58 protein-coding genes, 2 pseudogenes, 1 riboswitch and 1 other annotated feature are annotated in these 57671 nt (G+C 29.8%); of the genes and pseudogenes, 12 read left to right on the top strand and 48 right to left on the bottom strand.

Features of this window, described 5'->3' with window-relative positions:
- Nucleotides 1–65: 65 nt before the first annotated feature.
- From FYJ33_RS06285 to FYJ33_RS16635, 6 genes and pseudogenes are all read right to left on the bottom strand, one after another.
- Nucleotides 66–1511 carry a carbon starvation CstA family protein gene (locus FYJ33_RS06285; protein WP_154530894.1) on the bottom strand — a complete coding sequence of 482 codons (1446 nt, stop codon included), beginning with the start codon at nt 1509–1511 and terminating at the stop codon, nt 66–68.
- Between the two features lie 184 nt (nt 1512–1695).
- On the bottom strand, nt 1696–1848 hold the full coding sequence (locus tag FYJ33_RS06280) for a hypothetical protein (RefSeq protein WP_154530893.1): 153 nt from the start codon (nt 1846–1848) through the stop codon (nt 1696–1698).
- A gap of 159 nt (nt 1849–2007) precedes the next feature.
- Nucleotides 2008–2163, bottom strand: a pseudogene (locus tag FYJ33_RS06275) (MATE family efflux transporter); the annotation flags it as partial.
- A gap of 128 nt (nt 2164–2291) precedes the next feature.
- The gene (locus tag FYJ33_RS06270; RefSeq protein WP_154530892.1) at nt 2292–2849 is read right to left on the bottom strand and encodes a hypothetical protein; all 558 of its coding nucleotides are present in this window, start codon (nt 2847–2849) and stop codon (nt 2292–2294) included.
- Nucleotides 2850–2988: 139 nt separating this feature from the next.
- On the bottom strand, nt 2989–3915 hold the full coding sequence (locus FYJ33_RS06265; protein WP_154530891.1) for an undecaprenyl-diphosphate phosphatase: 927 nt from the start codon (nt 3913–3915) through the stop codon (nt 2989–2991).
- Nucleotides 3916–4065: 150 nt separating this feature from the next.
- The gene (locus FYJ33_RS16635) at nt 4066–4188 is read right to left on the bottom strand and encodes a hypothetical protein (RefSeq protein ID WP_268891446.1); all 123 of its coding nucleotides are present in this window, start codon (nt 4186–4188) and stop codon (nt 4066–4068) included.
- Between the two features lie 168 nt (nt 4189–4356).
- Between FYJ33_RS16635 and FYJ33_RS06260 the strand changes: the two genes are divergently transcribed.
- Nucleotides 4357–5391, top strand: a complete 1035-nt coding sequence (locus tag FYJ33_RS06260) for an amidase domain-containing protein (protein ID WP_154530890.1) — start codon at nt 4357–4359, stop codon at nt 5389–5391.
- A 244-nt stretch (nt 5392–5635) separates the two neighbouring features.
- On the opposite strand, the gene FYJ33_RS06255 is transcribed toward FYJ33_RS06260, so the two are convergent.
- A complete protein-coding gene (locus FYJ33_RS06255; RefSeq protein WP_154530889.1) occupies nt 5636–5899 on the bottom strand; it encodes a DUF4405 domain-containing protein in 264 nt (87 codons plus the stop codon).
- A 238-nt stretch (nt 5900–6137) separates the two neighbouring features.
- Between FYJ33_RS06255 and FYJ33_RS06250 the strand changes: the two genes are divergently transcribed.
- A complete protein-coding gene (locus FYJ33_RS06250) occupies nt 6138–6308 on the top strand; it encodes a hypothetical protein (protein ID WP_154530888.1) in 171 nt (56 codons plus the stop codon).
- Between the two features lie 127 nt (nt 6309–6435).
- Here the strand turns inward: FYJ33_RS06250 and hydG are convergent, their stop codons facing one another.
- The 6 genes from hydG to FYJ33_RS06220 form a co-directional block, all read right to left on the bottom strand.
- Entirely contained in the window at nt 6436–7857 is a 1422-nt protein-coding gene (gene hydG, locus FYJ33_RS06245; protein ID WP_154530887.1) for a [FeFe] hydrogenase H-cluster radical SAM maturase HydG, read from the bottom strand.
- 53 nt (nt 7858–7910) lie between these two features.
- On the bottom strand, nt 7911–8159 hold the full coding sequence (locus FYJ33_RS06240; protein WP_154530886.1) for a TM1266 family iron-only hydrogenase system putative regulator: 249 nt from the start codon (nt 8157–8159) through the stop codon (nt 7911–7913).
- Nucleotides 8160–8431: 272 nt separating this feature from the next.
- Nucleotides 8432–8569: a hypothetical protein gene (locus FYJ33_RS06235; protein WP_154530885.1), complete on the bottom strand. Its 138-nt coding sequence runs from the start codon at nt 8567–8569 to the stop codon at nt 8432–8434.
- Nucleotides 8570–8581: 12 nt separating this feature from the next.
- Complete coding sequence (locus FYJ33_RS06230; RefSeq protein ID WP_154530884.1) at nt 8582–9565, bottom strand: hypothetical protein; 984 nt, start codon at nt 9563–9565, stop codon at nt 8582–8584.
- 145 nt (nt 9566–9710) lie between these two features.
- Entirely contained in the window at nt 9711–10226 is a 516-nt protein-coding gene (locus FYJ33_RS06225) for a tetratricopeptide repeat protein (RefSeq protein WP_154530883.1), read from the bottom strand.
- 108 nt (nt 10227–10334) lie between these two features.
- Nucleotides 10335–10487 (bottom strand): hypothetical protein, encoded by a 153-nt coding sequence (locus FYJ33_RS06220; RefSeq protein WP_154530882.1) that lies wholly within the window; start codon nt 10485–10487, stop codon nt 10335–10337.
- A gap of 457 nt (nt 10488–10944) precedes the next feature.
- Here FYJ33_RS06220 and FYJ33_RS06215 point away from each other — a divergent pair, with 457 nt between their 5' ends.
- Nucleotides 10945–11796, top strand: coding sequence for a tyrosine-type recombinase/integrase (locus FYJ33_RS06215; protein WP_154530881.1), 852 nt, complete (start codon nt 10945–10947; stop codon nt 11794–11796).
- Nucleotides 11797–11804: 8 nt separating this feature from the next.
- Nucleotides 11805–12308, top strand: coding sequence for an HD domain-containing protein (locus tag FYJ33_RS06210; RefSeq protein ID WP_235900788.1), 504 nt, complete (start codon nt 11805–11807; stop codon nt 12306–12308).
- Between the two features lie 100 nt (nt 12309–12408).
- Here FYJ33_RS06210 and FYJ33_RS06205 read toward each other — a convergent pair whose 3' ends face one another.
- From FYJ33_RS06205 to gloA2, 20 genes are all read right to left on the bottom strand, one after another.
- Nucleotides 12409–13158, bottom strand: coding sequence for an NERD domain-containing protein (locus FYJ33_RS06205; protein ID WP_154530880.1), 750 nt, complete (start codon nt 13156–13158; stop codon nt 12409–12411).
- Nucleotides 13159–13317: 159 nt separating this feature from the next.
- Entirely contained in the window at nt 13318–14694 is a 1377-nt protein-coding gene (celB, locus tag FYJ33_RS06200; RefSeq protein ID WP_154530879.1) for a PTS cellobiose transporter subunit IIC, read from the bottom strand.
- A gap of 13 nt (nt 14695–14707) precedes the next feature.
- The gene (locus tag FYJ33_RS06195) at nt 14708–15214 is read right to left on the bottom strand and encodes a hypothetical protein (RefSeq protein WP_154530878.1); all 507 of its coding nucleotides are present in this window, start codon (nt 15212–15214) and stop codon (nt 14708–14710) included.
- Between the two features lie 21 nt (nt 15215–15235).
- The gene (locus FYJ33_RS06190) at nt 15236–15553 is read right to left on the bottom strand and encodes a PTS cellobiose transporter subunit IIA (RefSeq protein WP_154530877.1); all 318 of its coding nucleotides are present in this window, start codon (nt 15551–15553) and stop codon (nt 15236–15238) included.
- 18 nt (nt 15554–15571) lie between these two features.
- Nucleotides 15572–17572 (bottom strand): BglG family transcription antiterminator, encoded by a 2001-nt coding sequence (locus FYJ33_RS06185; RefSeq protein ID WP_154530876.1) that lies wholly within the window; start codon nt 17570–17572, stop codon nt 15572–15574.
- Between the two features lie 27 nt (nt 17573–17599).
- Complete coding sequence (locus FYJ33_RS06180; RefSeq protein ID WP_154530875.1) at nt 17600–17917, bottom strand: PTS cellobiose transporter subunit IIB; 318 nt, start codon at nt 17915–17917, stop codon at nt 17600–17602.
- 109 nt (nt 17918–18026) lie between these two features.
- Nucleotides 18027–19466, bottom strand: coding sequence for a 6-phospho-beta-glucosidase (locus FYJ33_RS06175; RefSeq protein ID WP_154530874.1), 1440 nt, complete (start codon nt 19464–19466; stop codon nt 18027–18029).
- A 232-nt stretch (nt 19467–19698) separates the two neighbouring features.
- Nucleotides 19699–19947 (bottom strand): SseB family protein, encoded by a 249-nt coding sequence (locus FYJ33_RS06170; RefSeq protein ID WP_328598660.1) that lies wholly within the window; start codon nt 19945–19947, stop codon nt 19699–19701.
- 56 nt (nt 19948–20003) lie between these two features.
- Nucleotides 20004–20990: a U32 family peptidase gene (locus tag FYJ33_RS06165; protein WP_154530872.1), complete on the bottom strand. Its 987-nt coding sequence runs from the start codon at nt 20988–20990 to the stop codon at nt 20004–20006.
- Nucleotides 20991–21007: 17 nt separating this feature from the next.
- Complete coding sequence (locus tag FYJ33_RS06160) at nt 21008–22348, bottom strand: hypothetical protein (RefSeq protein WP_154530871.1); 1341 nt, start codon at nt 22346–22348, stop codon at nt 21008–21010.
- 210 nt (nt 22349–22558) lie between these two features.
- Nucleotides 22559–23044 carry a hypothetical protein gene (locus tag FYJ33_RS06155; protein WP_206046629.1) on the bottom strand — a complete coding sequence of 162 codons (486 nt, stop codon included), beginning with the start codon at nt 23042–23044 and terminating at the stop codon, nt 22559–22561.
- A 36-nt stretch (nt 23045–23080) separates the two neighbouring features.
- Complete coding sequence (locus FYJ33_RS06150) at nt 23081–23224, bottom strand: MerR family DNA-binding protein (RefSeq protein ID WP_154530869.1); 144 nt, start codon at nt 23222–23224, stop codon at nt 23081–23083.
- A 107-nt stretch (nt 23225–23331) separates the two neighbouring features.
- Nucleotides 23332–24249 carry a SufB/SufD family protein gene (locus FYJ33_RS06145; protein ID WP_154530868.1) on the bottom strand — a complete coding sequence of 306 codons (918 nt, stop codon included), beginning with the start codon at nt 24247–24249 and terminating at the stop codon, nt 23332–23334.
- 1 nt (nt 24250) lies between these two features.
- The gene (locus tag FYJ33_RS06140) at nt 24251–24979 is read right to left on the bottom strand and encodes an ABC transporter ATP-binding protein (protein WP_154530867.1); all 729 of its coding nucleotides are present in this window, start codon (nt 24977–24979) and stop codon (nt 24251–24253) included.
- A gap of 162 nt (nt 24980–25141) precedes the next feature.
- Nucleotides 25142–26242 carry an Acg family FMN-binding oxidoreductase gene (locus FYJ33_RS06135; protein WP_154530866.1) on the bottom strand — a complete coding sequence of 367 codons (1101 nt, stop codon included), beginning with the start codon at nt 26240–26242 and terminating at the stop codon, nt 25142–25144.
- Nucleotides 26239–26862 (bottom strand): TetR/AcrR family transcriptional regulator, encoded by a 624-nt coding sequence (locus tag FYJ33_RS06130; protein ID WP_154530865.1) that lies wholly within the window; start codon nt 26860–26862, stop codon nt 26239–26241. The genes FYJ33_RS06135 and FYJ33_RS06130 overlap by 4 nt, the downstream gene beginning before the upstream one ends.
- 281 nt (nt 26863–27143) lie before the next feature.
- Nucleotides 27144–28874: a hydroxylamine reductase gene (hcp, locus tag FYJ33_RS06125; protein WP_154530864.1), complete on the bottom strand. Its 1731-nt coding sequence runs from the start codon at nt 28872–28874 to the stop codon at nt 27144–27146.
- A 175-nt stretch (nt 28875–29049) separates the two neighbouring features.
- Nucleotides 29050–29379: a hypothetical protein gene (locus tag FYJ33_RS06120; RefSeq protein WP_154530863.1), complete on the bottom strand. Its 330-nt coding sequence runs from the start codon at nt 29377–29379 to the stop codon at nt 29050–29052.
- 172 nt (nt 29380–29551) lie between these two features.
- Nucleotides 29552–31459 carry a threonine--tRNA ligase gene (gene thrS, locus FYJ33_RS06115; RefSeq protein ID WP_154530862.1) on the bottom strand — a complete coding sequence of 636 codons (1908 nt, stop codon included), beginning with the start codon at nt 31457–31459 and terminating at the stop codon, nt 29552–29554.
- A 111-nt stretch (nt 31460–31570) separates the two neighbouring features.
- Nucleotides 31571–31803 (bottom strand) — a binding site (T-box leader).
- 631 nt (nt 31804–32434) lie between these two features.
- Complete coding sequence (gloA2, locus tag FYJ33_RS06105; RefSeq protein ID WP_154530948.1) at nt 32435–32815, bottom strand: SMU1112c/YaeR family gloxylase I-like metalloprotein; 381 nt, start codon at nt 32813–32815, stop codon at nt 32435–32437.
- A 233-nt stretch (nt 32816–33048) separates the two neighbouring features.
- Between gloA2 and FYJ33_RS06100 the strand changes: the two genes are divergently transcribed.
- From FYJ33_RS06100 to FYJ33_RS06085, 4 genes are all read left to right on the top strand, one after another.
- Entirely contained in the window at nt 33049–33612 is a 564-nt protein-coding gene (locus tag FYJ33_RS06100) for a hypothetical protein (protein ID WP_154530861.1), read from the top strand.
- A gap of 245 nt (nt 33613–33857) precedes the next feature.
- Nucleotides 33858–34568, top strand: a complete 711-nt coding sequence (locus FYJ33_RS06095) for an Hsp70 family protein (RefSeq protein WP_154530860.1) — start codon at nt 33858–33860, stop codon at nt 34566–34568.
- 476 nt (nt 34569–35044) lie between these two features.
- Nucleotides 35045–35392 (top strand): hypothetical protein, encoded by a 348-nt coding sequence (locus FYJ33_RS06090; RefSeq protein WP_154530859.1) that lies wholly within the window; start codon nt 35045–35047, stop codon nt 35390–35392.
- A 68-nt stretch (nt 35393–35460) separates the two neighbouring features.
- Entirely contained in the window at nt 35461–35820 is a 360-nt protein-coding gene (locus FYJ33_RS06085; RefSeq protein WP_154530858.1) for a hypothetical protein, read from the top strand.
- A 40-nt stretch (nt 35821–35860) separates the two neighbouring features.
- Here FYJ33_RS06085 and FYJ33_RS06080 read toward each other — a convergent pair whose 3' ends face one another.
- Together FYJ33_RS06080 and FYJ33_RS16270 are read right to left on the bottom strand one after the other, a co-directional pair.
- Nucleotides 35861–37873: a methyl-accepting chemotaxis protein gene (locus FYJ33_RS06080; RefSeq protein WP_154530857.1), complete on the bottom strand. Its 2013-nt coding sequence runs from the start codon at nt 37871–37873 to the stop codon at nt 35861–35863.
- A gap of 156 nt (nt 37874–38029) precedes the next feature.
- Nucleotides 38030–38389: pseudogene (locus FYJ33_RS16270) on the bottom strand (ABC transporter permease); the annotation flags it as partial.
- 297 nt (nt 38390–38686) lie between these two features.
- Between FYJ33_RS16270 and FYJ33_RS06070 the strand changes: the two are divergent.
- Nucleotides 38687–39070: a DNA alkylation repair protein gene (locus FYJ33_RS06070; RefSeq protein ID WP_154530855.1), complete on the top strand. Its 384-nt coding sequence runs from the start codon at nt 38687–38689 to the stop codon at nt 39068–39070.
- 14 nt (nt 39071–39084) lie between these two features.
- On the opposite strand, the gene FYJ33_RS06065 is transcribed toward FYJ33_RS06070, so the two are convergent.
- From FYJ33_RS06065 to nadR, 3 genes are all read right to left on the bottom strand, one after another.
- Nucleotides 39085–39918 (bottom strand): deoxyribonuclease IV, encoded by an 834-nt coding sequence (locus FYJ33_RS06065; RefSeq protein WP_154530854.1) that lies wholly within the window; start codon nt 39916–39918, stop codon nt 39085–39087.
- A gap of 76 nt (nt 39919–39994) precedes the next feature.
- Nucleotides 39995–41161 carry a tryptophan synthase subunit beta gene (gene trpB, locus FYJ33_RS06060; RefSeq protein ID WP_154530853.1) on the bottom strand — a complete coding sequence of 389 codons (1167 nt, stop codon included), beginning with the start codon at nt 41159–41161 and terminating at the stop codon, nt 39995–39997.
- 50 nt (nt 41162–41211) lie between these two features.
- Nucleotides 41212–42279 carry a multifunctional transcriptional regulator/nicotinamide-nucleotide adenylyltransferase/ribosylnicotinamide kinase NadR gene (gene nadR, locus FYJ33_RS06055; protein ID WP_154530852.1) on the bottom strand — a complete coding sequence of 356 codons (1068 nt, stop codon included), beginning with the start codon at nt 42277–42279 and terminating at the stop codon, nt 41212–41214.
- A gap of 252 nt (nt 42280–42531) precedes the next feature.
- Here nadR and FYJ33_RS06050 point away from each other — a divergent pair, with 252 nt between their 5' ends.
- Nucleotides 42532–43176 carry a YczE/YyaS/YitT family protein gene (locus tag FYJ33_RS06050; RefSeq protein ID WP_154530851.1) on the top strand — a complete coding sequence of 215 codons (645 nt, stop codon included), beginning with the start codon at nt 42532–42534 and terminating at the stop codon, nt 43174–43176.
- A gap of 52 nt (nt 43177–43228) precedes the next feature.
- Here FYJ33_RS06050 and FYJ33_RS06045 read toward each other — a convergent pair whose 3' ends face one another.
- From FYJ33_RS06045 to FYJ33_RS06030, 4 genes are all read right to left on the bottom strand, one after another.
- A complete protein-coding gene (locus FYJ33_RS06045) occupies nt 43229–44137 on the bottom strand; it encodes a cation diffusion facilitator family transporter (RefSeq protein WP_154530850.1) in 909 nt (302 codons plus the stop codon).
- A 113-nt stretch (nt 44138–44250) separates the two neighbouring features.
- Nucleotides 44251–44378, bottom strand: a riboswitch (NiCo riboswitch).
- 352 nt (nt 44379–44730) lie between these two features.
- A complete protein-coding gene (locus FYJ33_RS06040) occupies nt 44731–45843 on the bottom strand; it encodes a hypothetical protein (protein WP_154530849.1) in 1113 nt (370 codons plus the stop codon).
- Between the two features lie 309 nt (nt 45844–46152).
- Complete coding sequence (locus FYJ33_RS06035; protein WP_154530848.1) at nt 46153–46677, bottom strand: DUF1836 domain-containing protein; 525 nt, start codon at nt 46675–46677, stop codon at nt 46153–46155.
- 19 nt (nt 46678–46696) lie between these two features.
- Nucleotides 46697–47542: a DegV family protein gene (locus FYJ33_RS06030; RefSeq protein ID WP_154530847.1), complete on the bottom strand. Its 846-nt coding sequence runs from the start codon at nt 47540–47542 to the stop codon at nt 46697–46699.
- Between the two features lie 279 nt (nt 47543–47821).
- Here FYJ33_RS06030 and FYJ33_RS06025 point away from each other — a divergent pair, with 279 nt between their 5' ends.
- Nucleotides 47822–48778 carry an NAD(P)H-dependent glycerol-3-phosphate dehydrogenase gene (locus FYJ33_RS06025; RefSeq protein WP_154530846.1) on the top strand — a complete coding sequence of 319 codons (957 nt, stop codon included), beginning with the start codon at nt 47822–47824 and terminating at the stop codon, nt 48776–48778.
- Between the two features lie 67 nt (nt 48779–48845).
- Here the strand turns inward: FYJ33_RS06025 and FYJ33_RS06020 are convergent, their stop codons facing one another.
- Nucleotides 48846–49790: an AEC family transporter gene (locus FYJ33_RS06020; protein WP_154530845.1), complete on the bottom strand. Its 945-nt coding sequence runs from the start codon at nt 49788–49790 to the stop codon at nt 48846–48848.
- Nucleotides 49791–50180: 390 nt separating this feature from the next.
- Here FYJ33_RS06020 and brnQ point away from each other — a divergent pair, with 390 nt between their 5' ends.
- Nucleotides 50181–51434, top strand: coding sequence for a branched-chain amino acid transport system II carrier protein (gene brnQ, locus FYJ33_RS06015; RefSeq protein WP_154530844.1), 1254 nt, complete (start codon nt 50181–50183; stop codon nt 51432–51434).
- Between the two features lie 61 nt (nt 51435–51495).
- On the opposite strand, the gene FYJ33_RS06010 is transcribed toward brnQ, so the two are convergent.
- The 5 genes from FYJ33_RS06010 to FYJ33_RS05990 form a co-directional block, all read right to left on the bottom strand.
- Nucleotides 51496–51822 (bottom strand): hypothetical protein, encoded by a 327-nt coding sequence (locus tag FYJ33_RS06010; protein ID WP_154530843.1) that lies wholly within the window; start codon nt 51820–51822, stop codon nt 51496–51498.
- 1 nt (nt 51823) lies between these two features.
- Nucleotides 51824–53164 (bottom strand): esterase/lipase family protein, encoded by a 1341-nt coding sequence (locus FYJ33_RS06005; RefSeq protein WP_235900787.1) that lies wholly within the window; start codon nt 53162–53164, stop codon nt 51824–51826.
- A gap of 158 nt (nt 53165–53322) precedes the next feature.
- Nucleotides 53323–54456, bottom strand: coding sequence for an SEC-C metal-binding domain-containing protein (locus FYJ33_RS16820; protein WP_206046628.1), 1134 nt, complete (start codon nt 54454–54456; stop codon nt 53323–53325).
- Nucleotides 54457–54585: 129 nt separating this feature from the next.
- On the bottom strand, nt 54586–55002 hold the full coding sequence (locus tag FYJ33_RS05995; protein ID WP_154530842.1) for a response regulator: 417 nt from the start codon (nt 55000–55002) through the stop codon (nt 54586–54588).
- A gap of 202 nt (nt 55003–55204) precedes the next feature.
- Entirely contained in the window at nt 55205–57328 is a 2124-nt protein-coding gene (locus FYJ33_RS05990; RefSeq protein ID WP_154530841.1) for a SulP family inorganic anion transporter, read from the bottom strand.
- Nucleotides 57329–57671: the final 343 nt, after the last annotated feature.

Raw genomic sequence — 57671 nt, 5'->3', positions numbered from 1 at the left:
ATATTAAAAGGACACTTTAATGTGTGTCCTTTTAATATTTATAAGCAGAATTATTCTAAGCTGATTTATATATACCAATTAGATGGATTATTATCAGGTGAAAGTTTTACTTCATCATTATTATTTTTGTTTGTATAATTTATAAATGCTCCAAATAATGCTATTGCAAACACTATGCCTACGCAATTTGAAAAAGTTGCTGATAGTCTTAATCCTTCTTTAGCCTGGAGTATATATGAAGATGTTACTGCAGACATAAAAACCGCAGGAAGTGAACAAATCCAATGGTGTTTTTTAGCTTGGACAAGATAAGATGCAGCAGCCCAAAGCATAATCATTGCCAAGGTTTGGTTGGCCCAGGCAAAATATCTCCATATAATATCAAAATTAATTATAGTTAATAAAGCTCCTGCAGCAAATAATGGCACAGCTATTTTAAATCTGTTTACTATCTTTTTCTGGTCCATCTTGAAACATTCTGCTATTGTTAGTCTTGCACTCCTAAACGCAGTATCTCCAGAAGTTATAGGACATACAACTACACCAAGTATAGCAAGGACTGCACCGACTTTTCCAATCACTGAATTGCATATTGTATTTACCACTGCTGATGGGCCTCCATTAGAAAGAGCTGAACTTAATCCTTTAGTACCTCCAAAGAATGACATTGCTGCAGCAGCCCATATTAATGCCACAATTCCTTCTGCAACCATTGCTCCATAGAATATTTTTCTTGCATCACTTTCTTTTTTAACACATCGTGCCATAATAGGTGACTGTGTTGCATGAAATCCAGATACAGCACCACATGCGATTGTTATAAATAGAAAAGGAAATATCGGTGTACCTTCAGGATGTAAATTAGTTAACTGAATTTCAGGAATATTATATCCCTCGATTAGTATTCCACCAGCTACACCAAAGGCCATCACAAGAAGACATATACCGAATAAAGGATATATTCTACCTATAAGCTTATCTATTGGCATTAATGTTGCTAAAATATAATAAATCATTATAATAACAACAAATATCCATCTGTTCTGCCCTGTAAGAATTTTTAGAAGATCTGCTGGACCTGTTAAAAATACTACTCCAACTAAAACAAGTAAAATGACAGAAAAGCCAATCATTATAATTCTTGGCCATTTACCTATATACTTACCTACTAGTTCTGATACTGTAGCACCTTTATTTCTCATTGATAAAACACCTGTAAAATAATCATGAACTGCTCCACCAAATATGCAGCCGAAAACTATCCATAAAAACGCTGTTGGTCCCCACAATGCACCTGATACTGCTCCAAATATTGGCCCAAGACCAGCTATGTTCAAAAATTGTATAAGGAATATTTTAGTCCAGCTCATAGGTACAAAGTCTACTCCATCATTCATTGTAACTGCTGGTGTTTTGTTTAAGTCATTCGTACCAAATATCTTGTCTACAAATTTACCATAGATAAAATATCCTATAATTAATAAACATAATGAAACAAAAAATGATACCATTAATAAACCTCCATATACGCAAATAATACTGTAGCTGTAATTAACTACAATACATCATATGTATACATTTACAAAGATATGCTGTGTATCTATATCACAAAAAATTATAAATAAAGTGTAAGGAGTGTGTTTTTCTCTTTACACTTTTTAGAAGGTAAATTATTGTAAAGTATAATGTATAACTTTATTGATAATCATCCTTTTCTCCAACCTTATCTCTCATTATTTTTACAAATTTAGAGGCAGACTTGGCTAAAGATTCAATATTATCACTTGTTGGAAACCTGTTATTATTTATCAGAGCAACAAGTATGTCTTTAATTTCAGAGTCACTCATATAATCACCAATTTTATATATTTATTCTCTATATTATATAAATGACTGATTTAAAATGACACTATATTATATATATGTGTCATATTATTTATGTACTTTGTATAGTTTTTTTGTTTTGAATAAAAACATAAATATTGTAAATAGCAATATTCCTTTAATAATGCTTGTAACAGCATCACTACCCATCTTTCCTACAAGAAGCATATCCGTCATATTATAAGCCATCTGGATAAAAGATGTCCCCATAATAGGAAGTGATAATTTTAAAAGCTTTTCAAGGATACTGCCCTCTGTTAAATCTAATCTTTTGCTCATTAATCTAGCCCCCTAATATTAAGTCTAAGTATAATTGCTTTTTTACCATACAAAGAATAAAAAAACTACAATGCAATAGACTCTATAATAATATAAAAAACAGAGATAATTTTAAAATTTTCTCTGTTTTATATTAATGCATCATTTGTAAGACAAAATTCCTTGTAAATCCTCTCCATGTTCATAATATCTTCAGTGAGGATTTTGATTGCTTCCTCTTCTCTTTTGCTTACAATATCCTGAAATTTTTCTTTTTTAAATGTTTTAACTACTTTTTCCCTATATGCATTGCTTTCTTTTTCCTTACGTGAAAACTTATCAGCAATTGAACTGAAGAAGCCTTTTTTATCTTTGCTCTCGTCATAGTTTTCTTCAAGCATTGTTGTAGCATAATATAAATCTTCTTCTCTAAACACAAGTTTTGTGATCTTCTTTTTGAAAAATTCTATATCCCTGAACTTATTTGCAGCATCAGTTCCATATTTAGTTGTAATTTCTGTTGATAATTCTAAACTCAAGCTTTCAAGTGTTGTTAAAATACATTCATTTATTTTATTATATTCATTAGTCAATAGTTCATTAGCATCTTTTAAGTTGTCTATAGATTTCGATTTATTCTTATAGAAGCTGTATAAATTTTCGATTTTCTTACCTTTAGTACTTGCTAACAAAAAGAAATTTACCAATATATCATCTCCTTTTCTCATACTAAATATCATAGATACTTATTATACTATATTATTTATCATTTGTATAATTGCATTAATACAAAAAAACTTCTAAAAAGCACTATACTTTTCAGAAGTTTTTTATATAAATTAGATATTAGTCCATAGTAAGAGTAATGATATTTGCAAATGCTAGAACAGCTAGAACCACACCAATTGCAATTCTGTATATAGCAAATACTCTCATTGGTTTCTTTTTTAAGTAGTCTATGAACTTTTTAATTACCACAAGTGATACTACAAATGATACTATGCATCCAAGAATTAATGCCACCCAGTAAGTTGAGTTCATGATTGAATAGTCAAACTTTAATAAGTCAAGACCACTTGAACCAATCATAGCAGGTATTGCAAGGAAAAATGAAAATTCAGCACATACAGATGTAGCTAAACCTCCAACCCATCCACCAACAATTGTTGATGAACTTCTTGACATTCCAGGCCATACAGCTAATACTTGAAAACATCCAACTATTAAAGCCTGTACTGGTTTTATCTGATCTATATCATCAGTTCTATCCTTCTTATTTTTATAAATTGTTTCAACAACTAGAAGTAAAATACCTCCAACTATTAATCCAATTACAACTGAATTAGGATTGAATAATTTCTTTATTTTCTTGTAACATGTAAGACCAACGATCATCATAGGAATAGATCCTACTATTACATTAATTCCAAATCTGAATCCAGTCTTATCTTCTTCAGATATTATTATTCTCTTTTTATGTCTTCCCTCTTTGAAGTTTCCTTCAGCAACGTTGCCAATAAATTCAATAACTTTGAACCATATATATCTGAAAAACTGTATTACACTTGTATATATCTTTTTCCAGAACAAAACAACAACTGCCATAATTGCAGCAAGCTGACATACTACCTCAAACATTTTGGCAAATTCACCGCTAAAATTAATAAGCTGTCCAACTAATATCATATGTCCTGTAGAAGATACTGGTATAAACTCTGTAAGTCCTTCTACAATTCCTATAATAATAGTCTTTATTATGAATATTAAGTCCATTATTTACACTCCTTTATAAAATCATATGTCTATTTTATAACAATAAACTCAAAAAAGATAGTTTTTTTATATTAAAAATTTATTAAACATGCGATTTTAGTCATTTTATGAGTGATTTTACAAACGTATTTATGACAATTTTACAATATATTATATATGTTTTTCGGCGATATTTTTTATTTTATTCATAATATCATCATATAAAGCAAGTAATTCAGGTTTTGATACATTCTCAAAATTATTTTCTATTATAAATGCATTACATGTCTTCATCTCTTCTTCTGCAAAATAATATTAACTCACTACCCATTAATATTTATTATATCACTATATATTTGCAATAATAATGTACAAAAGTAATATATAGTAACAATATTATCATCTAATATTTACTTTTCCATATTCATATTATTAAAATATAGAAATATATTAGGAGATAAAATGAAATTACAGAATTCATCTAGTATGAATGGAAAACTTAATAACAATAAGGATGAGATTAATGTTAAACAAACGATAGATGATTATTTTAAACTACAGTCAAATGCAATAATTAATCTGAAACAACCACATTTAAAACATATCTGTAGTGAAAGTCTATATTTTGTTCTTCATGAAAATACTGAATTGCTTATAAATAAAATAAAATCATTTCACAGCAGAATTATATATTATAATGTAACAACCGAGTTTTGTAGTCTTACTTTTGAGAATAATACATGCACAGCGAAAGTAAAATCTAAAGAAACTCTGAAATTTGATAACGTAAGTAAAGAGACATTAAGAATTAATCTACATGAATTTGAGTTATCTAAGATTAAAAATAAATGGATAATATTCAAGGATAAAGATTTAAATGTTAATAATAATTATTCTAATAGAAACAGTCAGGAACAACATATAAGGAATAAATTATCTCTAGAAATTCAAATAGCCTTATTTAGAGATCTTATTGAGAAGAAAAAAACAGATCTAATGGTAATTCCTAATGATGATGATAGAAATCTTAACAGAGGAATGATGAGACTGTACCAAATTGAAAACTGGAACAAACGTCCTAAACAATGGGGTGATTTTGATAATATGGGGGGTGACTGCACAAATTATGCATCCCAAGTTTTATATGCAGGTGGTGCCCCTATGATTACCGTAGGAAACTATAAATGGTATTATTATGGATATAACAACAGATACCCTTCTTGGACAGGTGTTGAAGAATTCTATGATTACTTAATAAACAATAAAGCTGATGGTGTACATGGTATAGAAGTCCAGTCTGTTAATGAACTAAAAACAGGTGATATAATACAGATGGATCTTGACGGTGATGGTGTCTTTAATCATACTTCAGTAGTTTGTAATCCGTTAGGATATAATGGTGTTCTGCCGACAATAACTTCACATTCTTTGGATAGATTCAATGAGCCGATACTAACTTTTAATTTCACTGATATCAGATTGATACATTTAAGATGATCTAAAGTGATTTTTAACTATATATAAAAAGAGCTGTTACAGAATCGGCTATGATTCTACAACAGCTCTTATATATTTAAAATGCACCCGCCTAAAGATTTAGGTAGTTACATATGTTATAGATGCGCATCTTTCAATGCTTATCTATACTATAATATATGCACATTAATCATTTGTGGCACAATAATGAAATGAAATTTTATACTTTTCTTCTACAAAATCTATTATTTACTCTTATCTTCTTTTACCAGGTCATTAGAAAATCCTGACCTGTTACCTTTATATTTATCTTAAACATCTTTCTAAATGCGCACATAATACTGTTCAAGTGCATACCAATATGGACTGAAATAAGAACTAGTCCAAGATATGCTGATGATATGTGTATATTAGTCCAGAAATCAGTATTTCTAGCTGTAACTGAAGTAAGTATTGTTTTTGATATTAAAATTCCACTTACTGCCATGATTATCATATCAATAAGTAGCGCTACTGCTAAAAAATACATTACTTTAACTCTTGTTCTAAGTCCATTTTTAAATATTCGTTTAGATATATTTTTAGTAAAAGCATAATATTATCGGGAATTTGTGACAGGTAATTGATAAAAATATGTGATTTATGTGTGATATTAAATCTAGTAATGGTATAATTATTATGTATTTCATTACAATACTGGTTGATACTTCGATAGATATTATAAAAAAGCCTTGGATTAAAATTATTTGATATCTTAGGAGGATTATATGTATAAAGGTAAAATAACAATTAAAGAAACTGACGAATCAGATTCAGAAAACAAAAAAGCATGGAATCTTTACTATAAGCTAGGTTTTAAGGATAAGAAGAGGCCTGATTTTCTTCCTGACTGGGAATATAACACATATCTCGAGATAACTGAGTACATGCTAAATTAATTGCACAAAAAATTATTACAAAGAACGAAAAAGAGGTACACATCTTACATAATATGTGTACCTCTTTATATAAGTATATGAGTAGAATACCTAAATACTATAGTATCAGTAGTAATTGAGTAGAAAACTAGAATCTTAAGTCTCTTTGTCCGTTTTCTATTTGTTCTAAATGATGCTTAAGTTCATTTCTAACACTTTCGTTTTCTATCTTTTCAGCTTCTTTAGCAATTAATTTTAATCCCTTTTCCTTAGTGTCTTCTTCTGCATAATCCTGAAGATATTCATCAAGTGTCATTAGTGCATTTGGAGTACAGCAGTTTCCTATCTGAGCCGATTTAACTAGTTTCATGAACCTATTTCCTGTTCTTCCAGACCTATAGCATGCTGTGCAGAAACTTGGAATGTACCCAAGTTCTATTAGCCAGTTAATTACCTGATCAACTGTTCTAGTGTCACTGACATCAAACTGTGATGAGTTATCATGTTCATGATCTTCCTTGTGATAATATCCACCAACACTAGTCTGTGATCCTGCACTTATCTGTGATACTCCAAGGTGTAGAACCTTTTCCCTTGTAGCTTTAGATTCTCTTGTTGAGATAATCATACCAGTATAAGGGACTGCAATTCTAATTATTGCAACTATCTTCTGGAATATTTCATCTGAAATTGCATTGCTAAATGCTTTTGGGTCTATATCATCTGCTGGACGTATTCTTGGAACACTTATAGTATGTGGTCCAACACCGACTGTTGCTTCAAGATGTTCTGCATGCATCAATAATCCTACAAGATCATACTTGTACATATTTAAGCCGAATAGGACTCCCATGCCTACATCATCAATACCAGCTTCCATAGCTCTGTCCATAGCTTCAGTATGGTAAGCATAATCATGCTTTGGACCAGTTGGATGAAGCTTTTCATAACTTTCTTTATTGTAAGTTTCCTGGAATAATATATAAGTACCTATACCTGCTTCTTTAAGCTTTCGATAATTTTCAACTGTAGTGGCTGCTATATTTACATTTACTCTTCTTATAGCACCATTTTTGTGTTTTATAGAATATATTGTTTTAATACTTTCCAATATGTATTCAATTGGATTGTTTACAGGATCTTCACCAGTTTCCAGTGCTAATCTCTTGTGACCTAAATCCTGAAGTGCAATAACCTCTTTTTTTATTTCTTCCTGAGTCAGCTTTTTTCTTGTGATATGATGATTCTTACCATGATATGGGCAGTATACGCAGCCATTTATGCAGAAATTTGATAAATATAATGGTGCAAATAAGACAATTCTATTACCATAGAACTTTTCTTTTATATCCATTGCAAGATTAAACATCTTTTCTTTTTCATCTTCTAGATCGCACTCTAAAAGCACAGCTGCTTCCCGGTGAGAAATACCTTTACAGTCTTTTGCTCTTTCTAAAATGCTATCAATAAGCTTCCTATTATTTTTGTTCTCTTTCGCATACTCAAGAGTTTCAAGTATTTCTTCGTGGCTGATAAATTCTTCAGCCTTTTTAGACTTTTTGTTGTACATTATCATTCTCCCCTTACTGAAACTCATCCTGAATGTAGACGGCAAAAAACTTATTATTTTATTTTTGAATACATTGTTTTAACATTTATTCCTTTTACCATACCAAGTTTACCAGATAAAGAGCTAATTATATCATTTGGAGCATCAAGCACCACGCTTATAATGCAGACATCTTTTTTATGATATGGAAGCCCCATTCTACCTATTATATACTTACTATAAATATGAAGAATTTCATTAAGTTTTTCTGTAGCGTTTATATCTTCCACAATTATCCCAATTAATGCTATTCTATCATCCATAATCAAATCCTCCATTACGAAATAATTAAAAAATCTCTGCGCCAGGCTCAGAGATACAATATTACAAAAATAATAATTTTATCTACCATCGCCTTATTACTTGGGACAAACCCTTGTATACTTCAGAACGATTATTTTATTTTTAGCTACATCATTAAATAGCTGTAACTATTATCTTTAATCTAAGGCAAACCTTAAAAATCAGACAACATAAGTTTACTTCACAATTCACCTTATGTTAGTTATTTTCATTTAAATATCTAAAATGGAAACTATAATAGTGAAGTAAATAATGTAAAAGCATCGCCTATCATAGGAGGCCATTCAATTATGGCATTTTGTAATATTATTACAAAACCTATTACAGTAGCTCCTGTCAACAAACCAAAAAATCTCTGCTTTTTAGACATAAAATCACCTCCTTACACATTTTCATAGGAATGTGAAGCAGTCAAGTATTTATACTGCAAACGTTTCATTTTCATAAATAAAATATCAATATATGATAAATAACAATATTTCCTATTGTTCTTATCAGCCATATATTTTATTAAACTATTTATATTATCATAACAACATGTATATGTATTATAATACCTATACATCGTATCCAACATTTTGCTTAGATGAAGAATAAAATCATAATCTTTTGCCTGCATACAGTAGCGTAAAGCAATTTCGGTATAAAAAATAGCCTTTTTGTCGTTTATATTATAATATAATTGTGCAATTTGTATATATGCATGCTCTTGCGTAACAAAATCATATTCATTAATATGTTCCAACATTAAATAACATATGCTAAATGACTTATTAACAAATCCGGTGGTATATAGTATTCTGGCTTTTAAAATTAAACCAGCAACATAATTATAAGAAGTTTGATAATCCTTATATTTTATCAACATTTCTTTAATGTACATCCAAGAATTATCAAAATCCTTCAAAATCATATAAGTATTAGCAAGATGATATAGTGTTTCACTATATATGAAATGATCATTCTGTTCAGAACTAAATATTTTAGCCTTTTTTAAATATATTAATGTATCATTATATAAGTGCATTTTTAATGCACAGGCACCAAGTCTATAATATATATGAGGTGTTTTGTTATAAAATTTCAAATAAGCGACTTCTTTTAGCACCTTGATATACCAGTTTGATGCGCTTTCATAATGCTTGTCTATATATAACTTGTCAGCTATATAAATATTAGTTTCATACATTAAAAAAAGTAGATTCATTCTCCTAAAATAATTACTGAAACGTTTTAAAACTCTTATCGGTATTTCCTTGTTTAAGAGTTCTTCATCAGGATCAATTATTGTAGTACGTTTATTTTTAAGCTGTTGCTCTAAATAATAAAAATACTGCATATCAAGATCAAGTTTTTTATATATCATTGTATATAGCTCCCTAAAACCTATTTTTAATTACATTATACACCCATATTATATTGATTCAACTATATTTTTACATTTTATTCATTTTGTTTCATTTTTTATTTTTTAATATAAAAAAGAATTATGAGTCCAACCCCAAAATTCTTTACTTTTGATTAGAAAGAGTTAAAATGTTTTTTAAGTTATTTGCAACAAAGTTTATAAATATCTTATAATAAGAAATCCTACTAGAAAAATTTCTACAAGAGATAATATATTGCTTTAAATCGCGCATTGTAATCTTCTCTAGATCATATCTCTTTATCTTTTGATAAAGAGATATTAGCATTTTATATGAATCAATCTTAACTGAACAATCATAACCAGTATCACATGATATTATATTGTTCAAAATAGATATTGCCTCATCATACATTTCTTTTGTCTCATATATATATGCTTTTGTCTTCATTGTCTGAGATAAAGAGTTTTTATCTGAACTCTCTCTTAAAGCATATGATTTATTATTGTATGTTTCTGCATTTTTATAATCTCCCTTTTCAATATATATACAGGCAAGATTGTTATAAAGGTATGCTGTTGTTTTATCGATATGTATATCTTTTAAAAGATTTTTATATATAGATATAGCTTTATCTAACTGCTTAGAGAAACATAACAATTTGCTTCGCAGCTTTTAGCATAAACATAATAGCTGGTGTTCTCTATACTAGAAAAAATATTGAGACTTTTTTGGATGCAATGCAATGATAATTCGTAATCTTTTGATTTACCCAATAGATAAATTAAAATAAATCTTCTTAAGCTCATCAAGATTGTTAAATTTTCTTGCTGTAACTTCTGCCTCATCAATGCTAATCTGATTATTTATCTTACTACAATAATAGTCCATGCTCTGTTTTTTATTTTGAAAAAATCCCATTTACTACGCTCCTATCAAAATTTATAAATCCATTATACCATATATTAGCATATTGTTACATAATTTACATTACTATTTGTAATCATGTTATATATGTTCTAGTTCAAAAACAAATTCATAATATACTATAACAAATGCAAAACTCAATACATAATATATCTTATGTATTGAGTTTTACAACGGCGTATGTTATACTAATTTCAATGGTTTTGACATAATATATTTTTAGATATGTAAGCGTCTTTTAAATAAGTATATTTTCAGTAAGATTAAATAGAAAATAATATATATTTTCTTTTACTAATTATATTTTTATGTAAAAATAAAGCAGTATTTATATATTATACAAGTGCCTATTTTAACGGAAGATTTATTTCGAATACAATTCATATCTAGTAAAACATAAAATGTATTACGTTCAAAATCAAATATACGTGAAAATGAAACGAGCTTAAATATGGAATTATTATATAATTTTAAAGATTATTTGTATGACAACGAAAAAAGTGAAAAAACAGTATCTTCATACATAAGTGACATAAAACAGTTTTTCAAGTTTTATTCTGGCAAAGTGTCAGATATAGACAAAAAAGTAATCCGACAGTATACCGCATATTTGCAATCAAATTTTGCCATTAAAACAGCTAATAGAAAACTAGTTTCTCTTCACCAGTTCATTGAATATTTGAATGAAGAGGAAGAAATGAATATATCAGTGAAGATAAAGCAACTAAAAGTTAGTAATCAGAATTTTATAGATGTTATGATTGAAAACAGTGATGTAAGAAGAATGGTCAAGGCCGCTGAAGAAAAAAACGATATCAGAGCAGTTGCCATAATGTATACTCTTTTCTACACAGGAGCCAGAGTATCAGAACTTCTGCAAATTAAGGTAGATGATGTTGATAGGAATTCAGTATATATTCTTGGTAAAGGAAATAAATACAGAGAACTATTAATTCCCAAAAAATTAAAAGACGTATTAAATGAATACAAAACAGAAAGGAATAAAGGTATCCATAAATGCCCTAACCTCTTTGTTGGCCAACGTGGTCCTATTAATAGGCAGACTGTACATAATATGCTAAAGTATTATGCAGGACAAGCTCATTTTATTGATAAAACACTTGTTCATGCCCATTCATTTAGACACCTATATGCTCAAAACCTTGCTAAGCTTCATGTTCCGCCAGTAGTAATCAGTCAGCTTCTTGGTCATAGTTTGAATGTAACCGGGTTGTATATGCAGAACAGCAAAAAGGATTTGCTTAAAATAATAAATAAAATGGATATGAAAGATAACTTTTAGGAGGTTTTATGAGTAGAATTAATGATTTAATGATGAATATGTTAATATTTGAAGAGGGACACAACCGTAGAACTAATCATATTTTAAAAGTATATGCTTTAGCTAAAACCATCGGTGAAAATGAAAATTTAGATAATGATACTATGGAAATAATACAGTGTTCTGCTATTCTTCATGATATAGGTATAAAATTATGCAAAGAGAAATACGGACTTGCTGATCAAGTTCATCAGCAGCTGGAAGCACCATTAGAAGCAGAAAAAATACTAAAATCATTAGGATATGAAAAAGAATTTATAAAGAGAGTTAGCTATCTTGTAAAAAATCATCACAATTATAACATTATTGATGGCGCAGACTATCAGGTTTTAGTAGAAGCAGATTTAATAATCAATGCCTTTGAAGAAAACTGGGAAAACAAAAAGATGCAGAAAGTAATTAATAAGATTTTTAAAACAAAAACAGGAACCGAACTTGCAAAAAGAATGTTTCCCAATAAATTAGAGCAATAAAAGTATGAAGCAATTTACTTCATACTTTTATAAAAGATTATTATATTATTATCCAAGATAAAATAAATATTACTATGAATTTTAAAATAAATACCTCATTTTAAAAATCACTAGTAAACCTGCATTCAGGGAAATTTCTACAGCCCTTAAAATAACCATATTTACCTTTCTTTTTTACAAGTCTACCACCACAATGAGGACATCTAATTATATATGACTTTTCTCTCTCTACCTTTCTCTGAACTATTTTAGAATGCTTATTGCGAGCTTTTGATGAGCGAATATTATACTTATATATTTTATCCCTAATTGATATCAAGTTAGACTCTTCTATAACAATTTTATTATATGATTTTATATTCTTCTTAAGATTTTTAAAATTTACTACATTACAATTATCATAGCTGTCTATTTCAAGTTCACACTGATCAGAAAATGCTACAATTGAAATAAAGCATTCCATTTTTATATTGAGAAACTTTTTAAGTCCCATAATATGTGCATAATTCTGCTTTATAGGATTTCTGAACTTCACAAACTTACCATTTACATTCTGATACCAATATCCTGAATTTTCTGCACCAAATACTCTGCCATTGTAATTCTTTGTTTCTATAACAAAAATACCATATGTTGATACTACTATATGATCAATCTGCGTATATTTTAAACCCGAATCACTTTTCACCATTATGTCATCAATAACAATATATTTATTCCAAGGAAGACTACGGAGTATTCTATTTACTTCTTTTTCACCCTTTATTCCTTTGTTTTTAGCTGAATGATTTATTTTATATCTACTAACCATTATAAATATCATTGTTGAAAAAATAACTATATATTTCATGCGTATTACCTCAATTCAAAGGGATTATATCATAATGATATTTAAATTTTCTAGTACTAAAATATTACCAATTACCGCAAGCAAAAAAAGCCTGTCGTAAGCAGGTTATACTGCTAAAACGACAGACTTTGTTTCACATTGTGTATATTAATTTATTAATTAGATTGCTAGTGATTCAGCATCAAAATCATCAGAAGCATTTTCTTGTTCTTCTTTAAGAAGTTTCTTATCATATACCTTTATGAAAGGAAGATATATTAACAATGCTAAAACTCCATTAAATAATGCTAATAATGCTGCTCTAAAATCTCCAGCTGTTCCGATGAATGCACCTATACCGATTGGTGATGGCCAAGGTACCTGTGCTAATATTGGGCTAACAATGTGTAATTTAATTGCCCAGTAAGCAGTTGAAGCACATGCCATTGGAGCAAGGAAAAATGGTATTGCAAGATATGGGTTGTATATTATTGGTAAACCAAATATCATTGGTTCGTTAATGTTAAATAATGATGGCACAACACCAGCACGTCCTAATACTTTCAATTGTTGTGATTTAGCTAAAAATGCTATAAATATTGTAAGTCCTAATGTAGCACCAGATCCACCCATAATTACAAATGAGTTTTGGAATTCACCAGCAAATGGAATATTAGCTCCCTGCATATTAAGCTGCATGTTTGATAAAATTATTGGTGTTAAGAATGAAGTAACTATATTAGCACCATGTATACCAACAATCCATAATGCTGAAATAAGGAAGTATATTACTAATATACCACCCCAGCTATTTGTTAATTTGCTTACAAAACTAAATGGTACTGCAATAACTTTGAATATGTCTGTTCCTAATGCTATGAAAGCACCGTCAATTAATAATACTATAAATGCTACAGCAAATGCTGGAACTAGTGCTGTAAATGATCTAGACACACCTGCTGGAACTGATTCTGGCATCTTAATTACTATATTGTGTTTTACACAGAATCTGTATATTCTTACAGCAATTACAGCCATTATTATTGCTGTAAAGATACCAGTAGTTCCAAGACGAGTAACACCATCTCCACCGATATTCCAACCGTTAACTATATTAGTATCCTTGCTTATCTGAGTGATTAATGACATTTTTCCATCTTTGAATAATAATTCAGGAATTGTCATGAAGAATGCAAACATAGAAAGTAATGCACCGTTTAATGGATTAAGGTTTAATCCTTCTTCTTCTGCAAAAATATTTGTATATTCATATCCAATAACTAAGCAGAAATAAAGTGCTAAAATACCCATTGTACATTTATTTGCTAACATGTATAAATCACTTATACGGAAGAATGTACTATCAAAAAACGGCTTTAAGAATTTCATTGTATCTGGCAAAATATTAAGTACGAGGAACATTGATCCTACTATTGTAAACGGGATTGTTGCCATACCAGCTGCCATAACTGAACGTACTACTTTTAACTGAGATATTTTGCCCATAGGGCCCATAAGATATTTTTCTAACAATCCAAATACTTTATTATTTTCCATTTTATATCTCCCCTTATTTCATTTTAATATTTTGTTTATATTGTTTAATATACTTAAATTGTTTATCACTTTGATTTTTAATTTTATTAAGTCTATTTAAGCTAATCAAACATAGCACAGCACCAATAACATTGATAAATAGAATAAACATATGTGATTTTGTATTATCAACCAGGAAAGGATATAGTTTTTTAAATATTGGTGTAAATAAAGTAGCAATATAAACTATATTTTCTATCAACATTATCTTATAAGTTAATATTGTCTTTCTTGCGTTATCTATATGAGAACTGTACATAGTACATTGTTCCCAGACAGCTCTTATTATGAATACAAGCGTTAAACCTGGTACTACAGCACCAACATTTTTACTAATTATTAATGAACATAACCAGTATAAATTTGTGAAGAAAAACACAGCTGTCACATATCTAATTAAGAGAAATCTATTAAAATACAATGTTTTTAAGCTTGTCTCTTTTCTACTTTTATCTAAATTATCTTTTGCCATCCTATTCATTGCTTGATTCTCCCGTTTACTTTATTTATTAAGCTTTTTATATACTTCTAAGAATTCAAGAGCTAGTTCTCTTAAAGTCATAGTTGTCATTAAATGATCCTGAGCATGAACCATTATAACTTCCATTACTATTTCATCTCCGTTAGCATAGTTCTGAAGTAGGTTTGTTTGAGATTTGTGAGCTTCAAGAAGTTTTTCATTTGCTTCATCTAGTTTTTTTGATGCCTCATCAAACTTACCATTTCTCATTAAATCTAATCCCTCATGAACTAATGCTCTTGCATCTCCACTGTGTAGAATTATTTCGAATGCTATTACTTGTAAATCATCTCTTGTCATATATATTTCTTCCTTTCACTACTTGATTAATTGCATAAATTTTTCTTCAAATTCACTAAAAGTATTACATTTTAAAATTTCATTCTGAATACAATCACTTTCAATCATTGAAGCAATTGCGTTAGTTATATTTCTTAAATTAACATTCTCAATTTTTGATGGCGATAATAAGAATATAAATTTTATATCATTATATTCATTTTCCCAATTAACTCCACCTTTGACTATTGCAACAGCAATTTGCGTAAACTTACCTACTGCTTTAGCAGGATGTGGAACTGCAACATGCTTTCCAAAAACAACAGAGCTCATTTGTTCTCGTTGTTTTATTTGATTAGTCATTATCATAGAATATGATGAATCCTCATTAGCTTGAAGTTTTTCCACCAACTTATTTATTATATTTTCTTTTGAATCTGATCCATCTATAATCAAAAAAGAGTCTTTATTAAAAAATTTATCAAACAGTTTAGATCTTTCATTTAAATCTATTGAACTAACATTTTTAGGTTTTTCTATATTTCCAGATGTTCGATAATCTATAAATGTTTTGATATGACTAATATCATTATTGTTTAGAAATACACTTACATGAATAACAGGAACATTAAAAACAATTGTATATAAATCAATAGTTGATACAATAAGATCTATTCCTTTAAGTTTTTCATTAGTAATTTCATAATAACCAATTACATCTACAACGTTTATGTGTTGACCGAATTCTTTCTTTAATCTAACATTAAGCATTTGACTACTACCATATCCAGTAGCACAAATTACAAGAACATTAAACTTCTTTGTGTTTCTAAATCTTTCTATAGCAGCCATAAAGTGAAGACATATGTAAGCCCATTCCCCATCAGAAACATTATAATTCTTGAAAATAGACATATCTTTTAGATATTTTTTTGTTAATAATAATATTTCACCATATTTTTGTTTAATTTCTTCTAGTAATGGATTTTCTAAAATAACATCATGCTGAAGTCTTTTGCACAATGTATAAAAATGAGATATAAGTCCTTTAATAAGATGTTCATCATTTTTTATCAGATATCCTGTATCTTTTTCAATTCTATCAAGTATACTTATAAGTTCTTTAGTAATTTCCTTTTCACTAGTAGAAGATTTTTCATCTAAACTTTTAGAAATACATTTAACTTTTAAATGAAGAGCAATATAATAAGCTTCTTCTTCTGGAATTTCAATATTTCCACTTTGAATGATTCGCTTTAAAATATTACCTGCAACTTCTAATTCTCTGCTACCTTCAACTGATTTATCTATTTCAATTTTAGATAAACTAAAGCCGCTTTTTATACGTTTGATTAATAATGCAATGTGCAAAACAAGATTCTGAATAATATAATCAGATAATCTAAGACCTGCCTCTCGACATTCATCAAGAACTATAATAGTTATTTCCTCAAAACTAATACCATCTAGGAACAATGTATCACCAACATATTTGTTTATTGAAACACTAAAATTATTACTAAAAAAATAATCCATGATAAAATGCCTTTTTTGATGTTCATCGCCTTTAATATACACACCTTTTTTTACTTTACTTTCAACAGATAAGTTGTAAGGCTCAAGAAGCTTTCTTATTTCAGAGAAATCGTTTGAAAGAGTTGAGCGTGATACATAAAGTTCATCGCATAGATCATCAAATAAAACATATGCATCTTCAAACAGTAATTTATTTAAAATATGATACTGCCTGTCTTTTGAACCCTCTAAAACTGTTTCATTTTTTTTCAAAGAATCATCTGTATTTTCTTTCAAAAAGGTGTTAAAGTCAGGTTCATTGTTTATAAATAACCTATATCCACAACCTGTTTTAGCAATAATATCAGCTCCATTGTTCTGTAATATAACCTGCAATCTTTTAATGTAGCTGCGCACAGTACGATCTGATAACTTCAAATTTTCTGCTATATCCTTGCTTGTTAATAATTCACCTTGATGTCCCACAAAAAAATTCATTATCGTTCTTTCTTTATTGCTTAACACTTAAACACCTCTCCTTAAAACTAAAGATTATTTTAAAGTATCAACTATAAGCTTTGCCATCTTTTGAATTCCCATTGGTACTGGGATGTATGCTTGTGGTGGTATATTCACAACTGGCTTGCCAACTTTTTTACCAGCTTCTTCGAATTTTGCAAAATACATTCTAGTCTGAGGGCTTATTAAGAATAAATCAAAATCGCTTGTTTCAATCATCTTAGTTCCTTCAGTTGCTGATACTGCATCTAATACAATATCTAATCCCTTACTCTTGAAAAATTCAGTTGTCTTTTTTGCCATTAGTGATGATGACATTCCTGCTGCACAAATTATTAATACTTTTTTCATATTTATCACTCCAATATTTATAAATTATAACACAAAACACATATACTTCATAATTTTAATTTAATATTACATTTAAGGAAATACAGTGTTAATTAGTACTTTAAAACGACTATTTCCACTCTAATTCCTCACCATTAGATTTTATTACCTGTTGATACCAGTAAAATGACTCTTTTCTTGATCTTTCTAGAGTTCCATTTCCTTCATTATCTTTATCAACATATATAAAACCATAACGTTTTTTCATTTCTCCTGTTGAAGCAGATACTAAATCAATACATCCCCAAGGAGTATATCCCATTAAATCAACTCCATCTTCATCTACAGCTTTAATCATTTCTTTGATGTGAGCTTTTAAGTATTCAATACGGTAAGTATCATGGACCACTCCATCATCACCTAACTGATCAATAGCTCCGAATCCATTTTCGACGATGAATAATGGAAGTCTGTACATATCAGTAAACCAGTTTAATGCATATCTAAGACCTTCAGGGTCAATCTGCCATCCCCATTCAGATGCTTTTACATAGTCATTTTTAACTAAATCAGTAGCTTCATTGTAATCAAATGAATCGTTTCCTTCTTTATATTTAGTAGCAAATGACATATAATAGCTGAATCCAATGTAATCTACACAGCCATTCTTAAGGTCTTCTGCATCCTCGTTAGTGAAATCCAAATTAATATTTTTTCTCTTAAGATACTTTTTAATATGTTCAGGATACTCACCATGTACATGTACATCTGTAAAATAATAACGCTTCTGCATTGCTTTCTGTGCCATAAGTACATCCTTAGGTTTGCATGTAGCTGGATAAACAGGACACATTGCAATCATACATCCAATTTTAAAATCCGGATTTATAGCATGTCCTATCTTTACAGCTCTTGCGCTAGCTACTAGTTCATAATGAGCTGCTTGATACATTATTGCTTCACGATTTTCTCCTTCTTTATAGGCAATTCCTGAATTAGTGAAAGGAGCAAAATCGGTTTCGAAATTAGCTTGGTTATTAATTTCATTAAATGTCATCCAATACTTAACCTTATCTTTATATCTTTCAAAGCATGTTTTTGCAAATCTTTCAAAGAAACCAATAAGTTTACGATTACGGAAACCACCATATTCAGTTACTAAATGATAAGGAAGTTCGAAATGAGATAAAGTAACAACTGGCTCAATTCCATGTTTTAAACATTCATCAAATAAATCATCATAAAACTTTAACCCTTCTTCATTTGGTTCTAATTCATCACCATTTGGAAAGATTCTTGTCCATGCGATTGATGTTCTGAAACATTTAAATCCCATTTCGGCAAAAAGTTCAATATCGCCTTTGTAACGATGATAGAAATCAATGGCTTCATGATTAGGATAATATTCGCCACTCACGATACCATCAGTGATTTTACGTTCTACACCGTTAGCTCCTGCTGTCATTACATCTGCTACACTTATTCCCTTGCCGCCTTCATTATATCCGCCTTCTAACTGATGTGCAGCAACTGCTCCACCCCAAAGAAAATTCTCTGGTAATTTTGTCATTAATATCTCCTCCTTTATGCCAAGTTAAATTTGGCATAACGTTTCACTTAAGAAAGAATAAATCATTTTCTTGTTAAATGTTTACATGAAAGTTTACAATAAAATTTCAATTGGTTTATTATTTCTTATATCTATATAATACACACTTTTTCCGTTTATTTGAATACTGTCTTTTTCCGTAGTAAAAAGGAAAAAAATCAAAGGTACTGTCGGATTGTTTATGACAGTACCTTTATATTATATTGTTTCTAAATAAATCTTTAAATATTTCGCTAGCTAAAACATTGCTTATTATTAAATTTTCGCCAAATGGGTTTATTACCATACCTTCATTATTCTTAGCCTTTGATAATGCGTCATTAATATTAATAATCATACCGTTCCATTCATCTTTACTATATGATTTTTCAAATTCTAGCCAATCTGTAAACAGTGGCACAAAAGCTTTTTCTTGAGAATTTGTTATCAATGCAAAATTTATTGTTGTTCCTTATTAATATTGAAATGCCACATAATTCATAAAAGGATAATTAAAATTTATTTATAATAACAGCTTTTACTACATTTACCCTCTAATATACTCTGCTTAGTTTCTATAAGAAAACTTTCTTCATTATGTGCTGAATCGAGAATATCAAGAGATTTTTTTAGGTTCTTAATATCTTTTTCCATAATATCAATAAAGTTTCCTCTACCTACTACTTTAAGATGAGTAACACCAGCTTTTTTAAGCTTCATTAAAGAACATATACCACAGCCAGTACTACCAAGTATATAATTATCATCATTAAAGTCTGAACTGTAATCCTCCTCATCAACAGAAAAAGAATAGTATTCTTCCATTCTTTTATCAACTAAAGGAAAATTACTACACTTTACATCAATCTTGCAAAGTTCATATGGCACTTTACAAAGATGATGCAATTCATCACAGTGCAAAGATGAACAGAAAGCACCAGTATAGTGACATCGTTCATTTAAAATGAATGCTTCATATTCAATGTTACTATCTCTATTATCATTTATAATTGCTTTCATATCTTCAATTGTATTTTTTCTATGAAAAATGTATCTCTTTAAATCAAACTGATTAAGGAATTTGACAGCCAGCCTATTTATTTCAGCACATTCACCACTTAACTGAATTGAACACTTAAGTCCTTTTTCCTTAAGATATACTATAAGTGAGAGATCAGCTATAATAAATTCAGTAAATCCAATATCAATAAGCTTTTTCATAATATCAGCAATCAACTCATACTGTTCCTCTATATAATATAGGTAATTTAAAGTAATAGTAACTGGCACCTTACATTTTTCTTCCATCTTCTTCAATATCTTCATATCCTCATAGGAATTTATTTGTACGTTATAATAAAGTACTTCCCTTCTATTTAAAGGAAATAAATTTCCATAAGTTTTGTTCCATTCATAAGGAACGAATCCACAGAATACCTCATCAGCCCCTGCTTGTACAAGTCTAATATAATCATCAATACAGCCAAGTCCTGCAACTATTTTCATATGATAATTATCCCCCTCTACATAAAGTTAAACACTATTCTGTCTATGCCATTATCAACATAATCTTTAAGTAAATAAAATTCTTTCAGCAGTGTGTCATCAAATGAAAATAATGAGTTATATATCCCTGCCATCTTTAAATGCTTAGGATAGGCAAAAGCATAATCACTACAGTATTTAGGACAGTTTATTACAAGCATCTGATTACCCCTATCCATATTTGTACACATTGCGTATAGTGGGCAAAACTGAGATGTATTTGTTACATAATAAGGAATATGAATACTATGCTTACCCTTTGCTATGTTCATTTTATATCCGCAGCTTTCGTACTCGTACCTTTTTATTAATAGCTTATTAAGGAATTGTGAATAAGTTTCACTATTCAGGCTATTATCTGCCATCAAATCTTTATGATTCTTATAGCCATTTTTATACTTAATACGTGGGTCCTTTTTTCGTTTATTAAGAAGTACACCTAGTACCGGAGTTATATAATCATCCTTATACTCTATTAGATTCAACATTCCCCAGTCATTTATTACCAGTTCTATGTTTTTATTATTTTTAACGCACCATGAATAAATCTCATCAATATCCGCCTTAGTCTTATTAATTAGGCAGTCTCTTAAATAAGTAAAAGACAAAGTTACTTCAATTCCTTCATATACAGCCTTGTCCATAATTTTCAACAACATATCTATATCAGGAAATAAATTATGGCAAAATTCATTGCCAATATAAATCCTTGAAATCTTATTTTTAAATAGTGGATGATTTCCAATATAATTTTCATCTATATAGTAATCTAGAAACTTATCAATTCCAAGAGCTAAATACTTCTTATACATATTATCATTATGTAATGACACTGCATAATCCACTGAAGATAATACTGTATCATCATAATCTTCATAATATATGTCTTTCATCCATTCTCTTTTCATATCATCAAAAAAACTATAGAATTTATAATCCTCCTGTGATGGATAATTCACCATCTCTTGTGAAAACTCACTTTCTGAACCAAAAGTCTTTAATGTAACGTATTTAGAGTAATTATTTAGAATCTTCTTAACATTATTAGAATAGTATTTGTCATTTATTTCGAAACGATAAATTTTATAAAATTCAGTATTTTCTTTATTTAATAATTTAAAATCATTTATTACAATCTCTTCATAACGGTTTTCACTGAAAACATAAAAAGCAACTAGGATTGATGCAATACCACCAATATCTTCATTTAACCTCAAAGATATTCTATCAGATGCTATGTCAAGAATCCTCAGTTCTCTATCACCAATAAAACAAGTTACAAGTCCAGACGGCAAAACACAGTTTTCATTATTGATCATAAAATCACCTACACTAAAATATTATACCTTCATTATATAGCATATTTGTTCACTATAGCATAAATAAACACACAATAAATAAAAAATAAAGCAAATAACATATTTTTATCTATATTATTGGCTCTATTTAATCTATTTTTGTGTAATAGCATTATATTATATTTTAAACATATTCCGCTGTTATACTTTCATTGTATTTTTTTACTGCACTTATAGGTCCTTTATCTGTCCCTGACCTTCACAATAAGGGCATCTGCCTTTAGTAGAGTTAAAGCTGAAGAAGTCTGCATCCATATTATGTGATACTTCGTAATCAGTCTTTGCAAATACTCTTCTTATCTTATCAAAAAGTCCAACATAAGTTGCAGGGTTAGAACGAGGTGTTCTACCTATTGGATCTTGTGACACATCAATAACTTTATCAATACTTTCATAACCACTAATGTCTGAATACTGCCCAACTAAATTATCACAATTATTAATTTTATTCTCTAGAAGAGGCTTAAGTGTTTCACTTATAAGACTACTTTTGCCACTTCTACTTACTCCTGTAAAAACTATCATCTTATTTTTAGGAATTTTTAAAGAAACATTTTTAAGATTGTGATGATATGCCTGCTTTATTACGATATAACTATCATTCTTTTCCTTATCTTTAAATGAATCAAAAGATATTTCTCTTAGTTTTTCCATCATACATCCTCCTCTAATATCTTACCTGAACTTTTTTTATTACTTTATCTTCATCATCAATTTCTTTATATTTTTTGCAATCTGAATTTTATTGTATTCCATGTCCTCTCTCCCAAGAAGATGCTTAATTTCAGCAAGAGAAAAACCGACGTTCTTTAAATGCTTAATAACAAGAATAAGCATAATCTGCCTATTATAATTGAATTAGATAATCACATCTATTAAAAAAGACTATACCAGAATTTTATACAATTCTAATATAGTCTTGTAAGTGTTAAATATAGTCTTTACTATCTTAAGAAACCTGAAATTACCTGCTCTTCTGCTTCTTTTTCTGTCAATCCTAAAGTCATAAGCTTAATAAGCTGTTCTCCAGCAATCTTACCAATTGCAGCTTCATGAATAAGTGCTGCATCTGTACTATAAGCTGCAAGCTGTGGAGAGGCAATTACTACTGCATCATCCATGATTATAGAATCACATTCTGTATGACCTTTACATTCATTACGTCCATTTAGCATACTTATAAAATGCTGATTGCTCTTTTCCTTTGCAACGGCATGACTTACTATATTACAACTGCTGTCCTTTCCTTTAAGATCTGCCTTGAACTTAGATTCTGCATGCTGAACTCCTGTAGTCATAATTCTTTCATTAACATTTAAACTTGCACCATCAGCAAGATCTGCTTCAACTACTCTTAAAGTATCATCTATTCCAGCAATCTGTGTAGTTTCCATTTCCATTGTTGCACCTTCACCTAAATGAACTATAGTAGTGGGATTCATTAGTCTTTTACCTTGTCCACTTCCTTCACCAAAGTGTTTTTCTATATAATGCACTTTAGAATTTTTCTCAATATAGAAAGTATGAATTCCATCATGCTGGCTGTCTACACTGCCACAATTATGTATGCCGCATCCGGCAACTATTGTAACATCGCATCCTTCACCTATATGAAAATCATTATATACATTATCCTTCAAGCCGTTAGTTGATAATATAACAGGGATATGTACACTTTCATTGACTGTATTAGGTTGAATATAAATGTCAATCCCTGGTTCATCAGTTTTGCTTACAATAGTAATATTTGCAGAATTGTTACGTGCAGCTGGCTTACCATTAAGACGAATGTTATATGCTCCTACTGGCAGCCTATCAAGGTCTGCAATTTCATGTAAAAGTTTCTTTTCTATTGAGTCCATATTACTTTGCCTCCATTTTATCTTTTAAGACTTTACACTGAGCATTTTCTGTACTTTTTAACAGCTCATTAAGTATATTTTCACGTTCATCATATTTCTCAACAACACCGTCTTTTAAGTAAATAATCTTATCAGCAATATTTAAGATACGTTCCTGATGACTTATTATTAATATACTTTTATCATTACTCTTATAAAGCTTTTCAAAAACATGGATTAGCTTCTGGAAACTCCATAAATCAATACCTGCTTCAGGTTCATCAAAAATGCTAAGCTGTGTGTTTCTTGCAATAACCATTGCAATTTCTATTCTCTTTAATTCGCCGCCAGATAATGTGCCATCAATATTTCTATTTATATAATCTCTTGCACATAATCCTACTTCTGATAACAAATCGCATACTTCTGACAAACTGCTTTCCTTTCCAGCTGCAAGGGACATTAAATCCTTAACCTTTAATCCTTTAAACCTAACTGGCTGCTGAAAAGCATAACTCATACCTCTTTTTGCTCGCTCAGTTATTGATAGATTTGTGATATCTTCACCATTAAATATAATTTTTCCGCTAGTAGGCTTTTTAATTCCCGCTATTATTTTTGCTAATGTTGATTTTCCACTTCCATTAGGTCCAGTAATAACAGTAAAATTATTATCTATTTCAAGACAGATATTGTCTAAAATCTTTTTGTTATCCTCTGAGTAAAAACTAATATTTTTCAATTCTAGCATATAATCACCTCAAATTTCCTTTATTTATCTAATTAAACAAAGGTTATAATTACATAATGTAACAATTATCGCCGTCACTATATACTATAATATCTTAAAATTTTATTGTCAAATTCATATTATAATTGAATTTTACTGCCATTTCATACCTCTCTACTGCTTCTATTTCTCAACAGTAACGTAATCCAAAAGATTCCTTCTGATCTGATTATTTGTTCCATAATCCTTCACATAACCAACTCTTAAAATCATCTGAACTGGTGATTTAGTGTGAAGCATTTTATCAACTTCACTGCTATAAGGCTTTTCCTCTAATATCTGGCTCATGGGGTGAACTGATATACCTTTCTTTACAGCACTTAACCATATATTTTCCAAGTTTATTCCTGTTTCAATCAATTCTTTTCTGCTTGTGCCTCCTGTAATAACAAGAAAGCCTGCACAGTTCTCTACTTGTTTAGTGGTTGTATCTATAGACTGCTTAGCAAAAGAAATGCCTTTTGCACTTTTATTAGAAGTTGTAAGATAATAAAGCGTTTTTTTGATTCCCTTAAGTCCAAGCTGTTCTGCAGGTAATCCATCCTTTTTGTCTTCTGCTTCTTTATCAGAAAATCTAAGCCATTCTGCAAATTCTTCAGATTTAGCTTTATTATAAGACTGTTTTGTCATAGCTTCTATTTCTGCTGTTTTTAGGTATTTAAATTCATTATCTCCTCTTTTGAAGTAATGAGTATTATTATTAAGTATAGTTTTTATATCATCATTATTAATTTCCTTATCTAAATAAGTACTTTTATCTGTATGGCGTTTTTTAATTAAATCTAAAATAGTTTCATCTTTTGTGAATTTCTCTGTTTTAATATAACTCACTGTAACAGGTTCACTGCTGTCAGTATTAAGAATGACTTTTGTTTCATAACCATAAGCTTTAAATGACTGAAGAAGGTTAGCAGTAAATGCACCCATAGAAATATATGCTTCACGATTATTGCTATCAACTTGCTTTAAGGTACGATCTGTATCCAAATTAATTTTCAAAGTATTTTTTTTCTTATTAATACTAACTTTCCAAAGCTGGGTATTATGAGAATTTGGTGCTAACGATGCATGATATATAATATCCGAAATATCCTGAGGAAGATCTTCTACTTTCTTATTTATTTCAACATTAACAGGTTTACCCTTAAAATATGCATAAACTGATGCTGTAGCAATAACTCCTATAGTTATAAAAATACTTATTATAACTTTTTTTATTCTCAACACTCCCTTATTGATTTATATAGAAGACCAAAACTATAATTCATTAATTCTGTAGGATCTAACCCCATGCATTTGTTAATATAATTAATTTTATTGTCAGTCATTGTAATTATTCCGTAGATAGATGCCCAAAATGTATAGATTGTCTGTGGAACCTGTAAATCTCTTCGTAGTTCACCTTCTTTTATTCCTCTAATAATCATTTGTGCTATTATTTTATTTATTTGTTCACCGACACTATATGTTGCTGTATCATCAGTATTTTCTGTGTCTACTCCGATTTTACTTACAGCTATAGAAAAGTAATAAGGAAATACTTTTTGAAATTGTACAATTTCATTGCAGATATTCATATATTGAGTTTCAACAGTATCATTTTCATTAACTGCCAATTTAATTTTTTCAAGAAGGATTTTCATACTATCAAGAGCAAGTGTTGATACAATTTCATCCTTGTTTTTAAAATAAACATAAAGAGTAGCTTTACCATATCCCGACTCATTAGCTATATCCTCCATGGTTGTCTTATCTATACCATTCTTAACAAATAATTTACCTGCAGCCTTAGCAATTTTCTGCTTATGAAAACCTTCTGCGGCCTTTTTTCTGCGTGCCATCATTATTTCTCCTTAAATTAATTGAACTCTTAGTTCAATTAATTTATACCATATTCATACATTTATGTAAATATCATTTGATACTATTTGTAATTTCTTACAAACTGTCAAAATAAAAAAGGGTGAAATTGCATTCTACCATTCTTTTACACAAACGTGTAAACCCTTTATTTACAACACTTTATATCATTAATTATGTTTTTGAATGCAATTTCCTTTACATTAAAAAAACGCAGTATATAAATACTGCGCTTTTTAGCCTACTTTTCTTTATTAGTTTTATATTATTCCATGAACATCTTTATGTCGTCTTCAACGTTTGTGATGCCGCCAATACCAAAGTTTTCCACAAGAACTTTAGCTACATTTGGTGATAAGAATGCTGGAAGAGTTGGTCCTAAGTGAATATTCTTAACTCCTAAGTATAATAATGATAATAATACTATAACAGCCTTTTGTTCATACCATGCAATATTGAATGCTATTGGTAATTCATTAATATCTTCAAGTTCAAATACTTCTTTAAGCTTTAATGCAATAAGTGCTAATGAATATGAGTCATTACATTGTCCTGCATCAAGAACTCTTGGAATTCCACCTATATCACCTAAAGCTAACTTGTTATACTTGTACTTAGCACATCCAGCAGTAAGAATTACAGTATCCTTTGGAAGAGCCTTTGCAAAATCAGTGTAGTAGTTTCTTGATTTAGCTCTACCATCACATCCTGCCATTACAAAGAATTTCTTGATAGCACCAGTCTTAACAGCTTCAACAACCTTGTCAGCTAATGCAAATACTTGAGCATGAGCAAATCCACCAACGATTTCTCCTTTTTCAATCTCAGTTGGAGCTTTACACTTCTTAGCAAGTTCTATAATTTCACTAAAGTCTTTATGTCCCTTTTCGTCTCTTTCTATATGCTTGCAGCCTGTAAATCCAGCAGCACCTGTTGTAAACATTCTTTCTTTATATGTTTCCTTAGATGTAGGCGGAACTATACAGTTTGTTGTCATTAAGATTGGTCCATTGAAAGCTTCAAATTCTTCTTTCTGCTTCCACCATGCATTACCATAGTTACCTACAAGATTCTTATATTTCTTTAAGTTTGGATAGTAGTGCGCTGGTAACATTTCTGAGTGAGTATAAACATCTACTCCAGTACCCTGAGTCTGTTCAAGTAATTGTTCTAAATCTCTTAAATCATGTCCTGATACTAAGATACCAGGGTTAGTACCTACTCCTATGTTAACCTTAGTAACTTCTGGATTACCATAGCTTTCAGTGTTAGCTTTATCAAGTAGTGCCATACCATCAACACCAACTTTTCCTGTTTCTAAAGTTAATGCTACAAGCTGATCTACTGTTAATGAATCATCTAAAAGACTTGCTAAAGTTTTCTGCATAAATGCATTAACTTCTTCGCTGTCATAATCTAATTCATTTGCATGCTTAAGGTAAGCTGACATACCCTTTAATCCATATGTAATAAGTTCTCTTAAACTTCTTATATCTTCATCTTTAGTTGCAAGAACTCCAACTTCATCAGATAATGACTTTTCATCTAAAACTGAATCAACAAAGTCAACTTCCTTGTTACCACCTAAAGCAGTCTTTATCTTATCAATTAGTCCAAGCTTCTTATCTATTTCAGCATCTGATTCTGTATACCACATTGCTGCAGATGATAAATTTTCTTTATTCTTTAATTTTGCAATTAACTCATTCTTAACTCTTAATGTTTCTTTAACTCTTTCATAAAATACTGCATCATCAAAGTTTGCATTTGTAATTGTAGTAAATAAGTTAATTGTTATGTAGTTATTTACGACCTGAGAAATAGTTTGTCCTTCTTCTCTTAATCTAGTAGTAACTTCTGATAAACCTTTAGTTACATATATTAGAAGATCCTGCATTCTCGCAAGATCTGGGCTCTTTCCACAAACACCAAATTTAGTACATCCAGTGCATCCTGCTGTTTCTTGACATTGGAAACAAAACATTTTATTTTCCATTTATAATTCACTCCTTAAATAAGATTAATTTACTCGCTATGTTCATTATTCTAATGCAGAATACGACAAAAGTATGTTGCAATTGCAACACAAGTAAAAAATTTAGTTACATTATAATTTTTTATAATAATAATAAAAAAGCTGTATCAAATAATTTTGATACAGCAACTAATAATTATAATTGATCTTCTATTTCTCTGATTCTCTCATATAAATTCATAAAAGAGCTTTTCTTCTCATCGTCTTCAGACGCTTTAACAGTCTTGTACACATTTTTATTAAATGAGCCAAGCATATCTAGATTATCTGTAAATATGTAGCTTGCTTCACTTAAACTATATTGAGTCTTCTTACCAGTCACGTCCCTAACGATTATAGTATCTTCTGATTCGTTTAATTTAACGTCAGCTATAAAAACGCCTTTTACAAGATCATTTTCTGATATTAGGTGCTTTATAATCGTTAGTAATTCATGTGCTAACATATTTCTCTTTTGCAAGTTCATAATATAACTTCTCCCTTATATAATTATTTTCTCTATAAAATTCGTCACAATTAATCTAAAATGAATAATCTTATAACAGTTTGTAAGATGATTTTTATATGTAATAAACCCACATTATTCCACAAAAAAACAGGCTATGGAGTTCTCCATAGCCCGTAGAAACATAAAAGCATTATTTATCTAAACTCTTTGTTTTGATTTCATCTTTAACATGATATATAAAATCTTTAAGAGCATATTCTTTTTCTTCATCTTTTCTATTTCTAACTGAAACAGTATTGCCGTTAACTTCTTTTTCGCCGACAACAATAATATAAGGAACTCTTTCATTTTTAGCTTCTCTTATCTTATATCCAAGCTTTTCATCTCTGTTATCAAATTCAACCTTAACATCATTCTTCTTTAATTCCTCAACAACCTTTTCAGCATAGTCATTGAATTTGCTGCTAACAGAAAGTACTTTTACCTGTACAGGTGCAAGCCAAGTTGGGAATTTACCTGCGAAGTTTTCGATAAGAATTCCGATGAATCTTTCAATACTTCCGAAGATAACTCTATGAATAACTATTGGTCTATGCTTTTCTCCATCCTGACCAGTGTATTCAAGTTCAAATCTCTGTGGAAGCTGGAAGTCTAGCTGTATAGTACCGCACTGCCAGTCTCTTCCTAGGCTATCTTGAATGTGGAAGTCTATCTTAGGGCCATAGAAAGCACCATCGCCTTCATTGATTACATATGGAAGTTTAATATTTTCAAGTGCACGCTTTAAGGCACCTTCAGCCATATTCCATTCCTCATCAGTTCCCATTGAATCTTCAGGTCTAGTTGAAAGTTCAACAGTGTATTTAAATCCTAGAGTTGAATATACCTTATCTATAAGTTTAACAACTCCAATTATTTCTGATTCAATTTGTTCTGGCAACATAAAAATATGTGCATCATCTTGAGTAAATGCTCTAACTCTCATAAGTCCATGAAGTGCTCCAGATAATTCATGTCTATGAACTCTTCCAAGTTCTCCAACTCTTAATGGCAGATCTCTATAAGAATGAAGTTCATTTTTGTATACAAGCATTCCGCCAGGACAGTTCATTGGCTTTAAAGCAAATTCTTCTCCATCAATAACTGATGTATACATATTTTCTTTATAATGATACCAATGGCCTGAAGTCTCCCATAATTTTTTATTAAGCATGATAGGTGTTTCAACTTCAACATACCCAGCTTCATTATGAAGCTTTCTCCAGTAATCAATAAGAGTATTCTTTAGAGTAACTCCCTTTGGTAAAAAGAATGGGAAACCAGGACCTTCATCCATTAATGTGAATAATTTAAGTTCCTTACCAAGTTTTCTATGATCTCTTTTTTTAGCTTCTTCAATTGTGAATATGTAATGATCAAGGCTTTCTTTATCTTTAAAAGCAGTACCATATATTCTCTGAAGCATTTTATTCTTTTCATTACCTCTCCAGTATGCACCTGCAACACTCATAAGCTTAAATGCTTTTACAAATTTAGTTGATGGTATATGTGGTCCTCTACATAGGTCAACATATTCACCCTGTCTGTATAGAGAAATGTTTTCTCCTTCAGGTAAATCTTTAATAAGTTCAATCTTATAAGATTCATTTCTTTCATTCATAAGCTTTAAAGCTTCTTCTCTTGTAACATCTAATCTTTCAATTTTAATATTTTCCTTGATTATCTTATTCATTTCTTTTTCAATCTTAAGTAGATCTTCAGCCACAAATGGATGTTCAAGATCAAAATCATAATAGAATCCATTTTCAATAGTTGGTCCTATAGCGCACTTTGCATCTTTAAATAATCTTTTTATGGCCTGCGCCATGATATGTGCAGTTGAATGTCTTATAACTTCTAATGATTTTTCATCATCAACTGTAAGTATACTTACTTCATCATTCTCCTGAAGTTTGTGACTTAAATCCACAAGCTTTCCGTTTACTTCTGCAACAACAGCTTTTTTTGGGAGGCTGTTGCTTAATACTCTTGCTAAATCAAGAGCTGTAATGTTATCATCTACTGACTTCACAGTTCCGTCTTGTAATCTAATGTTCATTTAAAACACCCCTTTAAAAATTAAAATATATATCATGCCAAATATCAAATTTAAAATGCCAGCTTTATGTCATCAGAAATTTAAAATCTAACAAAAAAGCATCCGTCCCAGTAAAGGGACGAATGCATTATATCCGTGTTTCCACCCAATTTAAACTCAATATTTAATATACTAAGTTTATCTCATTAAAATAAGGACTTGTACAGCCCATGGTACTTTCGATACCTAATAAACCATTGCTCCAGGTTAGTTTTCATATAGTCATGTTTAGGAATGATTTCAGCTCACAGCCATTCCCTCTCTTTAAATTGTATCTATATTACTCTTCCTATCATTGCATATTTATATAAAAATGTAATTAAATATTAATTAATCAATATTCAACTATTATAATATTCCTATTTTCATTAAATGTCAACTTTAATAAAAATAAATATTAGCTACAATATAACATTCTAGATTAATATTATCTTTAGTAATGAAATTTAAAAATAGAAAATTTTATGTATATAATAAATATATTTGTTAATAATACTAATGTACGCCATAATAATTCGTGGCTGAACCCCAAAATTCTATACTATAAAGTGCTTTAAAACACTTATAGTAAATATTATCTTACAAAAATTTATCATATTTGTGCTGAAATATTTTTCTTAGACTTTAGATATTTTGGCACAGCAACTAGACCCATGAAAACACAAAGGACTCTATACTGCATAAAAAAAAATTTACCTAATACGTTTGCAGTATGGGGTTCTTTGTATGTCATATTGATAATTTAGAGAAATTGCATTGGAAAATATCTTTAATTTAATACAATAAAGTCTTGAAAATAAGTGGTTAAGCTTTTGTTCAAAATTATAGCAAAATGCAATTTCGTCCTTTAGTCATCAAGGGTGGAGAGAGACATATGAAGAAACGACTTGGAGCGTGTTAGGGCGGAGGCTTCGGAATATGTCTCTCCCCACCTTTTTATTCGTGGAGCTCTAGGGGAAGCCCGTCTGGATCCTGAAAGAATGTCATCTTTTTTTTAGTAAATTCATCTACTCTGACAGGTTCAGTTTCTATTCCCATACTGCTAAGTTCTGCTATTGCATCCTCAATACATTCAACTTTAAATGCAAGATGCCTTAAACCACAGGCTTCAGGTCTTGTTAGACGTTTAGGGCTGTTCTTCATTCCAAAAATCTCAAGTTCTGAATTACCAAGCTTTAAATCAAGCTTATAATCATCTCTTTCTTTTCGATAATTTTCCCTTATCACTTCAAAACCAAGCTTGTTAACATAAAAGTCTTTAGATTTTTCATAATCAGATACTATTATCGCTACATGATGTATTACATTTAGATTCATATCTAATTTCCTTTCCAACAATACAACTAAACTTGCACATTCTAATAAGCAATTAATGTTATTTAATATACTAATAAAACACTGCTAAATAAAATTTATCAGATTATTTCATGCTTGTCTAGTTTCATGTAATTTGTTCCATTTTAAACATGAAGAATTTATGATATAATCTAAATACTTTTAAATTATTTTTTATACAAAGCTAAAAATTATAAAGGCGGGATTAAATAGACATGAATGAAGATAGATATATTTATCTAGTCTTTTCGTTTACAGGTACACTTTTGTCTAAGACTATTAAATATGTGACAAAAGATGAATATGCTCATGTATCTATATGTTTTGAAGATACGTTTAAAGAGATGTATTCATTTGGCAGAAAATATCCATCGAACCCTATAATTGCTGGACTAGTTAAAGAAGATCTTTTTAATGGCGTTTTTGTTGCTAATAAAGATTCAAAATGCCTTATTTACAAAGTTCCTGTAACTGAACAACAATATAGTGATTTAAAGACTGGATTAGATAAATTTATGTCCGAGCAGTCAAAATACAGATATAATTTTGCTGGACTTCTTGCACTTCGCTGGAACATGCCACTAAAAAGAAAATACCATTATTTCTGTTCACAGTTTGTATCTGAACTTTTAATAAACAGTAATATTGCCGAACTAAAAAAGGCACCAGAGCTGATTAAACCATGTGAGCTGATTGATATTAATAATAAATTACTAGTATTCGAGGGCACAATCGCTGATTTTGCTGAGAAGGTCAACCTTAACAACGCATGCAATTAGAACCATTATATTATCTACTAATTACAAAATTCATTTCATGGTCCATGATGAATCAAGAAAATTCATTATGGACCATTGCTTTATCAACTATCCGCTTAACCTTTCACATCTGTACCAGATTAATATACGTAAATAAATCAATAAGACTATTATATATTTCTCCTTCTCTTTCTTAAGTGTAAATTGTTTACCAAACACCAAAATGATAAAATTAAAAGATTTTGCATTAAACCTTCCTTCATAAAATGCCATACTGCAATATAAATCCTGACGAAGCTGTAGCTTTAGGTGCAGCTGTTCAGGCAGCGCTAAAAGAAAGAAACTCTGCACTAAAAGAAGTCGTTCTAACAGATGTATGTCCATATACATTAGGTGTAGAGGTATCAGAAGAAATATCACGTAACCAGTTTGAACCAGGATATTTCCTTCCGATTATTGAAAGAAATTCCCCTATTCCTATAAGCCGCGTTAAAACATTATGTACTATAGCTGACAATCAAACAAGATTGCTTGTTAATATCTATCAAGGCGAAAGCAGACATGTAAGTAATAATATTAAACTTGGTAATCTTGAAATTGCTGTACCAAAAGGACCTGCAGGCATAGAAACAGTTGATATAAGATATACTTATGATATTAACGGACTTTTAGAGGTTGAAGTTACAATCAACTCCACTGGCGAAAAGAAGTCATTGATTATAGAAAATTCTCCAGGATCAATGACTGATGAAGAAATAAAAGAAAGACTTAAAGCTCTCTCATCAATTAAGATACATCCAAGAGATAAGACAGAAAATAGACTTTTAATAGCTAAAGGTGAACGATTGTACGAAGAATCTTTAGGCGATAAACGTCAATATATTTCTGAAATACTAAAAAAGTTCGAAGCTATCTTAAACACACAAGATAATAAGCAGATACAAGAAGCCCGTGAGCAAATTATGATAATGCTTTAAAATATGAAAAAAGTAATAAAATCAGTAAAAACAGTGCAGCTGATAGCTACGAAAATGATGATAATAGTCAAAACCCTGATGATGACAAAAGCTACGACAATATAATTATTCAAAATACTAATAATAATACTGATATATTCAATACTTCCTTTGATATTCATAACAATGTAGAGGACTACCTTAATGATACATATGATGAAAAAGCAGAGAAAGATAATTGTATAGACAGCTATCACACTAATTTTAATACTACAGATTTATATGAAGTAGATAACTACTATGATTATACCAATGATATTGCTATCTTCATAAATAAGCTTAATGGGTTATACAGCAATCTAAAGCTTAGAACTAACAAAGAGGAATGGAAACAATTATTAAATAATGATCTTCTTTGGAATCTAGAAACTGTTGTTAAAGTAAAAGGAATAATAATCTCTTTTATATGCAAACATAGATTTATAACAAAAGACGTAATGAACCAAATTGATGATATTCTAAAAATAAACGGTAATGAAATCTCAAACTCATATACTTATAATCAGAAGGATATAGATACTTATATAGATATATATTACCATGCTGATACAATGAGCTATAAATATATGTATGATATAAATCCAATTGATCAGGATAAATATATAAAACTTAGATTACGCATGAACAACCTGCTTAATAGCAACAAACATAATTTTGTATTATCAGAAATAAAGAATTATTTTAATACTGCAGTAAATCTTTATGATAAGGATCCTGAAATATATATGATGATGGCTGATTACTACTTAGAAATAGGTTATATTGACAATGCTTTAGAGATGTAGAGGTAATGGACTGTTATAAACTAGTAACATACTCCAGTAATACTCCTACATCCAAAGTAACTACCTTTATGCAAAAACAGGATATGATTAATCAAGACTATTGGACGCATGCTCATGGACGAATCTATTCTGGTAAAATAAATGGTCAAAGAATATTCTTTGAATGTAGTAAAAATTTGAATATGATATTTGATAAAAATAAAAGATACATCATTAAGGGTTATATTTCAACGGTAAATTCAGAAATGTTTAAATCACTTTCTACTTTTGTAGAAAAACCTGATAATTATGTGTCAACTAAATATATATCAACAAGTCCACTGTTTAATTTACCTGCTAACCAAAATACAGATTTAAGTAAATATAAAAAAGAGATGGACAAACTAACTAAAGAGCTTAATGAAAAGTACAAAGATCACAGAAATTAATTTCTGTGATCTTTTATGTTTGCTATTTTATATAAATTATTTATACTATAAATTTATTTATTTCATTATTAAGTTCTTCTATAATTTCTGAAAGATCACAAGCGGCCTTTTTAATGTTCCTGCTTGACGCACAAAACTCTTCGGCAGTTGCATCAACTTCCTCTGTTGTAGCTGCAAGTTCTTCAGAAATAGCAGTAGTACTCTGAATAGATTCTAAAATTTTATCCTTCTTTGCTTTGTTATCATTTGAAATATTTAATATATTTTCAATTTGTGGAGTTATCTTATTAAGTAGTTCTTCAATACTTACAAACGACTTAATTGTATTATTAATGCTTATATTTGTATTGTCAACCTCTTTAGATATATCTGAACTTGAATCCAGGATATTATCACAATCTAATAATACTTTAGAAATAATATTTCCAATTTGATTAACTGATTCCTTACTTTTTTCTGCTAGCATTCTTATTTCATCTGCAACAACTGCAAATCCTTTGCCGGCCTCTCCTGCTCTTGCTGCCTCAATAGCCGCATTAAGTGCTAGAAGATTGGTCTGTTCTGCAATTTCACTTATAGTCTCTGTTATGCCCTCAACTGAAGAAATGTTATCATTCATAACAGATATCTTTTGGCTGAAACTCTTAAAACTATCATCAAAACTGTTTACTGTAGTAGTTAGATTTCCAATATTATTATTACTTTCATTAAGCTTAACTTCAATATCCTGTGATATTTCAGACATATTTTTAATATTATGATTCATACTTTCAACATTATGTCCATATATCTCTATAGCATCGCTTATATTGGAAATTTCTGCAGCTTGGCTTGTATTACCTTCTGCTGATTCATGCATTGCAGAAGATATATTTTCAGCACCAGAAGTAATGTTTTCTGAAATATCATTAAGATAAACTGAATCCTTAGTTAATATACTAGTATCATCTTTTATCTTCTGTATCATTGACACAAATGCTTTTTTTGTTTTGTCTAAAGCTCTGTTAATATCGCCTATTTCATCTACAGACTTCATTTCCTTTTCATCAATTTCTTCGTTTAATATTCCTTTTGCTAATACTTCAATAGAATCTTTTAAAATAATAAGTCTCTTTCCAAGCTTATTACCTATAAAATAAATGAATGCAAGACTAATTAATACAGCTACACATATAGATGTAATTAAAACAATCGTAATATTCCTTAAATCTTTATCTGCAAATGATTTGCTAACTTCAAGTGCTATTGAATATCCATTAGTCATCGCTATAGGACAATAAGCAATATACTTTTTATTTGAGTTATCACTAAAAGTTTGTATTCCAGATTCGCCTTTTATCATTTTCTGCTGAACGGAAGCTAAATCTGCATATTTACTATCAGTTTTAGATAATTCTATAACATTTTTTTCTTTAATAACATCATCCATTGATTTAGAAGCTATTACTGTACCTTTATCATTCAATATGTATGACTGACCTTGTCCAAAATAATTAAGGTTTTTTATTTGTTCAGATAAGTAACTGCTTTCAAATGTACATGTCATAACACCAACAGGATTGTTACCATTCAGTATTGGTACTGCAACAAACATTATTTGAGTAGTTGTACCTTGAACAAATTTAGGACTGCTTACATAAGTTTCTTTATTATTAATAGCGTTTATGAAATAGTCTCTTTTTGCTATATTATTCTTGAAACCATCTGAAGATGCCAAATTACCATCCTTATCAATTATACCAATTGATCTTATCTGCAAATTATTACAGTATACCTTCAATCTATCAAACTTTTCTTCTGGTTTCTTGCTCATGTCTGAAATAAACTCATCTGATGCTATTGCTTTAGCCTGATTTAACATGCTTATAATCTTTTCCTTAACAATTTCAGAAGCACTTTGTACCATTTCATTCATATTCTGATCTCTGATTGTCCTTATACTCTTCTGAAAAAATAAAAATGTGTAAATAAATGCACCTGCAAAGATTATCACAAAACATAGTGTTAATGTTCTAATCATTTCTTTTTTTATACTCTTTTTTCTTTTTGCCATACCTATCCTCCTATTTTAACATATAGTTAAGTATATAAATTATCGTTGTTTTGTCAAGCTAAATTAAGCATTATTATGAAAATATTAAGTAATTTTTCTTAAATATATATAATAGTATAAAAAAAACGCAATTATTGTCGCTTTATAACTGCATGTTTCTCTTCTTAAAGATTCAACTGGATCAAGTTTAGCAGCCTTTGATGCTGGCATTATTCCAGCAATCATACTAATAATAATACTTGCTCCTACACCAAATAGTGCATATGCTGGAGTAATATTTACTACATTTATGCCAAATGCTTTATTAGAAACTGTATTTGCTACCATCATTATAATTGAAGATATACCTAAAGCTATAACACCACTAAATAAGCCGATAAGAAATGCTTCAGAAACAAATATTCTCTTAATATCTTTTCTTCTTGCACCAATAGCCTTGAGTACGCCAATCTCTTTAGTTCTTTCAACTACACTAATATACAATACTACGAGAATCATTATTGCTGATACTAGTAGAAGACTACCTTTCTTTATATTAGAAGATGTAATATTAGATGATATTGTTGCTACAGCCTTAACTGCAGTCTTCTTATCATTATAAGTCACACTATTTGTCCCAAGTGAAACAAGTATATTTCTAGTTTTATTTTCTTTCATATTAAGAAAAGCAAGTTTAATTGAGGAAAAGAAACTTAAGTTCTGCTTGTCTTTTTCTGCAGTATCAGCTGATACCTCTGCTACATTTATATCATCAATATCAATACCTTTTTTATCGCAACAATTTGTCCATCTGAAATTTCAATAACTCTGCTTATGAATTATTTAAATACAAAAATAAGAGAAGAACTTTTTTCTCTTCAAGATAAAAAATATAAAGATTTTCATTCCTCATTATGTCCTGGAACAGACAACATCATCGGAGTAAGGACACCTGTACTTAGAACACTTGCAAAAAAACTAAGTAAACAAATTAATGTTGATAATTATCTTAATGAAGCTTGTGATGATTATTATGAAGAAGTAATGCTGCAGGCACTTGTTATAGGCTATATTAAAGTTGATATAGAAAGGCGTTTTGAATATATGAAGAAATTCATACCAAAGATATATAACTGGGCTGTCTGTGATATATTTTGCTCATCACTAAAATTCACAAAAAAGAACTGCCAAACAATACACTATTATTCAGCAGTTTAAATAAAAAAATAAAATTATTCAGCTCTTAAACTCTTTAATAGTTTAATTTCCTTAGCATAACCTTCAAGGTCGTTTGGAGTTTCTAGAAAGAAAGGAAGATCCTTTATTCTAGGGTTATTAATTATTCTGCTGATAGCTTCATTACCTATAGAGCCCTCACCGATTTTTTCATGTCTATCCTTATGGCTTTCAAATGGATTCTTACTGTCGTTAAGATGTATTGCCTTTAGTCTGTCAAGACCTATTATTCTGTCAAATTCATCAAGAACTCCATCTAAATCATTAACTATATCATAGCCTGCATCATAAACGTGGCATGTATCTAGACATACTCCTAAATGTTCATTAAGTTCAACACCATCTATAATTCTTTTTATTTCTTCAAAGTTTCTGCCCACTTCACTTCCCTTGCCGGCCATAGTTTCAAGAAGTACTGTTGTCGTTTGTTCTTTCTTTAATATTTTATTAAGCATTTCTGTGATAAATTCAATCCCTACATCGACACCCTGCTTAACATGGCTTCCTGGATGAAAATTATAGTAATTACCTGGTACATATTCCATTCTCATAAGGTCATCCGCCATAGTTTCTGTTGCAAATTTTCTTATGCTTTCATCTGCTGAACAGCCATTTAAAGTATATGGTGCATGCGCTAATATCCTTCCGAAGTTATTTTCTTCAGCAAGCTTTAGAAATTTCTTAACATCTTCCTCATCTATGGCTTTAGCCTTACCTCCTCTTGGATTCCTAGTAAAGAATTGAAATGTATTTGCCTTTATTTTAATGGCTTCTTTCCCCATAGCTTCAAAACCTTTAGAAGCTGATAAGTGGCAACCAATTGTAAACATAATAATTACCTCCTAATATCTATTATTACTTAATATTATATAGATAAATAAGAAGATATCAAAGCACAGAATTTTCCTATTCCAGATACTTCAATACTGTATCCATATCTTTATCGCCACGTCCTGACATATTTACTACAATAATTTTATCTTTCTGTAGTGTATGTGCAAGTTTTTTAGTATAAGCAACTGCATGCGCAGATTCTAGGGCTGGAACTATTCCTTCTTTTTTTGTGAGATATAAAAATGCATCTAGAGCCTCCATATCAGTGACACTTACATATTGCGCATTATTTGTCTCATCTAAAAAAGCATGTTCTGGACCTACTCCTGGATAATCAAGTCCCGAAGAAATTGAATATGCATCTTTAATATTTCCCTCTTTGTCCTGCAATACATAAGAATACATACCATGGATGACTCCTTTCTGCTTCATCGTTATTGTTGCAGCATGTTTGCCTGTCTTTAAACCAAGTCCAGCAGCTTCAACACCAATTAGTTTTATATTCTCATCACCTATAAATGGGGCAAACATACCAATAGCATTACTTCCTCCACCTACAGGTGCAATAATATAATCAGGCATTCTTCCTTCTGCCTCCATAATTTGTATCTTAGTTTCATCACCAATTATTCTCTGAAATCTTTTAACTATAGTTGGATATGGATGAGGCCCTACAGCTGAACCTATAATGTAAAAAGTATCATTAACATTATCTACCCAATACTTTATAGCCTCACTAACTGCATCATTTAAAGTCATTGTACCTGTTGTAACAGATACAACTTCAGCTCCTAAAAGCTTCATCTTTTTAACATTAAGCGACTGATGTCTAATATCCTCAGCTCCCATAAATATTTTGCATTTCATACCAAACTTTGCAGCAACAGTAGCTGTAGCTACCCCATGCTGCCCCGCACCAGTTTCAGCTATAACTTTATTTTTACCCATTCTTTTTGCAAGCAAAACCTGTCCAATAGCATTATTAATTTTATGTGCTCCTGTATGGTTTAAATCTTCCCTCTTTAAATATATCTTTGCACCTCCAAGGTCTTTAGATATATTTTCTGCATAATATAAAGGATTTGGTCTACCAACATAATATTTCAAATAATATTCATATTCCTTTATAAAGCTAACATCATTTACAGCCGTATTAAACTCCTTCTCCAATTCATCTAGTGCATTCTTTAAATTTTCCGGTACAAACTGTCCACCAAATTGATTAAACATACCTTTCATAAATAATCATTCCTTAATTAATCTTAAATTTCATTGTAATGCAATAAATATTATCTGATCAGTTCCATAGATTTTAAGATGGCAGTGTTTAGCCTTGTATTATAATCACCACTTATTTCAATTATATTTTTAAAGCCTCTTTCTACATACATCTGTTTTAAATTAAGATACAGCCTTTCTCTTTTTTCCTGATTTCCATTTAATCTCTGACCATCAGCCACCCATTCAACATCAGGTTTTAACAATAATACAAGATCATATTTATCAGGATTAATATAACTTTCAACTATCTTATTTTCATGTCCCATATAAAGTCTGCTATAATATTGAGTAGCTGTAGCATCAGTATCAAAGAAACAGATTTTATTTGCATTTCTCATGGCATCATAATCTTGCTCAACCTGGAGATGAGTCATTCTTATAAAGTCTTCATCTGTAAAGTAATTTTCATCACCACCTAAAAATTTTTCTGCATAATATCTGCCTTCTTCTTCACTCCATGATGTATTAAATATCTTTGCAAGACTTTTTGTAAGTGTTGTTTTTCCTGAACTTTCAGTTCCAGTTATAAGAACCTTTTTTGTAAAATATGGCCTTGCAGGCCCTAGTATATAGTCCCAGTATTTAAAAGGTGACTTTCTTATTTCACTTGAATTAACATTAAAAATAGTATCATTTCTATCTACAAGATTTACTTTAGTATTTTTAAAACAATGTTTAATTCTTCTGCTGTCATCAAGATCTCTACAGTAAAATACATCTATGTGCTCTTTTACAACATCCTTAAGTCTATCAGCCCATACATTCCATGAATTTTCATCATCTCCCATGTTATTTTCATCCAGCACAACAACCTTGATGTGATCCATGTCCTGAAACTGCTGTGCAAGCCATTGAAGTCTAAGAGCAACTGGTATTACATCAATTCCATCTTCCTTGCAAAGCTTGTCAATCTTATTTGAATTATCACTTACTACCACATATAACTTTTGAACATTAGTAGCTGCTTCTAATATTGTATATAAATGCCCACGATGAGGTGGCAGAAATTTACCATAACACACCCCAACCTTTGGTAGGTCTTTCAAGTTAATTACTATATTATCTTTATCAGACATTTTAAATATATCCCTCCAGCAAATATAAATTGTCGTTAAAACAAGAAAATTATAACATAATTTCTACGGAATATACACAATTCTATATTAATATGATTATATTTAATTTAATTTTTCTATTTCTTTTTAACCACTTAGCCTCAAAATTTTTTTGTTTATACAAATAATAGCTAAATAGCTTTTTTATTATACTAAACTGTATTGATAGATATTGTTTTCATATGATATAATTCCAAACTGGAGGTAAAACTAATGAAGATAAAATCGATAAACTTTAAAAAACTTTTTATACAATTAATAATTTTCTTTCTAGGACTTTGGATTATACAATGTGGTGTTGCAATCTTCCTTAATGCAAATATAGGTTCAGATCCATTTACATTATTTACTCAGGGTGTATCAAAAACATTAAACATTACTCCTGGTAATGCAAATAGAATTATTACACTAATTATCTTATTTGTACTTTTATTATTAGACAGAAGCAACATAAATATTGGTACATTTTTATCAATAATTTGTGCAGGTCCGATACTCGATGGTATGATATTAATTTTTAATAATATTATGCCTATGAATGATATGCATATTGTTTTAAAGATATTTTTACTTGTGATTTCATGTATAGCAATTGGTATAGGCTTTTCTATATTAAAATCAGCTAACTTAGGTGTTGCGCCAAATGATATGTTAGTATTAACAATCGTAGACAAGACTAAGAAATCATACACAATAATACGATTACTATGTGATACATTTTTCCTTGTAGTTGGAATATTACTTCACGGTGTTCTGGGAATAGGAACTATAATCATATGGGCTCTTATTGCCCCATCAATTGACTTTTTCTTAGAAAGAACTACAAAATTTGTACATAATAAAATATTAAATTTCTAAAACAAAAAAACAGCTCGCATGGGCTGTTTTTTTGTTTATAATAAGTCATAAACTATTTATTAATTGGATTAACATGAACCATACAATGTTTAACGCTTGGAAAATTCTCTTCAATTGCTGTGTGAACACTTTCTGCTATATCATGTGTTTCAGTAAGAGTTTTTTCTCCATCAGCTACGATTTCAATATCAACGTACATTTTAGCTCCGAATAGCCTTGTTCTAAGAAGATCAATACTAATTACTCCACTTTGCCGTATTATTACAGATTTCATTAATGCAAGTGTTTCCTCATCACATGATTTGTCTATCATCTTATCTGTAGCATCCTTAAAAATATCATATGCTGCTTTTAAAATAAATAAACATATTACTATACTAGCAATTGGATCTAAGATAGGTAAACCCATTCTTGCTCCCAAAATACCTATAAAAGCACCAATAGATGATAATGCATCTGATCTGTGATGCCATGCATCAGCCATCAATGCACCAGAATTAATTTTTTTTGCTGCCCCCCTTGTATACCAATACATCCACTCCTTAACAGCTACTGAAATACATGCTGCAACTAATGCAAGCATACCTGGTGCCTGAAGTTTTCCATAATTATCTCCAATAATATCTTTAGTTCCTTCATATCCAATGCCTAAGCCAGTTGCAAAAAGTATTACTGCAAGAATAATAGATGCTACACATTCAAAACGTTCATGGCCGTATGGATGCTCTTCATCAGAATTTTTTGCTGCAATATTTACTCCGATGATTACAATAAAAGTACTCAATACATCAGATGCAGAATGTACAGCATCAGAAATCATAGCGCTTGATCTTGCAAATATACCAACAAACAATTTAAAGGCTGAAAGAAGCAGATTTATAATGATGCTTACATTAGACACCTTCATAGCAACCTTTTTATCAGCAATTGTTTTAATAGTTTGTTCATTATCTTGTTCCATAACAGTTACCTCCATTTCTAGATTTTAAGATAGCTCTATGGCACCTGCTTATTTTGTTAAATGTTCTATTAATTTATGGGTATAAAAAAACACCTATAGAACAATAAGTAAACTACTGTCCCACAGATGTCAATCTTCTAACATTATCTGTTGCCATTTATCCAATGGCCCGGCCCCATAAATTAATTTACCCAGCTTCAGCCAGGCTAAATTCAATTCATCGCCTGCTCAGTTGTACTGTAGATAAAATTTGCAGTGCAAAGAGTATATTATTTACATTCTATTTTAATATAATATGATTGTCAATACGAACTGTTAATACTTAGTAATAATATTTTGCTCTTGATTTAACACTATTACTCACTCGATTTCTATTTGCTATACAAGCACGCATCTTGCTCTTAATAACACTTATTAATACTCCAATAATTATCAATCATAGTGGCAACGCTCTATATAATCCTACGTTTTTATAAGAAAATATACTAGCTATAAATATACTCAATAAAAAACACTAAACATAAAAAATAATAAATTTAACTTTCTTAATACAAAAGAATCTGCACTAGATTTTATAATCAGTGCAGATTCTTTTAATATCTACTCTTTTCTATTACTGAATCAATCGTTGCGATTACTTTAAGAAGATAATCAAAATTTATATTATTAAAGAAATCATCGAGTACAATGCAGAACTTTTCATTTTCTATAGAATGGATATTCACATGAATTAGCGGATCAACCTGTTTAACATAATCACTGCATAAAGCACAGTTTCTTTCTGAATCTGGCTTTTCAGCATACCATCTGAATGACACATGCTTATCATTACTATGTATATTAGATATAAACGTCTTAATCATTTCCACCATCATAACTCTCACAAAATATTTTCTTTCATTCATCGAATATTTGCTTGATGCTAGAAAAACATCCTTATAACTTAATTCAAGCTTTTGAAATTGTTCTTTATAAATAGAATTATGTATACATTTATTTTTAAACTCTTTAAGAGCAGTATCGCACACACCATATTCTCTTATATGTCTACCTTGCCATTGCTTAAATCCATTATAATCCTTTTCTATTTCGTACACAGATTTATCACTATATGTAAATGGGATTACCGTTTCTTCAAAATAAGTTTCATTCATATTCTTACCAGCTAGTGTGATAAGATTTTTATATGTAAACTGCTTAATTAATTCTTCTGATAGGTTTATCAGATATAATCCTGTTTTCTGATTAATTGTATTGAACATATAATGTGTGTTCGAAATATCATATATATCAAGTCTTATAGAATCCACATTTGTCTCTTCCTTAATACTCTCTACAATCTTCCTAATTATAAAATTAACATTATTGGCTTGTCCAAGTCCAGAAATTATTGATGGAAGTACTATATAAAATCCGTTCTCACCATTAAAATATATCCTAAGATACTTAGTTTCGATCTTCATATTTTCTCTAAGATATTTAATTACCTTAAGTACATCATTTTGAAGATTTGTATAATCAGAGACACCTATTAATTCCTTTTTTATTTCTATATATATTGGAGCATGAAGCTTTTGACTATAATGAGAATCGCAGAAATACCATGATGTTAATACAGCTTTCTCTCTATACTTTGCTTTAATATACTCTGATGCACTGCTTGACATAAACACTTGTCTATCATTTATGATATATTTGTTAATCATTTAATTCTCTCCTATAAATATTACTTTTATTATTATATCACAAAACATGGTTATATATTTAACATTTTCCGTGTATAATACACAAAAATTAAGATCAAATAATAAATATTTGTCATAATAAAACTTTTATATTAAACAAACAGAAAATTTACGAACAAACATTCTGTAATATTATGTCATATAATGCCATATTTCACATATAAAAAGGGTTGCTTGCACCTTATAATAAAATAAAATTTAACCTCTTTAATGCAATTTCATATACATAAAAAACTGAATGATTTTTATTCATGCAGTAGTAAGATAATTTTATTTATTTTGACTTTCTTCATTCATAAGTAGATTCACTGTATAGATTTTATTTACAAAAGATATAATAATCGATCTTAAAAGTTCGCTTTCCTTTGTTACCTTTGTAGCTGTGCTTGCTGACGAGAAATTTCTTGTAAGGAAAACTTCCTTAATCTCCTTTTCAAGTTCATTACAAAAGTAATCATATGCGTCTTTTACAGGATATGTTTTCGTCTGTATATCAATAAAACTACTTATTTCAGATAATGAATATAATTGTTTAAATATACAGACTACAATAAGATACGCGATATGCTCTGTATTATATTTTTTATGTATAGGTGCTGGTATAACCTTCTGCTTAACATAATTGTTAAGCATAGTAGGCGTCAGAACTTTATCTTCTGAATTTATAAAAAGTGTCTTTAAAGTTTTATCTATATATTCGATTACCTGGTCCTTATATAAAGGTAACGAAGGCAGTTCAACATACCTAGGACAATGAAATTTAACTATTCTATCATCTTGTTGACCTTTATACATTTGCAACTCCCCCCAATTATTAACTGATATACTTTTTTATAGTCTGAACTGCAATACATCCAGGTCCTCCATGAGTCGTAAACACAGGAGAAAGTTCCATAATTTCCACATCAGCACCTTCAATTTTGCTGTTTATAACATCCTTTGCATTTTGTGCCATTTCTATATTGCAGGCATGCGTTACATAAATCATATAATTTTCATCAATTCCATTACTTAAATAGTAATCACATATTCTAGCAATTGCTTTGTTGAAAGTTCTGCATACTGTATATTTCTTAAGAGACTTTCCATCTTCCTCTAGCTGCATTACAGGGACAACCTTCATAAGACCGCCAAGTTTACCAGCAGTTTTAGATAATCTTCCACCTCTCACCAAATAATCGAAATCCTTTGGTATAAGGAACGATATTGAGGTATCGATAAGATCATTTAAGATATCAATAATTTCACTTTTACTTTTTCCTTCATTTGCAAGAGATGCAGCTATTAATGATAAATATCTGTGTGGTCCGCATAAAGTTTTTGAGTTAACCACTTCAATTCTATCACTATTATCATCCATGTTCTTAGCCATGCATGCTGAATTATAAGTTCCTGATAAGCCATCCGCCATTGTGATATTGATAATTTCATCATTCTTATACTTATTATAAGTATCGATAACCTCACCTATAGCTGGTTGAGATGACATTGGCATATGTCCTTCATTAATTATTTCTACTAATTTTCCAGTAGTAATTTCTTCATTTTCCTTGTAAGTCTCCCCATTTATTGTTATAGAAAGAGGTATAACATCTAAATTTTGCTTATGTGCATCTTCAATTGATAATAACGTTGATGAATCTGACAATATTCGAACCATAATATATCCTCCACTATTAGCTCACATATTTATGTAAATTTGTTTTTTATTCTTTGATATATAGTTTTTAATACTACATGAACTAGATTAGCACGGTTCTATTAATTTGTCAACTGCTATCTTTCTATTTTAATCTGAAGTATAAATAATTCAACTTTTGCAATCTATTTATTTATGAAATCCTATGATATAATAACTTTTGTAAAATAGATAAGCTATAATTAAACAGATTTATGCTTAGGTTTTTCATATTTTAAAATGAGAGAAGGTAATTAGATTATGAAAATTACAGTTATAGGCTGTGGAAGATGGGGATCTTTCATAACTTGGTATTTAGATAAAATCGGACACGATGTAACTCTTTATGGAAGAAGTTCATCAAAACATATGCAGCAATTTCTTGAAACAAGAAGTAATGATCTTTTAACTCTTCCAGAAAGCGTTAAGCTTGTGACTGATTTAAAAAACATTAATGATTCTGATGCAATTGTTATTTCGATAAACTCACAAGGCCTTAGAAACCTTATGAATGAGTTAGCCTCATATAATTTAAAAAATAAAATTTTTGTCCTTTGTATGAAAGGAATTGAAATTGAAACTGGCAAAAGACTATCTGAAATTGTTACTGAAAATACTAATGAATCAAATAAAGTTGCAGTTTGGCTTGGACCAGGTCATGTTCAGGAATTCTACAATGGTATTCCAAACTGCATGGTGATTGATTCTGATGATTCATCTGTCAAGGAATATCTAGTCAAAGAATTTTCAGGAGATTTGATAAGATTCTATTATGGAAAAGATCTTATTGGTAATGAAATTGGTGCTGCTGCCAAAAATGTAATTGGTATTGCTGCAGGAATGCTTGATGGCCTTAATCTTTCTTCTTTAAAGGGAGCTTTGATGTCAAGAGGCACAAGAGAAGTAGCTAGACTTATAAAAGCTATGGGAGGTAACGAACTATCTGCATATGGTCTTTGCCATCTAGGAGATTATGAAGCTACAGTCTTCTCAAAATTCAGTCACAACAGGACATATGGAGAAATGTATGTCAAAGGTGAAAAATACGATTCATTAGCTGAAGGCTATTACACAGTAAAAGCACTTGTCTCTCTTGGCAAAAAATATAATGTAGAACTGCCGATATGCAATGCAGTATACGATGTACTTTACAATAATAAGGATCCTAAAGAATCATTAGATTCACTATTTAGCAGAAAATTAAAACAGGAATTCTAAAAATATTTTTCATAACATAGTAAAAACACCACGATAAATTTATAATCGTGGTGTTTTTTGCAGCATATTATATAAGAGAAAACCATTTTAATAAATATAGCCACATAGTTATTGAAAATGAACTGAAAAATGTAGTCATCATTACTGTACTTGAACTTAACGTCCCTTCGTGCCCCATATTCTTTGCCATAACAAAGCTACTTACAGTCGTAGCTGCTCCCATCATTATTAGCAATGCAACTAGTTTATCATTTCTATATCCTAAATATACCGCAATAGGTAAAAACAAACCTACAAAAATAAAAAGCTTAAATATAGTACATGCAATAGCTGGCTTTAACTTACCAAAAGCCTTTTCTATATCAAGTGAAGCTCCTAATGCTATTAGGCCTAAAGGGGTAGCAACAGAAGATATGCTTGATACTGTCTTTTTGAAAATTTCAGGTTGCGGTAGTTTAAAACAAGACCATATTGTTCCAACAAAAAGACCTATTATTAAAGGATTTGTTATTATACCTTTAATTGTCTTCTTAAATAGGCTTTTATCAAGGCCACCACTTTGAGGTTTCATAACTGACAATACTATTACAGCTGCCATATTATATATTGGCACACTTCCTATAAGCATAAGAGGTACAGCAGTGACATCACCATATAAATTCTGAAGATATGCTGCACCTAAAAGGGCTTGACTACTTCTATAGCCAGCTTGTATAAATTCTCCTCTTATTGATTTATCTTTTAATAAAAAAGATGCTCCCACCATTATGAGAATACTAAGAGTAGTTACTACTATACCAAACAAAACATATTTACCATCCCATGAAGATGTAAAATCTGCATCTGCAATATCCTTAAACAAAAGAACTGGTAGTGCTACCTTAAATACAAACTTATTCATTTTTTCTGAAAGAACATCATCTACAATATTTATTTTATTAAATACATATCCAAGTATCATTAATATAAAAATTGGCATTGTGCCATTTAAACAAAATATCAGGTTATCCATTACCTTGATGTCACCCCTTAAAATTATTATTCATTAGTAGTTCTAAAAACAAAAAACAGCAGTTGTAATCTTATAGCTGCTGCTGAACATATAAACATAATTAAATTATACATGCTTTATATTGATATATAAATACAGTTTCTAAAATAAATTATATTTTTTATATAGGTTGTAAATATATATTAATTGTGTGTTTATATTACCAAAACGCAATTAATAATAGTCTTTCGCGCTTTTCGACATGTTAGTGTTGAAACTTTATCAACAAATATTTATTATAAAAATGGATTTTGCAAAAAAACTATACATTTTTCTATAATTTCATGTTATAATATGTCTATTATGTCGTAGCAAGCCTAATAAGCAAATTTAAAAAAGGAATGATTTTATATGAAAAAAACAACAAAAGATGCAATAGTAATTGGCTTTGCCTTGTTTTCAATGTTCTTTGGTGCAGGTAATTTAATATTTCCTGGATACCTTGGAATGCAACTTGGCTCACACTTTGCTATAGGTATGATTGGATTTTTAATAACAGGTGTTGGACTCCCACTACTTGCAATACTTGCATGCACAAGAGGTGATGGCACATTTGAAAGCATTGCAGAAAAAATAAACAAGAAGTTTGCTATTGTTTTTGCTTCAGTATTATTTTTAGCAATTGGTCCTCTTTTAGCAGTACCAAGAACAGCAGCAACTACATTTGAAATAGCAGTAAATCCATTTTTCCCAAAAATCCCTGCTGTAATTGTAATTTTAGTATATTTCTTAATTAACTTGTACTTTGTGATTAAAAGATCTACAATAATTGATACTATCGGTAAATTTTTAACACCAGCTTTATTATTACTTCTTGTAGTTCTTATTGTAAAAGGGATCGCAGCACCAATAGGAAATATCGTTGAAATTGAAACAACTAATGTATTTGCAACATCTCTTTTAGAGGGATATCAAACAATGGATGCAATAGCGGCACTTCTTTTTGCAGCGATAATCACATCAAGCATTAAGAACAAAGGATATAATAAAAAGGAAATATCACCAATGCTGATTAAATCAAGCATTGTAGCAGTTATAGGACTTGCTTTTGTATATGGCGGTCTTATGTATATTGGAGCACAAACAGGTGATATAACTACAAAAGACGTTAGTAAAACTGGGCTTTTATTATTAATCTCAAAAAATATTTTAGGTCGTATTGGTCCAGTAGTAATTGGTATATCAATGGGACTTGCATGTTTATCAACATCAATAGGTCTTATTACTGCTGGTTCTGACTTTTTTGAAACAATAACAAATGGGAGACTTAAATATAAGTATAATGCAATAGTTATATCTATAATAAGTTTTGGTGTTGCACTTCTAGGTGTTGATAAAATAATAGTATATTCAGCACCAATACTAAATTTATTATATCCAGTATCAATAACAATAATGGTAACAGCTTTCTTGACTAAATCCATAAATATTAACGCCATAAGATTAGCAGTTTATACATCACTAGTATTCTCAATATTACTACAAATACCCGGATTAAATCTGAAAATTCTACCTTTATCAGCAATTGGATTTGGATGGGTAATACCAACAATTGTAGCACTAATCTTTGGAGCAATTATATATAGAAATAAATTAACTACATAAAAAAAGAGACAGTTAAGTCTCTTTTTTTATATTTGAATATATCTCACAAAACTTTTTCTTCTTATTTTTTTGTCTTAACTCCAAAAATTATTATCGCTCCTAACAAAACTAGCACTAGTGGTATAAGATATTTTCTTATCCAGTAGAATGTTATGATATACCTTGAAGATAAAAATAGCACAATTCCTATGATACATGCACCTACATTAATAATGTTAGGCTCACCCTTTAAAATACTTATGATACTTGGAATGATTATTAAAAGTGTCCACCATCCTCTGAACATAAACTTAAACTTCCATAAAAGAAATGGATTCCATTTTACAAAGACAACTATGCCTAATACTATAATTAAAACTCCAATAATAGATAATAATTTGTTTTTCATACTACATCCCCTTTTCTTTCAATCCATTAACTAAATTAACATAAAACTCACAAACATCAAATCCCTCTATATTCTGTCTTGTTAGATCAATGATATCACCATGAGAGATTCCTCTGTTCTTAGCAGTTAAGACACCTAAAAAGTTTCCCCATTTCGCAGAAGAAACTGAAACCAATCCATCATTTTCTCCATCAAAATGTTTTGCAAACAAATACCCAAGATTTAATGGAAAACCTGCTGAAAAAACATTTTTCATCTTAGAAGCAACACTCTGATACATAATGCTGTCTACATTCTTAATTTCATCATTGAATTGTTTGCAGCTCTTTGCTGTAAGATCGTTAACACCTCCTAAAAAATCTGGGTTTTTATCACCTAGTTTTTTGAAAGCTTTATTGTACTTTAATGCAACAAATGATTTAATGCTTTCAGGAATTTTATCTAACAAAAAGTCAACATATTTGCAGCCTCTATGAGGTGTATTTATTGTTGTTAAAGATGAAACATATTCCGAAAGACCAAGCTTGCTAATAGCATATCTTGCATCAAGCCCGCCTTTCGAGTGAGCAATAATATTAACTTTTTCACACCCAGTTTCTTTTATAATTTTCATGATATTTGTTTTTAGTTCACTTGCACTTACTGCAACAGAATTTGAGGATCCTTGATTGCCATAATAAATTACTGCACCATTTCTTTCTAGCTCATTAGAAATTCTCCCCCAATAATTTAAAAACAACCAATCTCTAAAGAAAATTCCGTGCACAAGTACTACTGGATACTTTGTATTGCAAACCTCACTCTCTTTCCTAAGATTATTACGTTCAGCTTTTTTCAGTTCATAAAGATATTCATAATTAACCTTTTTACAACTAATTTTTATAATAATTAAATTTAAAATAGGAAACCAGCATAAACATAATATTAATATTCTGTTTTTAATCCCCAAATCTCTAGATGTAAAAATTAATCTAACAATACCATTAAAAACTGTTATGAATAAAACTACAACACAAATCAAAACATTAAGAATATGTATTGAGGTACATATCCCTTTATTTCTATATAGAAAAATATACAACAAAATTTCAATAATAAAAACAAAGGTTGAATCAACAATAAGTTCATATCCTCCTATCATAATGTTTAATCTCTTATTTAATTTCTTAGTCTTAAGTGGCACTATATTAATATAAAAATATAAACATATTAGAATAGCACTCATTACTATAAACAGTCCTCTATTTTCTCTATGTGCAGCATTTATTACTATAATATTCATTAGTAAAATTAATATTAAGATATTTCGTATTCTAAAGAAAATTCTTTTAATATTATCCAAAACTCTAACTCCTAACCGCAAGACTGAATTTGTATTGTTAATTTATTTATCATTACTTATATTTTACCACAGCAAAACATTATTATGTTAAATAATTCATCTTAAGACAAAAACCAGTGTATAAAATATAACACTGGTTCATTAAAGCTACTTCAATATTATAGGTTTCTTCCACAACATTTTTTATATTTCTTACCGCTGCCACATGGACATGGATCATTTCTACCTATCTTTCTTTCTTTTACAATTGGTTGAATTTTAACGTTTTGTCTCTGTACAAACTTAAAATTGCTACATGTATTGTCAGCTGTTTCTTCTTTTTCTGGCGCAAGTTCATTTGGTGTAAAACCTTTGTTTTCCCACATTCTAGTGTTTTTCTCAACGTCTTTAACAATACGTTCAAACATTTCTCTATCGCTGTTACTTCTAAAAATAACGCCAAGACTTTCTGTCTCCATTATTATCTTTTCAACTGATTCTCCAAATAAAAATCCTGTACATATCTGATAGAATACACCTACTTGGTCACAATTTCTATCAGCTGCATTTCTAATAGCATCCCTAAGTTTTTTATGAGCTGCAGTTCCATATATGTTGTCACTAAAGCTATATCCAGTAAGTTCTTCTTTTTCAGGTATAAAATATTCCTTACCTTCCTGAGACTTTAATATATCGCTTAACTCATTCTCATCTAAAACAGCATCAGATACAACATACTTTCCATTTATAGATTCTGAACTATTTACTAAATCATATATATTAAAATATTCTATAAATGATGATTTTGTAAGTTTCTCATGCTCTTTGTTCTGAGAATTGAATGTATCTGTTAATACATTTATTTCATAAACTCCACAAAGATTTGAAAATGCTCTTATATAACTGAAAACAAGATGATAATCACTAACTGTTTCCTTAAGCTTATTATCATCTAGTTCTTTACACATATCAGCCACTTCTTTAACCACAGTATAGCTTTCACCATCCATTGCAGCATAAACAAATTTACATAAATTAATTGCATCCTCATCGCTTATTTTTCCTTCAGCAATGTTCATTTCAGTCTTATTTTTATGAAATTCAACAGCATCATACTCTCTATACTCAATATAAGCAGCTAATATTTTAAGAAGATTTTCCTTATCTAATATAGCTTCCTTTAATGCTTCTATAAGCTCTGCCTTTTTCATCTTAGATATGTTCTTTACCTTGTATACTTTAGCAGTTTCCTTAAGCTTTGCTACAGTACTTTTGTTAAGTACTTCATCTAAAGAAATATAATTATTATCCACTACCTTGTACAACCCCTTAGTCTTTTATTGTTCATTCGTCAGTTCTATACTTGATTCTTTTGTATATAATAATTCCTGACATATAAAAAGATTTGCAAATAAATGCAAATCTTATCTTTACATAACTTATTATATAATAACATAAAATTTTATTTCTTGCCAGTAAGGTAATATACAGCAAGCTGAGTTCTGTGACTTAATCATCTGTTTTAATTTATCAGGAGTATGATTTTTCATAATATAACCTTTTGCTCCATTAATAATAGCCTGCTTCACAAGATCATAATCGTCAAAGGTAGTTAAAATAAGCACCTTTCCTAAACCTATTGATACAATTTCTCTTGTTGCTTCAATGCCACTCATCTCTGGCATCTGTATATCCATTAGTATAACGTCAGTTTTATTTTTAATTGCCAGATTTACAGCTTCTTTTCCACTAGCTGCACAACCTACAACATAAAATTCATCATCAAGATTTAAGATAATTTTAAGACCATCTCTTACAAAATCACTGTCATCAGCAATAATCACTTTAATTTTATCCAATTAATTCACAACTTCTTATATTCATATATCAATTTTGAGGTCAAATCAGTCTATCTTAAGGATTATATATAAATTTTCTAAAAAGGACGAAATTGCATTCTACCATTCTTTTACACAAACGTGTAAACCCTTTATTTACAACACTTTATATCATTAATTATGTTTTTGAATGCAATTTCCTTTACATTAAAAAAGTGCATTTTTAATGCACTCTTTTATTTTTTTCTTCAATCAGCTTTGTATAGATATCAGGATACTTTTCTTTTAATATTTTATCCACAGCTCTTTTATGAGCTAATATCTTTTCATAAGCTTTTGGATTATTCTGTTGTATAAAGTCAATTATTTCTTTCTTTCTGTTTTCTAGGTCAACAGCTATTAAAGCTCTATCCTTCTTGATTCTTTCTGCAATTTCATCAATATGAAGTTCTAAGTTCTCAATAAGTTCAACTTCATCAAAATTACCAAAATTATTCCATGAACTAATATTCTTATATAAACTTTCAACACAGAATTTATCGTCGCTATGACTTAAATGTTCAATAATTTCTTTTGTATATCTTTCAAAATGTTCATGTGCTCCTTCTTCTCCAAAAGCCCATTCAAGTTCACTATAAATGTGATCTTTAATTTTAGGTATAACAGGCTTTACTTTATGTTCTTCTAGAAGATATTCAGTAATCATACCTTGTGATGCAAGAGCTGAAACTATTGTAGACCTTGCAGAACCTTCCTCTATAATATATCCAATCCCAAAATCTCTCATCTGTTCATTAAGTTCGCTCATATGCTCCGTTAAATACAGCTTAATTCCTCTATTCTTAAGAGACTTATAGATAATTTCTATTCTTTCGGCTGCTGTAACATCAATACTTCCTATCCCTCTGCCATCTACAATCACACATTTTGTATCTTCCTTAATGCTGTTTTCTATATCTTCCTGGAAAAGCTTGATATTTGCAAAAAACAAATTACCACCAAATCTATAGATAACAGTATTTTTTATTGGTCTAGCATTACTATTGCTATCAAGACTGTAAAAACCTTTCATTCCAGGAACAACACCAAGAAATGTTCTTACAGGATTACTTTCTCTTATAACCACATTTGTAAAAGATAATATTATTCCAATAACAACACCGTATATTGTACCAAAGATAAGAACACCAAAAAATGCACACATAAATATGTAAAATTCTTTCTTATTAACTTTAAACAGCTTCTTAGCAAGGTCAATTTTTAATACACCTATAAGTGCATATATTACTATTGCTGTTAAAACAGGTACAGGGAGATATGCTATAAACTTAGAACCAAATAATACTACAAGCATCATGGTTGCCGCTGCACTTACAGACATCATCTGTGATCTTCCACCATACTGCTCACATAAAGATGTACGTGACACACTACCATTAAGAGGACACCCTCCGCACAAAGCAGACACTAAATTAGCACAAGAAAAAGCATATAGTTCTCTATTATTATCAATCTTAAATTCATTTCTCATTGCATTATTATTTTCAGCAAGAAGCGTCTGTGCCATAATAACAGCAGCTACTGCAAGACTTGTCAGCACAACATCTTTTACATGATTAACATGTAATAAAGATAAATCAATATTAGGAATTGTAAGACTTACTCCTGGAAGCATTTTTATTCCTAATTTGTCTAAATGAAAGACTGATTGTATTACCGCTGATAAAATCATCACCACAATAACCATCGGGAATTTAGGAAGAAACTTCTTCGATACAAGCAAGACTGCTAAAGTTACAAGTCCTAAGACAAGTGCATAAACATTTACCTTTTCAAAAGCCCGCTCAATATATACAAGCAGTTCAAAAAGTTCACCAGTTACGGCTTTTGATCCCATAAGCTTAGGTATTTGCATTAAAATCACTGTAAAGGCTATACCTGTAATAAATCCACCCATAACAGGCGATGAGATATATTCAACAAGATTTCCAACCTTTAATACTGCGAAAATAAACAGCCATAATGCTGTAAGTACAGTCATTAAAAACACAAGCGCTGCAGCACCATCTGACTCAAAAGGTATTCCAGTAGTTGCAAGAAAACTTCCAACAAGAGCTGCAGGTGCTGCATCAACACCAAAAACGAATTGTTTTGATGACGATATCATAGCAAAAACTAAAACTGGAAGTATTGAGCCATATAATCCATATATGGCAGGCAATCCAGAGATCTGTGCATACCCCATAGCAATAGGTATTGAAACAAATGCAATTATTACACCACTGAAAATATCATTGCGAAGATTCTGCAATTTATAATCTTTCAAAGTGGGAAACAAAAATTTCATATTATCCCTCCATTTTCTTTTGTATAAAAATTAATATTATTGTTATTATATTAGAAAATATAATATTGTCAAATCTTTTCTTAAAAATGTTTGTGTCAAGTAAATGTTGGCAAAAATATATCTTTTTAAACTTTTTATTAATTATCCATTATTTTACATATAAATTGTATTTTTTCCCTTCCCTATAAATCTATTTTATGTATATGATAAATCTCCAAAATCTTTTAATCCACATAAATTTCGTATTACTTTTCGACCTAGTGTTACGGCAGCAGAGCTGTACGGTATTGATGCAGTCTTCAGTGGATAAATATCAGGTTTATTATTACCAGCATCTACTTTT

It is taken from the genome of Inconstantimicrobium porci (genome assembly GCF_009696465.1).
In the GTDB taxonomy this organism is placed as follows: Bacteria; Bacillota; Clostridia; order Clostridiales; family Clostridiaceae; genus Inconstantimicrobium; species Inconstantimicrobium porci.
This window is presented reverse-complemented; position numbering and strand designations above follow the sequence as displayed.

Coding starts and splice junctions, on each gene's coding strand:
- FYJ33_RS06285 (WP_154530894.1), bottom strand. CDS start 1,511: ATGGTATCATTTTTTGTTTCATTATGTTTATTAATTATAGGATATTTT.
- FYJ33_RS06280 (WP_154530893.1), bottom strand. CDS start 1,848: ATGAGTGACTCTGAAATTAAAGACATACTTGTTGCTCTGATAAATAAT.
- FYJ33_RS06265 (WP_154530891.1), bottom strand. CDS start 3,915: ATGGACTTAATATTCATAATAAAGACTATTATTATAGGAATTGTAGAA.
- FYJ33_RS16635 (WP_268891446.1), bottom strand. CDS start 4,188: ATGAAGACATGTAATGCATTTATAATAGAAAATAATTTTGAGAATGTA.
- FYJ33_RS06260 (WP_154530890.1), top strand. CDS start 4,357: ATGAAATTACAGAATTCATCTAGTATGAATGGAAAACTTAATAACAAT.
- FYJ33_RS06255 (WP_154530889.1), bottom strand. CDS start 5,899: ATGTATTTTTTAGCAGTAGCGCTACTTATTGATATGATAATCATGGCA.
- FYJ33_RS06250 (WP_154530888.1), top strand. CDS start 6,138: ATGTATAAAGGTAAAATAACAATTAAAGAAACTGACGAATCAGATTCA.
- hydG (WP_154530887.1), bottom strand. CDS start 7,857: ATGTACAACAAAAAGTCTAAAAAGGCTGAAGAATTTATCAGCCACGAA.
- FYJ33_RS06240 (WP_154530886.1), bottom strand. CDS start 8,159: ATGGATGATAGAATAGCATTAATTGGGATAATTGTGGAAGATATAAAC.
- FYJ33_RS06235 (WP_154530885.1), bottom strand. CDS start 8,569: ATGTCTAAAAAGCAGAGATTTTTTGGTTTGTTGACAGGAGCTACTGTA.
- FYJ33_RS06230 (WP_154530884.1), bottom strand. CDS start 9,565: ATGATATATAAAAAACTTGATCTTGATATGCAGTATTTTTATTATTTA.
- FYJ33_RS06220 (WP_154530882.1), bottom strand. CDS start 10,487: ATGGGATTTTTTCAAAATAAAAAACAGAGCATGGACTATTATTGTAGT.
- FYJ33_RS06215 (WP_154530881.1), top strand. CDS start 10,945: ATGGAATTATTATATAATTTTAAAGATTATTTGTATGACAACGAAAAA.
- FYJ33_RS06210 (WP_235900788.1), top strand. CDS start 11,805: ATGAGTAGAATTAATGATTTAATGATGAATATGTTAATATTTGAAGAG.
- FYJ33_RS06205 (WP_154530880.1), bottom strand. CDS start 13,158: ATGAAATATATAGTTATTTTTTCAACAATGATATTTATAATGGTTAGT.
- celB (WP_154530879.1), bottom strand. CDS start 14,694: ATGGAAAATAATAAAGTATTTGGATTGTTAGAAAAATATCTTATGGGC.
- FYJ33_RS06195 (WP_154530878.1), bottom strand. CDS start 15,214: ATGAATAGGATGGCAAAAGATAATTTAGATAAAAGTAGAAAAGAGACA.
- FYJ33_RS06190 (WP_154530877.1), bottom strand. CDS start 15,553: ATGACAAGAGATGATTTACAAGTAATAGCATTCGAAATAATTCTACAC.
- FYJ33_RS06180 (WP_154530875.1), bottom strand. CDS start 17,917: ATGAAAAAAGTATTAATAATTTGTGCAGCAGGAATGTCATCATCACTA.
- FYJ33_RS06175 (WP_154530874.1), bottom strand. CDS start 19,466: ATGACAAAATTACCAGAGAATTTTCTTTGGGGTGGAGCAGTTGCTGCA.
- FYJ33_RS06165 (WP_154530872.1), bottom strand. CDS start 20,990: ATGAAAATAGTTGCAGGACTTGGCTGTATTGATGATTATATTAGACTT.
- FYJ33_RS06160 (WP_154530871.1), bottom strand. CDS start 22,348: ATGATCAATAATGAAAACTGTGTTTTGCCGTCTGGACTTGTAACTTGT.
- FYJ33_RS06155 (WP_206046629.1), bottom strand. CDS start 23,044: ATGATGGAAAAACTAAGAGAAATATCTTTTGATTCATTTAAAGATAAG.
- FYJ33_RS06150 (WP_154530869.1), bottom strand. CDS start 23,224: ATGCTTATTCTTGTTATTAAGCATTTAAAGAACGTCGGTTTTTCTCTT.
- FYJ33_RS06145 (WP_154530868.1), bottom strand. CDS start 24,249: ATGGACTCAATAGAAAAGAAACTTTTACATGAAATTGCAGACCTTGAT.
- FYJ33_RS06140 (WP_154530867.1), bottom strand. CDS start 24,979: ATGCTAGAATTGAAAAATATTAGTTTTTACTCAGAGGATAACAAAAAG.
- FYJ33_RS06130 (WP_154530865.1), bottom strand. CDS start 26,862: ATGATGGCACGCAGAAAAAAGGCCGCAGAAGGTTTTCATAAGCAGAAA.
- hcp (WP_154530864.1), bottom strand. CDS start 28,874: ATGGAAAATAAAATGTTTTGTTTCCAATGTCAAGAAACAGCAGGATGC.
- FYJ33_RS06120 (WP_154530863.1), bottom strand. CDS start 29,379: ATGAACTTGCAAAAGAGAAATATGTTAGCACATGAATTACTAACGATT.
- thrS (WP_154530862.1), bottom strand. CDS start 31,459: ATGAACATTAGATTACAAGACGGAACTGTGAAGTCAGTAGATGATAAC.
- gloA2 (WP_154530948.1), bottom strand. CDS start 32,815: ATGAATCTAAATGTAATACATCATGTAGCGATAATAGTATCTGATTAT.
- FYJ33_RS06100 (WP_154530861.1), top strand. CDS start 33,049: ATGAATGAAGATAGATATATTTATCTAGTCTTTTCGTTTACAGGTACA.
- FYJ33_RS06095 (WP_154530860.1), top strand. CDS start 33,858: ATGCCATACTGCAATATAAATCCTGACGAAGCTGTAGCTTTAGGTGCA.
- FYJ33_RS06090 (WP_154530859.1), top strand. CDS start 35,045: ATGAACCAAATTGATGATATTCTAAAAATAAACGGTAATGAAATCTCA.
- FYJ33_RS06085 (WP_154530858.1), top strand. CDS start 35,461: ATGCAAAAACAGGATATGATTAATCAAGACTATTGGACGCATGCTCAT.
- FYJ33_RS06080 (WP_154530857.1), bottom strand. CDS start 37,873: ATGGCAAAAAGAAAAAAGAGTATAAAAAAAGAAATGATTAGAACATTA.
- FYJ33_RS06070 (WP_154530855.1), top strand. CDS start 38,687: ATGAATTATTTAAATACAAAAATAAGAGAAGAACTTTTTTCTCTTCAA.
- FYJ33_RS06065 (WP_154530854.1), bottom strand. CDS start 39,918: ATGTTTACAATTGGTTGCCACTTATCAGCTTCTAAAGGTTTTGAAGCT.
- trpB (WP_154530853.1), bottom strand. CDS start 41,161: ATGAAAGGTATGTTTAATCAATTTGGTGGACAGTTTGTACCGGAAAAT.
- nadR (WP_154530852.1), bottom strand. CDS start 42,279: ATGTCTGATAAAGATAATATAGTAATTAACTTGAAAGACCTACCAAAG.
- FYJ33_RS06050 (WP_154530851.1), top strand. CDS start 42,532: ATGAAGATAAAATCGATAAACTTTAAAAAACTTTTTATACAATTAATA.
- FYJ33_RS06045 (WP_154530850.1), bottom strand. CDS start 44,137: ATGGAACAAGATAATGAACAAACTATTAAAACAATTGCTGATAAAAAG.
- FYJ33_RS06040 (WP_154530849.1), bottom strand. CDS start 45,843: ATGATTAACAAATATATCATAAATGATAGACAAGTGTTTATGTCAAGC.
- FYJ33_RS06035 (WP_154530848.1), bottom strand. CDS start 46,677: ATGTATAAAGGTCAACAAGATGATAGAATAGTTAAATTTCATTGTCCT.
- FYJ33_RS06030 (WP_154530847.1), bottom strand. CDS start 47,542: ATGGTTCGAATATTGTCAGATTCATCAACGTTATTATCAATTGAAGAT.
- FYJ33_RS06025 (WP_154530846.1), top strand. CDS start 47,822: ATGAAAATTACAGTTATAGGCTGTGGAAGATGGGGATCTTTCATAACT.
- FYJ33_RS06020 (WP_154530845.1), bottom strand. CDS start 49,790: ATGGATAACCTGATATTTTGTTTAAATGGCACAATGCCAATTTTTATA.
- brnQ (WP_154530844.1), top strand. CDS start 50,181: ATGAAAAAAACAACAAAAGATGCAATAGTAATTGGCTTTGCCTTGTTT.
- FYJ33_RS06010 (WP_154530843.1), bottom strand. CDS start 51,822: ATGAAAAACAAATTATTATCTATTATTGGAGTTTTAATTATAGTATTA.
- FYJ33_RS05990 (WP_154530841.1), bottom strand. CDS start 57,328: ATGAAATTTTTGTTTCCCACTTTGAAAGATTATAAATTGCAGAATCTT.